49 protein-coding genes, 1 tRNA gene and 1 rRNA gene are annotated in these 50,743 nt (G+C 56.4%); 49 read left to right on the top strand and 2 right to left on the bottom strand.

Annotated features, from left to right (window positions below; genetic code table 11):
- The first annotated feature begins 400 nt into the window (after positions 1–400).
- The 9 genes from DZC51_RS14815 (at position 401) to rsmI (ending at position 7,093) form a co-directional block, all read left to right on the top strand.
- The gene (locus DZC51_RS14815; protein WP_157297231.1) at positions 401–1,846 is read left to right on the top strand and encodes an aminotransferase class I/II-fold pyridoxal phosphate-dependent enzyme; all 1,446 of its coding nucleotides are present in this window, start codon (positions 401–403) and stop codon (positions 1,844–1,846) included.
- The gene (gene tmk / locus DZC51_RS14810; protein ID WP_157297229.1) at positions 1,843–2,475 is read left to right on the top strand and encodes a dTMP kinase; all 633 of its coding nucleotides are present in this window, start codon (positions 1,843–1,845) and stop codon (positions 2,473–2,475) included. The genes DZC51_RS14815 and tmk overlap by 4 nt, the downstream gene beginning before the upstream one ends.
- Before the next feature lie 49 nt (positions 2,476–2,524).
- Positions 2,525–2,854 (top strand): cyclic-di-AMP receptor, encoded by a 330-nt coding sequence (locus tag DZC51_RS14805; protein ID WP_008301272.1) that lies wholly within the window; start codon positions 2,525–2,527, stop codon positions 2,852–2,854.
- A 69-nt stretch (positions 2,855–2,923) separates the two neighbouring features.
- Positions 2,924–3,928, top strand: coding sequence for a DNA polymerase III subunit delta' (gene holB, locus DZC51_RS14800; RefSeq protein ID WP_157297228.1), 1,005 nt, complete (start codon positions 2,924–2,926; stop codon positions 3,926–3,928).
- Complete coding sequence (locus tag DZC51_RS14795; protein ID WP_157297226.1) at positions 3,918–4,724, top strand: PSP1 domain-containing protein; 807 nt, start codon at positions 3,918–3,920, stop codon at positions 4,722–4,724. Before holB ends, DZC51_RS14795 begins: the two co-directional genes overlap by 11 nt.
- Positions 4,725–4,748: 24 nt before the next feature.
- On the top strand, positions 4,749–5,111 hold the full coding sequence (gene yabA, locus DZC51_RS14790; protein ID WP_157297224.1) for a DNA replication initiation control protein YabA: 363 nt from the start codon (positions 4,749–4,751) through the stop codon (positions 5,109–5,111).
- A gap of 89 nt (positions 5,112–5,200) precedes the next feature.
- Positions 5,201–5,953 carry a tRNA1(Val) (adenine(37)-N6)-methyltransferase gene (locus tag DZC51_RS14785; RefSeq protein WP_157297222.1) on the top strand — a complete coding sequence of 251 codons (753 nt, stop codon included), beginning with the start codon at positions 5,201–5,203 and terminating at the stop codon, positions 5,951–5,953.
- Positions 5,937–6,215, top strand: a complete 279-nt coding sequence (locus tag DZC51_RS14780; protein ID WP_157297220.1) for a GIY-YIG nuclease family protein — start codon at positions 5,937–5,939, stop codon at positions 6,213–6,215. Before DZC51_RS14785 ends, DZC51_RS14780 begins: the two co-directional genes overlap by 17 nt.
- Complete coding sequence (gene rsmI, locus DZC51_RS14775) at positions 6,212–7,093, top strand: 16S rRNA (cytidine(1402)-2'-O)-methyltransferase (protein WP_157297218.1); 882 nt, start codon at positions 6,212–6,214, stop codon at positions 7,091–7,093. Before DZC51_RS14780 ends, rsmI begins: the two co-directional genes overlap by 4 nt.
- 206 nt (positions 7,094–7,299) lie before the next feature.
- Here rsmI and DZC51_RS14770 read toward each other — a convergent pair whose 3' ends face one another.
- Complete coding sequence (locus DZC51_RS14770; protein WP_157297216.1) at positions 7,300–7,590, bottom strand: transition state genes transcriptional regulator AbrB; 291 nt, start codon at positions 7,588–7,590, stop codon at positions 7,300–7,302.
- A 320-nt stretch (positions 7,591–7,910) separates the two neighbouring features.
- Between DZC51_RS14770 and metG the strand changes: the two genes are divergently transcribed.
- From metG to DZC51_RS14640, 26 genes are all read left to right on the top strand, one after another.
- Complete coding sequence (metG, locus tag DZC51_RS14765; RefSeq protein WP_157297214.1) at positions 7,911–9,887, top strand: methionine--tRNA ligase; 1,977 nt, start codon at positions 7,911–7,913, stop codon at positions 9,885–9,887.
- A 261-nt stretch (positions 9,888–10,148) separates the two neighbouring features.
- Positions 10,149–10,922 (top strand): TatD family hydrolase, encoded by a 774-nt coding sequence (locus DZC51_RS14760; RefSeq protein ID WP_157297212.1) that lies wholly within the window; start codon positions 10,149–10,151, stop codon positions 10,920–10,922.
- Positions 10,923–11,039: 117 nt separating this feature from the next.
- Entirely contained in the window at positions 11,040–12,338 is a 1,299-nt protein-coding gene (locus DZC51_RS14755) for a resuscitation-promoting factor (protein WP_157297210.1), read from the top strand.
- 484 nt (positions 12,339–12,822) lie between these two features.
- Positions 12,823–13,404, top strand: coding sequence for a ribonuclease M5 (gene rnmV, locus DZC51_RS14750; RefSeq protein ID WP_370513701.1), 582 nt, complete (start codon positions 12,823–12,825; stop codon positions 13,402–13,404).
- The gene (rsmA, locus tag DZC51_RS14745) at positions 13,397–14,278 is read left to right on the top strand and encodes a 16S rRNA (adenine(1518)-N(6)/adenine(1519)-N(6))-dimethyltransferase RsmA (protein ID WP_157297206.1); all 882 of its coding nucleotides are present in this window, start codon (positions 13,397–13,399) and stop codon (positions 14,276–14,278) included. The genes rnmV and rsmA overlap by 8 nt, the downstream gene beginning before the upstream one ends.
- Positions 14,279–14,427: 149 nt before the next feature.
- Complete coding sequence (gene veg, locus DZC51_RS14740; RefSeq protein ID WP_157297204.1) at positions 14,428–14,694, top strand: biofilm formation stimulator Veg; 267 nt, start codon at positions 14,428–14,430, stop codon at positions 14,692–14,694.
- A gap of 116 nt (positions 14,695–14,810) precedes the next feature.
- Complete coding sequence (locus DZC51_RS14735; protein WP_063183946.1) at positions 14,811–14,990, top strand: small, acid-soluble spore protein, alpha/beta type; 180 nt, start codon at positions 14,811–14,813, stop codon at positions 14,988–14,990.
- A gap of 122 nt (positions 14,991–15,112) precedes the next feature.
- Positions 15,113–15,985, top strand: a complete 873-nt coding sequence (ispE, locus tag DZC51_RS14730) for a 4-(cytidine 5'-diphospho)-2-C-methyl-D-erythritol kinase (RefSeq protein WP_157297202.1) — start codon at positions 15,113–15,115, stop codon at positions 15,983–15,985.
- Between the two features lie 94 nt (positions 15,986–16,079).
- Positions 16,080–16,910, top strand: coding sequence for a pur operon repressor (purR, locus tag DZC51_RS14725; RefSeq protein ID WP_157297201.1), 831 nt, complete (start codon positions 16,080–16,082; stop codon positions 16,908–16,910).
- Between the two features lies 1 nt (position 16,911).
- On the top strand, positions 16,912–17,286 hold the full coding sequence (locus tag DZC51_RS14720) for a RidA family protein (RefSeq protein ID WP_157297200.1): 375 nt from the start codon (positions 16,912–16,914) through the stop codon (positions 17,284–17,286).
- A 461-nt stretch (positions 17,287–17,747) separates the two neighbouring features.
- Complete coding sequence (spoVG, locus tag DZC51_RS14715) at positions 17,748–18,032, top strand: septation regulator SpoVG (RefSeq protein WP_157297198.1); 285 nt, start codon at positions 17,748–17,750, stop codon at positions 18,030–18,032.
- 108 nt (positions 18,033–18,140) lie between these two features.
- Positions 18,141–20,156: a penicillin-binding transpeptidase domain-containing protein gene (locus DZC51_RS14710; protein ID WP_157297196.1), complete on the top strand. Its 2,016-nt coding sequence runs from the start codon at positions 18,141–18,143 to the stop codon at positions 20,154–20,156.
- 225 nt (positions 20,157–20,381) lie between these two features.
- The gene (glmU, locus tag DZC51_RS14705; RefSeq protein ID WP_157297194.1) at positions 20,382–21,776 is read left to right on the top strand and encodes a bifunctional UDP-N-acetylglucosamine diphosphorylase/glucosamine-1-phosphate N-acetyltransferase GlmU; all 1,395 of its coding nucleotides are present in this window, start codon (positions 20,382–20,384) and stop codon (positions 21,774–21,776) included.
- A complete protein-coding gene (locus DZC51_RS14700) occupies positions 21,773–22,732 on the top strand; it encodes a ribose-phosphate diphosphokinase (protein WP_157297192.1) in 960 nt (319 codons plus the stop codon). Before glmU ends, DZC51_RS14700 begins: the two co-directional genes overlap by 4 nt.
- Positions 22,733–22,918: 186 nt before the next feature.
- The gene (locus tag DZC51_RS14695) at positions 22,919–23,575 is read left to right on the top strand and encodes a 50S ribosomal protein L25/general stress protein Ctc (RefSeq protein ID WP_157297190.1); all 657 of its coding nucleotides are present in this window, start codon (positions 22,919–22,921) and stop codon (positions 23,573–23,575) included.
- A 102-nt stretch (positions 23,576–23,677) separates the two neighbouring features.
- Positions 23,678–24,241, top strand: a complete 564-nt coding sequence (gene pth, locus DZC51_RS14690) for an aminoacyl-tRNA hydrolase (RefSeq protein ID WP_157297188.1) — start codon at positions 23,678–23,680, stop codon at positions 24,239–24,241.
- 55 nt (positions 24,242–24,296) lie between these two features.
- The gene (locus DZC51_RS14685; protein ID WP_008301240.1) at positions 24,297–24,524 is read left to right on the top strand and encodes an anti-sigma-F factor Fin; all 228 of its coding nucleotides are present in this window, start codon (positions 24,297–24,299) and stop codon (positions 24,522–24,524) included.
- 144 nt (positions 24,525–24,668) lie between these two features.
- The gene (gene mfd, locus DZC51_RS14680) at positions 24,669–28,187 is read left to right on the top strand and encodes a transcription-repair coupling factor (RefSeq protein WP_157297186.1); all 3,519 of its coding nucleotides are present in this window, start codon (positions 24,669–24,671) and stop codon (positions 28,185–28,187) included.
- 92 nt (positions 28,188–28,279) lie between these two features.
- Positions 28,280–28,816 carry a stage V sporulation protein T gene (spoVT, locus tag DZC51_RS14675; RefSeq protein WP_157297183.1) on the top strand — a complete coding sequence of 179 codons (537 nt, stop codon included), beginning with the start codon at positions 28,280–28,282 and terminating at the stop codon, positions 28,814–28,816.
- Between the two features lie 158 nt (positions 28,817–28,974).
- The gene (locus DZC51_RS14670) at positions 28,975–30,576 is read left to right on the top strand and encodes a putative polysaccharide biosynthesis protein (RefSeq protein WP_157297181.1); all 1,602 of its coding nucleotides are present in this window, start codon (positions 28,975–28,977) and stop codon (positions 30,574–30,576) included.
- A gap of 4 nt (positions 30,577–30,580) precedes the next feature.
- On the top strand, positions 30,581–32,041 hold the full coding sequence (gene yabN, locus DZC51_RS14665) for a bifunctional methyltransferase/pyrophosphohydrolase YabN (protein WP_157297179.1): 1,461 nt from the start codon (positions 30,581–30,583) through the stop codon (positions 32,039–32,041).
- The gene (locus tag DZC51_RS14660) at positions 32,042–32,332 is read left to right on the top strand and encodes an RNA-binding S4 domain-containing protein (protein ID WP_157297177.1); all 291 of its coding nucleotides are present in this window, start codon (positions 32,042–32,044) and stop codon (positions 32,330–32,332) included.
- Between the two features lie 132 nt (positions 32,333–32,464).
- Positions 32,465–32,770: a sporulation protein YabP gene (gene yabP / locus DZC51_RS14655; protein WP_157297175.1), complete on the top strand. Its 306-nt coding sequence runs from the start codon at positions 32,465–32,467 to the stop codon at positions 32,768–32,770.
- Positions 32,767–33,270 (top strand): spore cortex biosynthesis protein YabQ, encoded by a 504-nt coding sequence (yabQ, locus tag DZC51_RS14650; protein WP_157297173.1) that lies wholly within the window; start codon positions 32,767–32,769, stop codon positions 33,268–33,270. The genes yabP and yabQ overlap by 4 nt, the downstream gene beginning before the upstream one ends.
- A gap of 48 nt (positions 33,271–33,318) precedes the next feature.
- On the top strand, positions 33,319–33,747 hold the full coding sequence (locus DZC51_RS14645; RefSeq protein WP_157297171.1) for an FtsB family cell division protein: 429 nt from the start codon (positions 33,319–33,321) through the stop codon (positions 33,745–33,747).
- A gap of 251 nt (positions 33,748–33,998) precedes the next feature.
- A complete protein-coding gene (locus tag DZC51_RS14640; protein WP_157297169.1) occupies positions 33,999–34,433 on the top strand; it encodes a S1 domain-containing RNA-binding protein in 435 nt (144 codons plus the stop codon).
- Positions 34,434–34,651: 218 nt separating this feature from the next.
- Here DZC51_RS14640 and DZC51_RS14635 read toward each other — a convergent pair.
- A tRNA-Met gene (locus DZC51_RS14635) sits at positions 34,652–34,725 on the bottom strand.
- A 249-nt stretch (positions 34,726–34,974) separates the two neighbouring features.
- On the opposite strand from DZC51_RS14635, the gene DZC51_RS14630 reads away from it, so the two are divergent.
- From DZC51_RS14630 to DZC51_RS14565, 14 genes are all read left to right on the top strand, one after another.
- On the top strand, positions 34,975–37,386 hold the full coding sequence (locus DZC51_RS14630) for a SpoIIE family protein phosphatase (RefSeq protein ID WP_157297167.1): 2,412 nt from the start codon (positions 34,975–34,977) through the stop codon (positions 37,384–37,386).
- A 24-nt stretch (positions 37,387–37,410) separates the two neighbouring features.
- Positions 37,411–38,862, top strand: coding sequence for a tRNA lysidine(34) synthetase TilS (gene tilS / locus DZC51_RS14625; protein ID WP_198304133.1), 1,452 nt, complete (start codon positions 37,411–37,413; stop codon positions 38,860–38,862).
- The gene (gene hpt, locus DZC51_RS14620; protein ID WP_157297158.1) at positions 38,859–39,401 is read left to right on the top strand and encodes a hypoxanthine phosphoribosyltransferase; all 543 of its coding nucleotides are present in this window, start codon (positions 38,859–38,861) and stop codon (positions 39,399–39,401) included. Before tilS ends, hpt begins: the two co-directional genes overlap by 4 nt.
- Before the next feature lie 157 nt (positions 39,402–39,558).
- Complete coding sequence (ftsH, locus tag DZC51_RS14615; protein WP_157297155.1) at positions 39,559–41,559, top strand: ATP-dependent zinc metalloprotease FtsH; 2,001 nt, start codon at positions 39,559–39,561, stop codon at positions 41,557–41,559.
- Positions 41,560–41,662: 103 nt separating this feature from the next.
- A complete protein-coding gene (locus tag DZC51_RS14610) occupies positions 41,663–42,427 on the top strand; it encodes a type III pantothenate kinase (protein ID WP_157297153.1) in 765 nt (254 codons plus the stop codon).
- Positions 42,428–42,445: 18 nt separating this feature from the next.
- A complete protein-coding gene (gene hslO, locus DZC51_RS14605) occupies positions 42,446–43,333 on the top strand; it encodes an Hsp33 family molecular chaperone HslO (protein ID WP_157297151.1) in 888 nt (295 codons plus the stop codon).
- Positions 43,314–44,243 carry a peptidyl-prolyl cis-trans isomerase gene (locus DZC51_RS14600; RefSeq protein WP_157297149.1) on the top strand — a complete coding sequence of 310 codons (930 nt, stop codon included), beginning with the start codon at positions 43,314–43,316 and terminating at the stop codon, positions 44,241–44,243. The genes hslO and DZC51_RS14600 overlap by 20 nt, the downstream gene beginning before the upstream one ends.
- Positions 44,244–44,410: 167 nt before the next feature.
- The gene (gene cysK, locus DZC51_RS14595; RefSeq protein WP_157297146.1) at positions 44,411–45,334 is read left to right on the top strand and encodes a cysteine synthase A; all 924 of its coding nucleotides are present in this window, start codon (positions 44,411–44,413) and stop codon (positions 45,332–45,334) included.
- A 151-nt stretch (positions 45,335–45,485) separates the two neighbouring features.
- Entirely contained in the window at positions 45,486–46,340 is an 855-nt protein-coding gene (folP, locus tag DZC51_RS14590) for a dihydropteroate synthase (protein WP_157297145.1), read from the top strand.
- A complete protein-coding gene (gene folB, locus DZC51_RS14585) occupies positions 46,340–46,708 on the top strand; it encodes a dihydroneopterin aldolase (RefSeq protein WP_157297143.1) in 369 nt (122 codons plus the stop codon). Before folP ends, folB begins: the two co-directional genes overlap by 1 nt.
- Complete coding sequence (gene folK, locus DZC51_RS14580; protein WP_157297141.1) at positions 46,705–47,220, top strand: 2-amino-4-hydroxy-6-hydroxymethyldihydropteridine diphosphokinase; 516 nt, start codon at positions 46,705–46,707, stop codon at positions 47,218–47,220. The genes folB and folK overlap by 4 nt, the downstream gene beginning before the upstream one ends.
- A 55-nt stretch (positions 47,221–47,275) precedes the next feature.
- Positions 47,276–48,292, top strand: a complete 1,017-nt coding sequence (gene dusB, locus DZC51_RS14575; RefSeq protein ID WP_157297139.1) for a tRNA dihydrouridine synthase DusB — start codon at positions 47,276–47,278, stop codon at positions 48,290–48,292.
- 152 nt (positions 48,293–48,444) lie between these two features.
- Positions 48,445–49,935, top strand: coding sequence for a lysine--tRNA ligase (gene lysS / locus DZC51_RS14570; protein ID WP_157297137.1), 1,491 nt, complete (start codon positions 48,445–48,447; stop codon positions 49,933–49,935).
- A 406-nt stretch (positions 49,936–50,341) separates the two neighbouring features.
- Positions 50,342–50,743 (top strand): 16S ribosomal RNA (locus DZC51_RS14565); the annotation flags it as partial.

The raw sequence follows: 50,743 nt of genomic DNA, 5'->3' as shown, positions 1-50,743 counted from the left end.
AAGAGTAGGACGTCGCTGGGCACAAGGCCGTCTCCTTATGGAGGCGGTTTTTTTGTGCGTAAATAGTCCGAAGGACTATTCACAGAAGTGCTCATAGAAACTCGGCGAGCGCTCGTAGAAGACCTGCAAGCGCTCTTAGAATATACACAAGCGCTCATAGAACGGCAATAAGCGCTCATGGAAATCTATGAGCGCTTATACCTTCATATTCCCCCTCTCACAATGCGGATTCATATTGAGTGAGCGCTAATATTAGCGCTACGCGATGAACTTTAACGCGGGCCGGCCTGGCAACCGTGTAATCAGTCCTGCCGGGCCAGCCCGTCCATGTTTCCTATGCATGTTATAATGAACCTGTCAGCAACGATTCTACTCTCGAACGGTTAAAGGGGTTTTTGCAATGGGCAGTCAATCACGGCGGCCGGTGGTGCAAATGCTGGAGCGCTTCGCAGAAGGCGGTCCGGTCTCATTTCATGTGCCCGGCCATAAAAACGGAAACCTGACAGGATTGCCGGACGCCGTTCAGGGCATGATGTCCTGGGATGTGACAGAACTGCCGGGGCTGGATGACCTCCATGCACCGGACGGTCCGATCCGGGAGGCCCAGGAACTTCTGGCGGACGCTTACGGAGCACATCGGAGCTTTTTCCTCGTCAATGGTTCAACTGCCGGTAATCTGGCGATGATTCTTGCGGTCTGCCGTCCCGGCGACAGAATCATTGTGCAACGCAATGCGCACAAGTCGATTTTTCATGGTCTGGTACTGGCCGGAGCCCGTCCGGTTTACGTGGATCCGGTATGGGATGCAAACACCCGGTCACCCGGCCATACGGAAACGGAGCTGGTGCGGGAAGCAATCGGGATGTATCCTGAGGCAAAAGCAGTCATCTTGACCAACCCGACCTATTACGGCAGGGTATCCCCGCATATGCGTGAGATCGCAGATGTCTGTCATGGCGCGGGGATACCGCTACTTGTAGATGAGGCGCATGGAGCGCATTTCGGTATCGGCGCGCCGTTTCCCGAGTCATCACTTTTCCAGGGGGCTGACGTGGTCGTCCAGTCGGCACATAAGACGCTCCCCGCGATGACAATGGCCTCGTTTCTTCATGTGGCGCAAGGCTCATTGCTGGATTCACAGCGTATCAGTTATTATCTGGGCATGCTCCAATCCAGCAGCCCGTCTTATCCGCTGATGGCATCACTTGACGATGCGCGTCATTATATCGCCAACTACTCGGAAAAGGACCTGCAGACATTCCTTTCCTTCAGGAAAGAATTGATTGCAGGGCTGGACGCCCTGGACGGCCTATCGGTGATTCAGCCGGATGATCCGCTTAAGCTTCTGCTCCGTGCGGACGGCCACTCTGGAAATGACCTTTCAGAAGCGCTGGCCCGTGTTGGCGTGCACACCGAACTTTCGGATCCATACCAGGCACTGCTCGTCCTGCCTCTCCTGAAGGACGGACAGATCAGCCTGCAGGAAGTGCTTTCCGCTGCCCGAAAAGCTGCAGAAACGCTCGGACCCGGCAGGAAAACCGGACAGCCGCCGGAACCGGCCACAAAGCCGGCCATCACTGCGGCTGATGGGCCGCCGGAAGTCCGGCCCGAAGCATCGTCCGAGTGGATCAACTACCGCGAAGCGGAGGGGCGCCTTTCTGCAGCATCTGTCATTCCATATCCGCCGGGCATTCCGCTGCTCCTTCCCGGAGAACCGATCACCGGCGAGAAAATCAGGAGCCTGCATCAACATCTCACAGCCGGTACGGCGTTCCAGGGAACACACCGGCTGGACGTACAACAAATTCTGGTCTCACGACAATCACCGGAGGCATATTATATATGAAGAGAAACGGCTTGTTCATCACGCTGGAAGGTCCGGACGGCGCAGGAAAAACGTCTGTCCTCGACATCCTGGCACACCGTCTGGAAGAGTCGGGCACTGATTATCTCAGGACGCGCGAGCCGGGCGGCATCCGGATATCCGAGAAGATCCGGGAAATCATCCTTGATAATGACCATACGGAAATGGAAGCACGGACCGAAGCGCTTCTTTATGCGGCGGCGCGCCGTCAGCACCTGGTCGAAAAAATCGTCCCTGCCCTGAAGGCAGGCAAAGTGGTCCTCTGCGACCGGTTCATCGACAGCTCGATCGCCTACCAGGGAGCGGCCCGGGGGATCGGCACCGAGGAGGTTCGCACAATCAACCGTTTTGCAATCGGGAGCACGATGCCGGACCTCACCATCCTTCTTGATGTGCCTGCAGAAGTCGGTATCCGGCGCATCAGTGAGGGGAGAGGCCATGAAGTGAACCGCCTTGACGCGGAAGGACTCGATTTCCACAGAAAAGTGCGTGACGAATACTTGAGGATTGCGGAAAGTGAGCCGGATCGTGTCGTCCTGATCGATGCGACCGGAAGTCTTGAGGGAACAGCCGAAGTTGCCTGGGACGCCATAAAAAGTCGCATGAAGTAAACGCTGTTTGTGCTATACTTATATAAAAGCTGGCGAGGAGCTGATCCACATGAAATTGGTTGTAGCGGTCGTACAAGACCAAGACAGCAACCGTTTATCCGCCGCTCTGACAAAGAATGATTTCCGTGCCACGAAGCTGGCCAGTACCGGTGGTTTCCTGCGCTCGGGCAACACGACTTTTCTGATCGGGACAGATGATCCGCTGGTGCCGAAACTGCTTGGCATCATCCGTGAGAACTGCCGCTCCCGTGACCAGATGGTCGCACCCGTATCTCCGATGGGCGGGAATGCGGATTCTTACATTCCATATCCCGTCGAAGTCGAAGTCGGCGGCGCTACAGTTTTCGTACTGCCGATCGAGCAGTTCCATCATTTCTGATTCAAGATGACCACCCGTGCCCGTGAGATTTTCGGACACGGGATTTTTCTAACAGGGGGACGGACGCCGATGGACACCGATAACAGCATCATGAAGCGGCAGCCGAAAGCGGCCTCGCTGCTTGGGGGATCCGCGGCTTCCGGACGAGTCGCCCATGCTTACCTGTTCGATGGCGTGAAGGGTGCCGGAAAAGAACTGCTGGCCCGCTTTTTCACCCAGCTGCTTCTCTGCCTAGATCCCGCAGACGGCATGCCTTGCGGCGAATGCCGCAACTGCAGGAGAATCCGCCAGGACAATCATCCGAACGTCACACAGATCCGTCCGGATGGACAGGACATCAAAAAAGGGCAGATTTCGGACCTGATCTATAAGCTGAACAAGACAGGCCTCGAGGAAGGCCGCAAAATCTACATTCTCCATCAGGCGGACCGGATGAATATCGCCGCTGCCAACACACTGCTGAAGTTCCTCGAGGAACCTGAAGGGGTAGTGACCGCAATCCTGCTTACAGACCGTGCGTCGGCCATCCTTCCGACGATCCGGTCCCGGTGCCAGGAGATTCATCTTCAGCCGCCGCCGAGAGAGGCGGTGTTGGAGCAATTGGTCTCGGAAGGCGGAGTGACCCGCTCGATGGCGTCAACCGTCACGATGATAACGGCGGATCCGGAAGAAGCACTGGCGCTTTCGGAGGACGAGCAGTTTGGACAGGCCCGTAAGACAGTGATAAAATTGGTGGAAGCATCGGACAAAAGTATCCAGGAAGCCCTGCTGTTCATTCAGACGGACTGGGGTCCGCTCTTCAAGGAGAAGGACGAGACTGAACTGGGGCTGGATCTGCTCCTGTTCGCCTATCGCGACATTTCCGCGGTGAAGGCGGGACTCTCCACACCGCTTGCCTATCCGGACAACCGGCCCAGATGGGAAGAGATGGCACTCCGGCTGACCTTCGGCCGGCTCGCTTCGATTCTTGAGGCCATCCTGAAGGCAAAGCGTAACCTCCAAAGCAATATGAACCGCACGCTTCTTATGGAACAACTGGTGCTCAACATGCAGGAGGGTCAACATGCTCTATAATGTAGTAGGCGTCCGCTTTAAAAAAGCGGGTAAAATATATTATTTCGATCCGGGCGAATACAGCCTGGATAAAGGCGAATACGTCATTGTCGAGACTGCGCGCGGCGTCGAATACGGCAAAGTCGTCATTCCGCCCCGTCAGATGAGCGGCGATGATATCGTCCTGCCGCTCAAGATGATCGTCCGTCCCGCAACGGAACAGGACCGTGCCTCCGTCCGCGAGAACGAGGAAGAGGCAAAACGGACATTCGACATCGCGGCCGGGAAGATCGAGGATCACGGATTGGAGATGAAGCTGGTCGACGTCGAGTATACATTCGACCGAAACAAGATCATCTTCTATTTCACGGCGGACGGCCGTGTCGACTTCAGAAATCTCGTCAAGGATCTCGCGTCGGTTTTCCGCACGAGGATCGAACTGCGCCAGATCGGCGTACGTGATGAGGCAAAGATGCTGGGCGGCATCGGGCCATGCGGGCGTATGCTCTGCTGCTCGACGTTCCTCGGGGACTTCGAGCCGGTCTCGATCAAGATGGCAAAGGATCAGAACCTGTCGCTGAACCCGTCCAAAATCTCGGGGCTCTGCGGACGGCTGATGTGCTGCCTGAAGTACGAAAACGACGAATACGAGGAAGCGAAGCGCCTCATGCCGGATGTCGGCACCCGCATCACCACGCCGGATGGTGCAGGCAGAGTCGTCGGGCTTAACCTGCTCGAGCGCATGCTGCAGGTGGAGCTGTCCTTTGAGAAGAAAGTGATCGATTATTCGCTGGACGAAATCTTGCAATCGGTTTGACGCAATCAATATGGGGTGTGAGCATTGATGGACCGGAACTTCTTGGACAAGGTCATGGAATTCGGGCAACACCTTGAATCGGCCAACCGCCAGTTTGCTGAACTGAAGGAGTCGGTCGCGCAGATGATGGAGGAGAATCATGCACTTCAGATCGAAAACCATCATCTCCGCAACCGCCTGGAAGAGATTGAAAAGCAGCTGGAGGACAAAGGCCGGAAGCCCGGGAAAAAACATCAGCCGAAATCGGCGGAGATCGGGGAGGGACACGACAACCTCGCCCGCCTTTATAATGAAGGGTTCCACGTCTGCAACGTCCACTTTGGAAGTTCGCGGAAGGGCGAGGACTGCCTGTTCTGCCTCTCATTCTTGAACAAGCAGAATGGATGAAGACCGGTTCCGCTACAGGCGGAATGCGGTCTTTTCTTTTGGCTGCGGATGTATTGCGGCCCAGAAACTGTTTCACGGAGGACAAAGGAATGAAAATAGAACTGAACGAAGATGAACGGCTGGATGATCTGCTCGCGGAAGGACTGAAAATCATCCAAAGCCCGCAGGTCTTTTCGTTTTCCCTGGATGCGGTGCTGCTGGCGAAGTTCGCTTACGTGCCGATCCGCAAATCGGGCAGCATCATTGACCTGTGCACAGGAAATGGGGCGATTCCGCTGTTCCTGAGCGCACGGTCGAATGCACCGATCACCGGGGTCGAGCTCCAGCCGAGGCTGTCGGACATGGCACAACGGAGCGTTGCACTAAACGGCCTGGAGGAACAAATCCGCATTTTCACAGGGGACGTAAAGGGAATTGCGGATATCCTCGGTCATGAAAAGCATGATACTGTAACGTGCAACCCGCCTTACTTCCCGGCAAATGAGCTGAGTGACCGCAACATGCTGGAGGAAGTCGCCATTGCCCGGCATGAACTGCACCTGACGCTGGACCAGGCTGTCGGCAACGCAAGCGCCCTCCTGAAGCAGGGCGGCAAGGCGGCATTTGTCCACCGGCCGGGCCGGCTGCTCGACATCATCACCTCCATGAGACAGCACCGCCTGGAACCGAAGCGGATCCGCTTTGTTTATCCGAAGAAGGGCAGGGAGGCCAACACGCTCCTCATCGAGGGAACAAAGGACGGCAAGCCGGACCTGAAAATCCTGCCGCCGCTTTATGTTTATGAGGATGACGGTACCTATACGCCGGAAATCCGGGAGATGCTGTATGGACCGGGCGCGTGAAGGGGAGCATGTCCTCTACGTGCTCGAGTGCGCGGACGGAACGTACTATGCGGGTTACACGAACAACCTGGAGCGCCGTGTAAAGGCGCATAACGAAGGAAAAGGCGCGAAATATACAAAACCCCGGCGTCCGGTCCGCTGCATCTTCCATGAACCTTTCGGGACCAAGCAGGAAGCCATGCGGGCCGAGTATGCCTTCAAGCAGCTCAGGCGGACGGAAAAGATCGACTACATGAAACGGAATGGAGGAGGGCGTCCATGAAATCCCAGCGGAGCGTACAGGACCCCGGCGGAAAGCTTTATCTTGTCGGGACGCCGATCGGCAACCTGGAGGACATCACATTCCGGGCGATCCGGATTCTGAAGGAAGCTGCGGTCATTGCGGCAGAGGATACACGCAATACGAAAAAGCTTCTGAACCATTTTGATATCCATACACCGCTCTTAAGTTATCATGAGCACAATCTGAGGGAAGGCGGAGACCGGATCCTGACGGTGCTGGCCGGCGGGGAGGATGTGGCCCTTGTGAGCGATGCGGGAATGCCATGCATCTCGGATCCCGGAGCGGATATTGCCGCCCGGGCAATCGGGGAAGGCTATGCCGTTGTTCCGGTGCCCGGAGCCAATGCGGCGCTGTCTGCACTGATCGCCTCTGGCCTTCCGGCACAGCCGTTTTTGTTCCACGGATTCCCGCCGAGAAAGAAAAATGACAGGCGGGAACTGTTCGGGAAAATGGCCGTGCGCGGGGAGACGGTAATCTTCTACGAATCCCCCCACAGGCTGAAGGAATCTCTCCGTGATCTTGAGACTGCTTTCGGAGCGGAGCGGCGGGTTGCACTTGTCCGTGAGCTGACGAAGAAGTTCGAGGAGATTCTGCGGGGTACCGCCCGGGAGGCGGTCTCCTATGCAGAATCGGCTGATCTCAAGGGAGAGTTCTGCATCATCGTTGAAGGCGCCGATGCGGAATCGGTCCAGCGTGCCGAAGAACAGTCGGAATGGTGGAACGGCCTGACGCAAAAGGCGCATGTGGAGGCTGTGATGGAGCGGGAGGGCGTTCCGCCGAAGGACGCCATCAAAATCGTTGCAAAAGAACGGGGAGAACCGAAGCGGGATATTTACCAGGCGTATCATCTTGCATAATGCGCGGATACGGACACAAAATGAAACATCAGGCCGAATGATATATGGCCTGATGTTTTTTATGTTTTTCTTTGTCGAATATCGTAGGGATTACTGAAAAATGTTCGCTGCGGTCAGATGCCTATTTAATATGAAGAAACTCTCCCCAGACATGGGCTGTAACAACAGAAAAACCGCCCGGATGGTTCCGGGCGGTCTTGAAAGTTTTATACGTGCTGCTTCTGGCCGAGACGATCTGTGATCTCGTCGACAAGCTTTTTTGCGCCTTCTTCGCTGAGGATCAGTTTCCCGTCGATCAGGCGGAGGTTGTCATCGGACACGTCGCCTGTAATGGCGCAAGTCATGTTTGGCATGTATTTTTTAAGGATGATCCTGTCGTCATCGACATAAATCTCCAGTGCGTCTTTTTCCTTGATACCGAGCGTGCGGCGGAGTTCGATCGGAATGACTACACGTCCAAGTTCATCGACTTTACGTACAATACCCGTCGATTTCATCCAGTATTGCCCCTTTCGAGTTGTATCTTATTTTTCGTCAAGATTCGACAAGCTAATTGACTAAAGCCATCATACCAACTAATACCAATACCGTCAATTTACAATGCTGAAAAGTTTTATGAAAAACAATAATTTTTTCAGCCTAAGTCAAATTTATACCATTTCGGACAATAAATAAAGTGTTTTGTTAGAACACACTCAAAAAAGTGTTAATGCGGGCATAATGTTAACTGGAAATTGTTCTACCAGCTTGCCTGCATTGAAGTGAAGACAGTCATCCGGTAAAATGAAGGGAAATGCATATTCATGGAGGCCTAGGCATGAGTGAACAGAAAACTTTCTACCTGACGACGCCGATTTATTACCCGAGCGGCAAGTTTCACATCGGCACCGCATATACGACAGTGGCATCCGACACGATGTCTCGCTACAAGCGGCTCCGCGGATATGATGTCCGCTTCCTGACCGGAATGGACGAACACGGACAGAAAATCCAGCAGAAGGCAGAAGAAGCCGGCATGGATCCCCAGGAGTATGTCGACGGCATTGCCGAAGGCGCGAAGAAACTCTGGGATATGATGGACATCTCCTATGATGACTTCATCCGTACGACAGAGGATCGGCATAAAGAAGGCGTCGAGAAGATTTTCCAGCAGTTTCTCGACAATGGGGATATTTATAAGGGCGAGTACGAGGGGTGGTACTGCACACCGTGTGAATCATACTTTACCGAAGCCCAGCTTGATGACGGCAAATGCCCGGACTGTGGCCGTCCGGTCCATAAGGTGAAGGAAGAATCATATTTCTTCAATATGAAGAAATATGCGGACCGCCTGCTTCAGTACTATGAAGATAATCCCGGGTTCATCCAGCCGGAATCCCGCAAAAATGAAATGATCAACAACTTCATCAAGCCGGGTCTCGAGGACCTCTCGATTTCCCGGACATCATTCGACTGGGGAATCCGCGTGCCGGGAGATCCGAAGCACGTTATCTACGTATGGGTCGATGCGCTGTCGAACTATATCACATCGCTCGGCTACGGAACGGAAGACGACTCGCAGTTCCGCAAGTACTGGCCGGCTGATGTCCATGTCGTCGGAAAGGACATCGTCCGCTTCCATACGATCTATTGGCCGATCTTCCTCATGGCGCTGGACCTCCCGTTGCCGAAGAAAGTGTTCGCGCACGGATTTATCATGATGAAGGACGGGAAAATGTCGAAGTCGAAAGGCAATGTCGTTTATCCGGAAATGCTGATTGAGCGCTACGGCCTGGATGCAACGCGCTACTTCCTCCTTCGTGAGCTGCCGTTCGGATCGGACGGTGTCTTCTCGCCTGAAGCATTCGTTGAGCGCATGAACTATGACCTTGCGAATGACCTCGGGAACCTGCTCAACCGTACGGTATCCATGGTCAACAAATACTGCGGCGGGAACGTCCCCGTCCATCCGGAAAGTTCGACGGAGTTCGACGAACCGCTTCGCCGGGTGATGGAAGAGACGGTCCGTAAATACGAGCAGGGCATGGAAAATATGCAGTTCAGCGTCGTACTTTCCGACATCTGGGCGCTTGTATCCCGCACGAATAAATACATCGACGAGACCCAGCCTTGGGTACTCGCAAAGGACGAAGAGAAAAAAGGCGAGCTGGATGCCGTCATGCACCATCTCGTGGCGAGCCTGCACGAAATTGCCGTCCTTCTCCAGCCGTTCATGACAAAATCGCCGAAGCAGATCGTCAGCCAGCTTGGACTCGGCGAAGAAGCGCTCGCCTGGGAGACGCTAGGTGACGGTGCAATCAAAGAAGGCACGAAAGTTGTCGAAAAAGGGACGCCTGTATTCCCGCGCCTCGACCCGGAAGTGGAGATTGCCTACATCCGCGGCGAGATGCAGAAATCGGTCCAGCCGCAGGCGGAAGAAGCAGCGGCCGGAGAAGACAGCGAACCGCAATCTCCGGAAAAGCCGGACGTCCCCGAGATCACGATCGATGATTTTGCGAAAGTCGATTTCCGGGTGGCGACGGTGACGGCCTGTGAGAAAGTGCCGAAGGCGGACAAATTGCTGAAGCTTCAGCTGGATCTCGGCTACGAGACCCGCCAGGTTGTCTCGGGAATCGCGAAGTTCTATGAGCCGGAATCGCTCGTCGGCGAGAAAGTGATTGTCGTTGCCAACCTGAAACCGGCAAAACTGCGGGGCGAACTGTCACAGGGTATGATCCTTGCGGGTGAGCAGGACGGCGTCCTTAAACTTGCATCGGTCGACCCGGCACTGCCGAACGGCTCACAAATCCGGTGATTCCGGACGGGCCTTCAACATACCTCATGACTTGAAACGCTAGAAAACCGGAGGACTTTTGTCCTCCGGTTTTCCGTTTTATAGGAACCGGAATTCGGTTTCTTTGACTTTTTCCATGTCTTCCCTTACAAATTTAGAAGTCTTGAAATAGAGCCTTGTAATTAAACTAAATCTAATTTGTAATCCAAATGTAATAGAACTGTGAAATTTGAAAAAGGATTTATGTATAGACTTGAACAATACATTGGGAGAGTGAAACGCATGCTGATTGACACACATGTCCATTTGAATGCAGACCAATACGAGGAGGACGTCGATGAGGTAATCCGCCGTGCGCTCGATGCCGGCGTCGAAAAGATGGTGGTTGTCGGATTCGACCGGCCGACCATCCTTCGTGCGCTCGAGCTTGCAGAAACGTACCCGTTCATTTACCTGGTGATCGGCTGGCATCCGGTCGATGCAATCGACTGCACAGAGGAAGACCTGCGTTGGATTGAGGAAATCGCGGCCGAACATCCGAGAGTCGTCGGCATCGGGGAGACCGGCCTCGACTATCATTGGGACAAATCGCCGAAGGATGTCCAGCAGGAACTTTTCCGGAAGCAGATTGCGCTCGCGAAAAAGCTGAAGCTTCCGGTCATCATTCACAACCGGGACGCGACAGGCGATGTGGTCCGCATCCTCAAAGAAGAAAATGCAGCAGAGACGGGCGGTATCATGCACTGCTTCAGCGGCAGCCCGGAAACGGCAAAAGAATGTGTGGAGATGAATTTCATGATCTCCCTTGGCGGGCCGGTGACATTCAAGAATGCCCGGCAGCCGAAAGAAGTTGCAAAAGAAATTCCGCTGGATCATCTGCTTGTTGAAACCGATGCGCCTTACCTTGCGCCTCATCCATACCGGGGCAAGCGCAATGAGCCATCCTACGTTCGGCTCGTCGCTGAGCAGATCGCTCTGCTCAAGGAAATTCCTTTCGAGGAAGTAGCCCGCAAGACTACCGAAAACGCAATGAAAATTTTTGAGATTCGTGAATAGATAGGTCAAATCCGACCTACACTTCATCCGTGCTGCGGCACAGGAAAAAACCGGTTCGGTTGACAATCCGGAAAACCGGCCGCTATAATCACTCGGGTGATAAGGAGGAGTTTTTTAGTGTCTACGAATTCCAAGGAAAACAAGCAATCCAGATTTACGACAGGCAAGAAGATCATCATGTCCATTCTGACGATCGCACTGTTTGCGGGCGTCATCACATACGCAGTCTACGAAGGTACCAAAAAGAACGTCACCTTTTCCGAAGGCGGCGAGCAGACGGAATACCGTACCCATGCGGATACAGTCGGCGAACTGCTGAATGAGCAGGGCATTGCAGTGGGCGAACATGATGATCTTTCGCCAGGCAAGGATGCGGAACTCGGGGACGGTACGTCCATCGAGTGGAAAAAAGCCAGACAGCTTACGATCAGCTTAGACGGGGAAGAAAGCAAAGTCTGGTCCACGAAAGAGGACGTCGATGCGCTTCTTGCGGAAGCCGGCATCAAGCTCGGTGAACATGACGCCATCACACCGGCACGCGGCAGCAAGCTCGGTGATACGGATACCGTCAATATTGAGAAAGCATATGAAGTTGCCATGATCGACGGGGGCCAGGAAAGCAAGGTCTGGACCACTTCGACTACGGTCGCTGACTTTTTAAGCAAGCAGGGCATCAAGCTCGGTGAGAACGACCGCGTGGAGCAGGGCATGGACGAAATCGTCAAGCCGGAATCCAGCGTCAAGGTCGTCCGGGTAGAAAAGGTCACCGATGTAGTGGAAGAATCGACGGACTTCACCGTGCAGACGAAGAAAGACAACAGCCTGCTGAAAGGCAAGGAAAAAGTCGTCCAGAACGGTGAAGCAGGAAAAGTGGAACGCACGTATGAAGTCATCAAAGAAGACGGCAAAGAAGTCAAACGCAAGCTCCAGAACGAGAAAGTGGTCAAGAAGCCGGTAGACAAAGTGGTCGCAGTCGGCACGAAAGCCTCTGCACCTGCAATAGCAGTTGCCTCGAAACCATCCGGCAAGGCTACTGCATCAAAGCCTGCTGAAAAGAATGTTGCATCAAAACCAGCCGGGAAAGTTGTTCAAGCATCAGCTTCCCGCAATGAGGCACCGTCCGGCGGCAAGGAATTCTATGTGTCGGCAACTGCCTATACGGCATCCTGCAACGGCTGCTCGGGAATTACGGCAACAGGCATCAACCTGAAGGCCAACCCGGGTGCGAAAGTCATCGCGGTAGACCCGAGCGTCATTCCGCTTGGCTCTAAAGTCTGGGTTGAGGGCTACGGCACAGCCATTGCCGGTGACACCGGCGGCGCGATCAAAGGCAACAAGATCGATGTCTTTGTCCCGACAAAAGACCAGGCCTACAGCTTCGGCCGCAAAAAGGTGAAAATCAAGATCCTTAACTGAAGATGAACCGATCCGCGGCCGGGTGCCGCGGATTTAGTCTGTAGACAAAGTGCTTCTTTGTCTGCAGTTTTTTCTTTTCTTAAAAATCCTCCGGATTTCCGCTATGGGCCCTTGTCGGCCAACGCTTCGCTTATGGCCACAGACGCCGTTCTTCGTGACGGCGTCCGCTAGTCCGCGGGCGTTGCCTTCCCCGCGGAAAGCGTCCGCCCGTAACGGAAATCAACTGCTCTTTACGATTCTGAGTGGCCCTGTTGTCCCAACAGATTGATTCAGGATGGTTCAGGGTGATATTAGATTAACTTAAGGCTGATCAAAGGTTGATGAAGAGTTGGCAGAAGGTCATAGGGCTGATCGGCAAACGAGCCGAGGTGATTGTCAGTGCTTATGTTAGTAGGTGCCTGGGGACCCTAAGGATACGCAACGGTAACGGCTTTCTGTACATTCCGGCCGCATGCCGGTAAAATTGGAGGAAATGAACGAAAGAATGGGATCATCAGTGACTATCGAAGAAATCATCGTCGTGGAGGGCAAGTCGGATACGATCGCCGTCTGGCGCGCAACCGGGGCGGACACGATTGAAACAAACGGCTCCGCCGTTTCCAAGGAGACGCTCATGAAAATCCGCCATGCCCAGGAAAAGCGTGGGGTCATCGTCTTCACCGATCCGGACTATCCTGGCAGGCGCATCCGCGCGATCATCGAGGAGCATGTTCCGGGCGTGAAGCACGCTTTCCTTCCGAAGGCTCAGTCCATCTCGGAAAACGGCCGGAAAGTCGGCATCGAGCATGCCGCGGATGAGGATATCCGCTCAGCGCTTGCAGCCGTCCGTACGCCTGTGCAGGAAGGCGGCGGGGAGCCGCCTGTCACCGATGCCGAGCTGGTCAGCCTGCGGCTTGTCGGCCACCCGGACGCCAGACGCAGGCGTGAGCGGCTAGGCCTCCTGCTCCAGATCGGACAGACGAACGGCAAACAGCTTGCCAAGCGCCTTGCCATGTTCAGGATCAGCCGGGAGGAATTCCTTGCAGCGGTCAAAGCCATAGACGAAGAAGGAGACATCCATGCATAGAGACATCGCCACACCCGGTCGGACAAAAGAGATTCTCGACAAGTACGGGTTTTCATTTAAAAAGAGCCTCGGCCAGAACTTTCTGATCGATCCGAATATCCTTCACAAGATCGTTTCGTTCGCCGGCCTGACGGAGAAGTCGGGTGCGATTGAGATCGGCCCGGGGATCGGCGCGCTCACCGAGCATCTCGCCAGAAATTCCGGAAAGGTCGTGGCATTTGAAATCGACCAGCGTCTGCTGCCGGTACTTGAGGACACCCTCTCGCCGTATGATAATGTGAAGGTCATCCATCAGGACATCCTCGAGGCAGACGTGGCTGACGTGATCGCAGAGGAATTAGCGGGGTTTTCACATATCGCAGTGGTCGCGAACCTTCCGTATTATGTCACGACCCCGATCCTCATGAAACTGCTCGAAGACAGGCTGCCGATCGATTCTTATACCGTCATGATGCAGAAGGAAGTGGCGGACCGGATCAGTGCGAAGCCGGGCACGAAGGAGTACGGCTCCCTGTCGATCGCGATCGAGTATTACACCGAAGCACAGACGGTCATGACGGTGCCGAAGACGGTCTTTATGCCGCAGCCGAATGTTGCGTCGGCCGTCGTCCATCTGAAGCGCAGAAGCACGCCGCCTGTCGAAGTCAGGGACGAGGGTTTCCTGTTCCGTGTGACGAGGGGATCGTTCGTCCAGCGCCGGAAAACGATTTTGAACAACCTTCAGTCGTCTCTGCCGGACGGCAAAGAGCGGAAAGCAGAAATTGTGGAAGCGCTCGATGAAGCAGGCATTGATCCGGGACGGCGCGGTGAGACACTGACGCTAGGAGAATTCGGCCGGCTTGCCGATGCGCTGCACCCAAAATTCGGCGGATAATTGTTACAAAAATTTTTCAAATCCATTAAAAGAGTAAAATGCAGAAGAAAAAACATTGACATACAGAGAGCGCATTGATAAAATTTTAAATTTAATTGACAGAAACTTTTAAATGTGTTATCCTTACATACAGTGAGGTGTAAGCGATAATGCCAAAAACATTAGCTGATATCAAGAAGGCGCTTGATTCTCATTTAGGTCAGCGTTTGCAACTAAAGGCGAATGGTGGCCGCAAAAAGACGATTGAGCGTGCCGGTACCCTTCGGGAAACGTATCATGCCGTATTTGTCATTGAGCTCGACCAGGAGGAGCATTCGTTCGAGCGGGTCTCCTACAGTTATACGGACCTTTTGACGGAGGCCGTGGAACTGACATTTATCAACGGCTCAGAGAAAATGGATTTTGTCGTGAAGTAATGCAATTATTTATCCCATTATTGCCTGGTCAAAACCTTTCTGGAAGGTTTTGACCGGGTTCTTTTTTAATTTCGGGCCATACTACATGTGTCAGCCGATCGAGGAGGAAAAACCGAATGGCTAGAAACGGCGGAGTAATGTCCCAGCGTCTGAAGGAAGAGATTGCGAAGGAACTTGGATTTTACGATGTTGTGCAGCAGGAAGGTTGGGGAGGCATCAAAGCACGTGACGCCGGTAACATGGTGAAGCATGCGATCGAGATGGCGGAGCGGAACATGGGCGAAGGCCGAAAGTAACGCTTCTGTAACCCGAAATCCAAAAACGGCTGACACCGGGCAGACGGAATTTTTCCGTCTGCTTTTTTCATTCTCCCTGCCTATGGTAAAATAGGGGCATTGAATTTTGGGGAGGTGCCTTCATGATCCATGAAAAAGCACCGGCGAAGATTAATCTGACCCTCGACGTCCTAGGCAAGCGCCCGGACGGTTACCACGAGGTCGAAATGATTATGACAACGGTCGACCTGTATGACAGGCTGACCATCGAAGGCGCAAAGGGCGGAAAGATCGTCATCAAGTCCTCCGACCGCTATGTGCCGGATGACCGGCGCAATCTGGTCTATCAGGCTGCGGACCTTCTCCGCAAGCGGATGGGTATGCGGGATGGCGTGACTTTTACACTGGACAAGCGAATCCCGGTCGCCGCAGGACTTGCAGGCGGGAGCAGCGACGCCGCTGCGGCGCTTCGCGGGCTGAACCGGTTCTGGAAACTCGGCCTGTCACTGGACGAACTGGCGGAGATCGGATCGGAGATCGGATCGGATGTTCCGTTCTGTGTATACGGGGGGACCGCGTTTGCATCAGGGCGCGGAGAGAAGATCCGCCATCTGCCCGCACCGCCGAATTGTTGGGTGATCCTGGCTAAGCCGGACATCGGCGTATCCACAGCGGACATCTACGGGAAGTTTGACTTGTCCCGTGCCCAACACCCGGACATCGGGGCGATGGAGGCGGCACTCGGGGACGGAGATTACGGCGGAGTCTGCCGCAACCTCGGCAATGTGCTGGAGCCAGTGACGATGGAGATGCACCGGGAGGTCGCCATGCTCAAGGACGGCATGGAGCGCTTTGGCGCAGATGCGGTACTGATGAGCGGCAGCGGGCCGACCGTCTTTGGTCTCGTCTCGCAGGAGGCCCGTGTTGCCCGAATCGTCAATGGTCTGAACGGCTTCTGTCCGGAAGTGCACGCTGTCCGCATGCTTGGCGGGCGGAACAGCACCCGGCTTGATTAAATCCGGATATTTATGTTAATGTGAAGGTAAATTATTCGGATTCTGTAAAAAGCCGGCCTGTTCCGGTTCAGACATAAGCTCAGAGGTGGACATTTTGAAATGGAAGCGCAGTGAACGGCTCGTCGACATGACCCAATATTTGCTTGCACATCCGCATACGCTCATCCCGCTCACTCATTTTTCCTCCGCATACGATGCGGCGAAGTCATCGATCAGCGAGGACCTCGCCATCGTCAAGGGGACGTTCGAGGAGCAGGGGACCGGCCGGCTCATCACCGTGCCGGGTGCGGCAGGCGGCGTGAAGTACATACCGGACGCCGGCAGTAAAGAGGCACATGAAATCATCCGTGATTTCATGGATGCGCTCAGCGACCCGGGCAGACTGCTTCCGGGCGGGTACTTATTCATGACGGATCTGCTCGGTAATCCCGGGCTGATGGACCGGATCGGCCGCCTGTTCGCTGCCCGTTATAAGGATTCTGAAATCGATGCCATTATGACCGTAGCGACAAAAGGCATCCCGATCGCCCATGCGATTGCCAGACACCTGAATGTTCCTGTCGTCGTCGTGCGGCGAGACAGCAAAGTGACAGAGGGATCGACGGTCAGCATTAATTATGTCTCCGGTTCCAGCCGGCGCATCCAGACGATGGTCCTTTCCAAGCGCAGCATGCAGAGCGGCCAGCGTGTGCTTCTCACCGACGACTTCATGAAGGTCGGCGGCACGATGAACGGCATGAAGAACCTTCTTGCCGAGTTTGACTGTGAGCCTGCCGGCGTTGCTGTTCTCGTCGAGTCTGAGGACGTGCAGGAGGAGCGGCTCGTGGAAGACTACGTGTCTCTCCTGAGACTGCGTGAGGTCAATGAAAAAGAACGGACGATCGAACTGGTGGAAGGCAACTATTTCAGGGAAGGTGGAAACTGATATGAACTTGATCCAGACAGACAAGGCGCCGGCAGCAATCGGCCCTTACTCGCAGGGTATTGTGACAGGCGGCATCGTCTATACATCTGGCCAGATCCCGCTCACACCGGAAGGCAACCTCGTGGAAGGTGGCGTTGAAGAACAGACACACCAGGCTTTCAGGAACCTATCGGCCGTTCTGGAAGCAGGCGGCTCGTCGCTTGACCGTGTCATCAAAGCCACCGTCTTTATCAAGGATATGAATGATTTTGGCACAATCAACGAAATCTATGCATCCTACTTCGGCGACCACAAACCGGCACGCTCCTGCGTGGAAGTCGCCCGACTTCCAAAAGATGTTCTTGTTGAAATCGAAGCGGTCGCACTCGCAAAGTAATAGACTCAAAGCCAACGGCAGCTCCCAATGCGGAGCTGCCGTTTTTATCATGCCGGAACCTCCCGGCTTTAATCGGGACAACTCCAAACTTACAAGATTAGCTGATTGAAGTGAAAGGCCCGAGACAGCTGCTGGCAAACGTTAGCCGAAGACCCCACAGAGCGAAGCGAGGCCACTGAAAAGCTTGCCGTGCGGCTGATTGAAGCGGAGGGCGCGAAACTTTTGCGGGAACAGCGGGCCAACCGAGACCCCGCAGGACGTAGTCCGAGGAGGCTTGGGGACAGCCCGCGGACAGCGAGTGCTCGTAGCGTAAATCAGCTTTTTCACTTTTCGGCTGCCTCTTTAACCGGTGCATGAAAATACCTATCTTTGAATAGTTCAAAAATTTTGTATCGTAAGAAGGGAATTTACCATTTATATTGAATATAGACAACCAAGAAGTTGCCGAAGGTGGTGAAAATGTGGAAGTAACTGATGTGAGACTTCGTAGGGTAGAGACTGATGGCCGGATGCGTGCCATTGCTTCCATCACGATTGATGAGGCGTTCGTGGTCCATGATATCCGGGTCATCGACGGCAATGACGGACTGTTCGTCGCCATGCCGAGCAAGCGGACGCCGGACGGCGAGTTCCGAGATGTGGCCCACCCCATCAATTCGGACACGCGTCAGATGATCCAGGACGCCGTGCTGGGTGCCTATCACCTGACAAAGGAAGAACCGCAACTTGAAGGCGCCGGCGCATAACCGGCCCGCTCAGCCGTCTCCGTTACCGGTGACGGTTTTTTCATGTGTCCGAGCCTGTTACCATTTTCAATTTATTGTTAAACTGGAAAGACGTGAGGGAGGGTCAACATGAAAAAAATACTGTTCGGTACTTCCGTGCTCCTGATCGTTTTCCTGGCGGGATGCATGGATAAGCCGTCACCCGAAGAAAGGCTGGCGGAGTATGTCAGCCATTGGAACAAAGGCGACTATGCAGAGATGTATGAAAACTATCTGACCGCAAAAACAAAAGAGACTTTTCCGGAAGATGAGTTTGCAGCGCGCCAGGAAAAGCTGGGGGAGGACCTCGGGATTGACAACCTGGAGGTCACTTATGAAAAGCCCGGCGAGGATACCAAGTGGGACAGGGAGCAGCCTGCCGAGTTCAATATCAGCGTGAAGATGGAGACGCTTGCCGGTCCGGTCGAGTTCGACAAGCCGGTCAGGCTCTTATACGAAGAGCGGGAAAAGGAGAAAAACTGGTTCGTCGAATGGGACCCTTCCTACATCTTCCCGGATCTTGAGCCGGGAGATGAAATCGGCATTTCCCGCACCGAAGCGAAGCGGGGGGAGATTGTCGACAGGACGGGCATACCGATTGCAAAAAACGGGACCGGGTATCAGGTGGGGATTGTTCCCGAAAAGCTGGATGAATCCAGGAAACCGGACATCGCCGAATTGCTCGGCACCACTCCGGAAGCGATCGACACCAGCCTGAATGCGGCATGGGTCAAGCCGGATCTTTTCGTGCCGGTCGGAAAGACCGCCAAGAGTGACACCGGCCGGCTTGAACAGCTTCTTGAGATTCCGGGTATCGCGGCAAGGGAAATCGGCATGCGGGAGTATCCTTACGGTACGGCACTGGCCCACCTGACCGGCTATATCGGCCCGATTTCCTCAGAACAGCTGGAAAAGCTGAAGGACAAGGGATACTCGGAGACCGACCAGATCGGCCGGCGGGGTCTGGAAAGTCTGCTGGAGGACCGGCTCCGGGGCCAGGACGGCATGAAGATTACCATCAAGAAAGCGGAGGGGCGGGACCCGGTGACTGTCGCCGAGCGCGCACCGGAAGACGGGGAGACAGTCAAGCTGACCATCGATGCCGAACTTCAGAAGGTCGCCTACGATGCGATGAAGGGAGAGCCGGGCACGGCCGCTTCAGTCGATCCTGAAACCGGCGAGGTGCTGGCCCTCGTCAGTTCCCCGGCCTATGATCCGAACGAGTTTATCGCCGGCATGAGCGGCACCAGATACCGCGAACTCGAGGAAGACGAAAAGACGCCGCTGTTCAACCGCTTTGCCCAGAGCTACGCGCCGGGATCGGCACTGAAGCCGGTCACAGCGGCCATCGGCATAAAAGCCGGTACGCTTGATCCGGCGGCGGGGCTTACGATAAAGGGGAAGACCTGGCAGAAGGATGCTTCCTGGGGCTCGTACCGGGTGTCCCGCGTGCATCCGGAAGCACCGAACCCGATCGACCTGAAACGCGCGATGGTTTATTCGGACAACATTTACTTCGCCCAGCAGGCCCTCGCGATGGGAAGGGACACGTTCACCGAAGGACTGAAGCAATTCGGCTTCGGCGAGACCGTCCCGCTTGAGGCGATGGAGCTGAAGGCCTCGCAGATCTCCAATGACGGGACGATCGGCTCGGAGGGCCAGCTGGCCGATACGTCATTCGGACAGGGCCAGATGCTGACGAACATCCTGCACCTCGCGACCATGTATGAGCCGTTTCTGACAGGCGGCACGATGCATAAGCCGACATTGCTGTTCGACGAAGAAGACGGGCAGGTGTGGAAAGAGGATCTGCTCGACCCGGCACAGGCGGAAACGATCCGCGCCACGCTCCGCAGCGTCGTCCTGGACGGATACGCCCAATCCGCAAATCTCGCGGACGTACCGATTGCAGGCAAGACAGGAACCGCCGAACTGAAGGCCGCCGGAGAAAAGCAGGGCAAGGAGAATGGCTACTTCGTTTCCTATCATGCCGAAAATCCTTCATTCATTCTGGCGATGATGGTGGAAAGCATCGAAGACAATGGCGGAAGCGACTATGTTGCGGGCATGTCCGCTGAGGTCCACCGCTATGCTGCCGGAAGGTAAACTGTATGATTCAGCCGCTCCCTCAAAGGGAGCGGCTGAATTTTTGAGGCGGCCATGTCTTTCCTGGTCTTATGAATACAATCGCAGGTTTCCCATCCGAAAGCCGGAGCAGGAACGTCCGATGACCCGGATGTCAAGCCTTTACCCTGTAAATTCTTGAAAAACGGGCCGTTTTCGTCTATCGTTAGAGGGAAATCCAAGAAAAAAAGTTAGGGGAACTGCCTGATGACGAATACATATGCCGTAATCCTGGCAGCCGGCCAGGGAACACGCATGAAATCGAAGCTCTATAAAGTGCTCCACCCGGTATGCGGTAAGCCGATGGTCAGCCATGTTGTCGACAATGTCCGGGGAGTCGGCGCTGACCGTGTTGTCACAATCGTCGGATTCGGTGCGGAGAAGGTCGAGGAAGAAGTCGGCGCACGCAGCGAGTTTGTCCTGCAGGGAGAGCAGCTGGGAACCGGCCATGCCGTTCTTCAGGCGGAACAGAACCTAGGCGGCCTCGACGGCACTACGATCGTCGTGTGCGGAGACACGCCGCTGATCACGCCGGAAACGATGAAGGCGCTGATTGACCACCATAATGAAACTAAAGCAAAAGCCACGATTCTCACCGCGTTCGCGGACGACCCGACAGGTTACGGGCGGATCATCCGTGACGAAAATGGAAACTTCCTGCGCAGCGTCGAACAGAAAGATGCGAGTCCGGAAGAACAGCAGGTGAGGGAGATCAACACCGGCACGTATTGCTTTGACAATAAAACTTTGTTCGAAACGCTCCAAAAAGTCGGCAACGACAACGCGCAGGGCGAATACTATCTGCCGGATGTCTTTGGCATCCTCCTGTCGGAAGGAGAGACGATCGCCGCCTATGCGACAGATGATTTTGAAGAAACACTAGGCGTCAACGACCGCGTCGTGCTGGCAGAGGCGGAGCGCGTCATGCGCCGCCGGATCGCCGAGAAGCACATGCGGGGCGGCGTCACGATCCAAGACCCGGCCAACACGTACATCAGCGCGGACGCCGAAATCGGCCGCGACACCGTCCTCATGCCCGGCACGGTCATCGAAGGCCGTACGGTTATCGGGGAGGATTGCCAGATCGGGCCCGGCAGCCAGATCAAGGACAGCGTGATCGGCGACAGGACGACAATCCGCCAGTCCGTCGTGATGTCGAGCAAGATCGGAGAAGATACGGCAGTCGGGCCTTTCGCCCATATCCGCCCGGAATCCGACCTGGGCAACAGTGTGAAAGTCGGCAACTTCGTCGAAGTGAAAAAGTCGAATCTCGGGGAAGGCAGCAAGGTCTCCCACCTCAGCTACATCGGGGACACCGATATTGGAGAGCGAGTCAACATGGGCTGCGGCACGATCACCGTCAACTACGACGGGGTCAACAAGTTCCGGACCACAGTCGAAGACGACGCGTTCGTCGGCTGCAACTCCAATCTGATCGCACCGGTCACCGTCGGGAAAGGCGCCTATGTCGCCGCCGGATCGACAGTGACAAAAAATGTTCCTGAAAATGCCCTTGCAATCGCGCGCTCCAGGCAGGAGAATAAGGAAGGTTATATTGAAAAATTGAACAAAAAGCGATCGGAGGAGCAATCCAAAAAATGACGAACCATTATCCGGACCATAAACTGAAGATTTTCTCCCTGAATTCAAACGAGCCCCTGGCCAAGGAAGTCGCAGAGGATATCGGCGTTCCGCTTGGCGCATGCTCGGTCAACCGCTTCAGCGACGGCGAGGTACAGATCAATATTGAAGAGAGCATCCGCGGCTGCGACGTCTTTGTCATCCAGTCGACGTCTGCCCCGGTCAACGAGAATCTTATGGAACTGCTCATCATGGTCGACGCGCTCAAGCGTGCTTCCGCCCGCACGATCAACGTGGTCATGCCGTATTACGGCTATGCCCGCCAGGACCGCAAAGCCCGCGCCCGTGAGCCGATCACCGCGAAGCTTGTGGCGAACCTGCTGGAGACGGCCGGCGCGCACCGCGTCATCGCACTTGATCTTCACGCGCCGCAAATCCAGGGCTTCTTCGACATTCCGATCGACCACCTGGTCGCGGTCCCGATCCTTTCCGATTACTTCAAGGAAAAGAACATCCCGGGCGAAGAGCTTGTCATCGTATCGCCAGACCACGGCGGTGTGACGCGCGCCCGCAAGATGGCGGACCGCCTCAAGGCGCCGATCGCGATCATCGACAAGCGCCGTCCGCGCCCGAACGTCGCGGAAGTAATGAACATTGTCGGGAACGTCGAAGGCAAGAAAGCGATCCTGATCGACGATATCATCGATACTGCCGGCACGATCACGATTGCGGCAAATGCCCTCGTGGAAAACGGCGCCACCGAAGTGTATGCGTGCTGCACGCACCCGGTGCTGTCCGGTCCTGCAATCGAGCGCATCGACAACTCGAAGATCAAAGAGCTCGTCATCACGAATTCGATCAACCTTCCGGAAGATCGCCAGTCGGAGAAAATCAAGGAACTGTCCGTCGCGCCGCTCCTCGCCGACGCCATCGTCCGGGTTTTCGAAAACAAATCCGTCAGCACCCTGTTTAACTGATTTATTCAAGACCGCCCCCAGGGGCGGTCTTTTCCATTATTCCGCCGGAAATGGGCACACTTCCGGCGAAAAACTTTCCCCTGGCCACTCCGGCCGGATGCATCATCGCAATCTCGGATGTTTAATATCAAACTATTCGGGTAAACACTATGCATGACGACAAAACTATATGGATGGTGACTGCAGATGGCAACTACAATCAAAGCAGAAAAACGGGAGAAATCCGGACGTTCCAAACTGACGGAACTTCGGAGCGGCGGGTTTGTGCCGGCGGTGGTATACGGTTATGAACTGGAAAGTGTGCCGGTTGCGGTCCGGGAGAACGATTTGTATCTGACGCTCCGCGACGAAGGCCGAAACGCCGTGTTCCAGCTTGAGGTTGAAGGCAAAAAAGTCAATGCGGTGCTCCATGACTATCAGATGGACGTGATGAAGAACGAGTTCAAGCATGCCGACTTCCTCGCCATCGACATGAATACCGAAATGGAGGCGGAAGTGAACATCTCCCTCATAGGGGACGATACGGCGCCGGGCGTCAAAGAAGGCGGCGTCCTCAGCCAGCCTTTCTGGACGGTCAACATTTCGGCCAAGCCTTCCGACATGCCGGAGGCGCTTGAAGTCGATGTTTCTGAAATGGCGGTCGGAGACTCCCTCACGGTCGGTGATGTAAAGTCGAAGTGGGGAGTGGATGTCACTGATGAGGATGATAAAGTGCTCGTGACGATCACCGCGCCACGCACGGAGCAGGCGGAAGCCGATGCGGACGGAGCTGCCGATCCGGAAGCCGCACCTGGTGCGGAGGCTGGTGGCGGCACCGACGAAGCCCCTCAGGAAACCGAATAACAGCTGTATAAGGATTGCCCGGCCGCGGGCAATCCTTTTTGACTGCCCGCCTGTCTGAATCATGGTAAAATGGAAAGCATCATTGCCAAGAGGAAGATGTCCATGAAACTTATCGTCGGGCTCGGCAATCCGGGCAGGCAGTACGAACAGACCCGCCACAATATCGGATTCCACGCCATCGATGTGCTGGCGGACCGATGGAACGCCCCGCTCAACCAAACCAAATTCAACGGCATGTATGCGACGGTTCACCGACCCGAAGGCAAGGCGCTGCTTGTCAAGCCGCTTACTTACATGAACCTCTCGGGGGAATGTGTCCGCCCGATGATGGACTATTTCGACGTGCCGGAAGATGACCTGATCGTCATCTATGATGACCTCGACCTCTCTCCGGGCAGGCTCCGGCTCCGACAGAAGGGCAGCCCGGGCGGCCACAACGGCATGAAGTCGATCATCCAGCACATCGGAACGCGTGATTTTGACCGCATCAGAATCGGCATCGGCCGGCCGGATGTCCCGATGGCCGTGACGGATTGGGTGCTCGGCAGGTTCACCGATGAAGAAACACCGGTCATGAGGGAAGCCGCGGAACGCGCGGCAGATGCATGCGAAGCTGCCCTTAAAAGCCCGTTCATCGATGTCATGAATGAATTCAATGCCAAGTGAGGCATAGCCCCCGCCGCTCCTGTCTATACTGATGGGAAAGGAAGGGGGCGCATGCATGGCGATCCGTTACCGTTGCCGCCACTGTGAAACGGAGATCGGCCGTCTGCCGTTCGGCTCTGCTGATGAAGCGAGGACGCTGCTCCGGCTCGGTGAAGAGGAAGCGGAAGAATTCATCCTGGAAGGGGAAGACGGGGACGCGACCGTTCAGTGCATCTGTAAGGATTGTGAACAGTCGCTTGACCGGTTCCCCGACTACTATTCCCTGCAGAAATGGCTGCAATGATGCCGTTGCTTTGGCACCCACTTGGTGTCCAAGGCTTTTTCTGCGTCCGGGAACCGGCGCCATGCCGCACCTGATCGGACTAAATTTCCCCGCAAAGGGAATCTGACAGATACAGAATGTTTCTTTTTTGAAAGGATGGAACCCATGGAAGAGTTACTCGATGTACTGGCCGGGGGAGGGGAGATTGCGGACCTCCTCGGCGATCTGAAGGAGGGCCGTGACCGACAACTGGTCACGGGCCTTGCGGGCGGCGCGCGTGCCGCCCTGTTTGCGCTCGCTTCGAAAAAGACGGGCAGGGCGGTTCTCGTCGTCGAACCGAATATGCTGCAGGCGCAGCGCACGTACGAAGACCTCATCAGGCTTTCCGGAGAGGGGGCGGTCCGCCTATATCCGGCGGATGAACTGACCGCGGCCGAGCTGTCCGTCGCGAGCCCGGAACTCCGAGCGCAGCGCATCGAGGCACTGGATCATCTCATGCGGGACGGTTCCGGCATCTTTGTTACTCCGATAGCCGGGCTCCGCAAGCTGCTCCCCACTCCGTCCGACTGGCAAAACGCCGCCCTTTCTGCGGAGCTGGGAGATGAAATCGATCCTGCAGAGTGGGCGGCAAGCCTTGTCGCCATGGGCTTCTCCCGTCAGCCGATGGTGACCTCCCCGGGCGAGTTCGCGCTCAGGGGCGGCATCCTTGATATTTATCCGCTCGACCGGGAAGAACCTGTCCGGATCGAGCTGTTTGATACGGAAATCGATTCCATCCGGACTTTCTCGGCGGATGACCAGCGCTCCACAGGGCGCCTGGATACTGTCCGGATTCTTCCCGCGCACGAATTCAGCTGGTCTGCAGAACGGCTTGCCGTGACGGCCCAACGCCTTGAAGAGTCACTTGCCGCAAGCCTCAAGAAGGTAAGCGATGAGGCAGCACGCGAGGCGCTCCTCGAAAAGATCGGCGCGGACATCGCGCTCATGAAGGACGGGGAGATTCCGGAAGGCGTCATGAAGTATGCTTCACTGGCAGGCGAGACGGCATTTCTCGGTGATTATTTCCCGGAAGAGGGCATCCTGTTTTATAACGAGGCCGGCCGGATCATTGAAGTGGCGGATTCGCTGGAGCGTCAGGAGGGCGAGTGGCATACCGAGATGATCGCCTCCGGGAAGCTGGTCCACGATGCGCGGCTCAGCCATACGTTCAAGGAAATCGACGCGATGACCGGTCAGAAGAAAGTGTATCTTTCCCTGTTTTCGCGTTCACTGCCGGGACTCGTGCTGAAGGACACCGTGCAGATCTCCTGCAAGCCGATGCAGCAGTTCCACGGCCAGATGAACCTCCTGAAGTCAGAAGCGGAACGCTGGCGGGCCGGCGGCTTTACGGTGTTTCTGCTTGCGGGAGACCGGGAGAGGATGGAGAAAGTCCGCTCCATCCTCGAGGACTATGGCATGGAGGTCGATATTCCCAAAGGAGGCACAGTACCCGGCTCCGGCATACACGTGATTGAGGGTGACCTGTCCGACGGGTTTGAACTGCCGCTCAGGCAGATCGCCGTCGTGACGGACAGTGAACTCTTCAAGCAGCGATCCCGCAGAAAAGCGCGTTCCCAGAAGCTGTCGAACGCCGAGCGGATCAAAAGCTATTCGGAAATCAAGCCGGGCGACTATGTCGTCCATATCCAGCACGGCATCGGAAAGTACATCGGCATCGAGACACTTGATGTGGGCGGCACGCACAAGGATTATCTCCATATCAGCTACCGCGGGGATGACAAGCTGTATGTGCCGATCGATCAGATCGACCAAATCCAGAAATATGTCGGGTCTGAAGACAAAGAACCGAAAATCCACAAGCTGGGCGGCACCGAATGGAAAAAGACGAAAAGCAAGGTATCGAAGGCAGTCCAGGACATCGCCGACGACCTCATCAAGCTGTATGCCAAGCGGGAGGCCGAAAAAGGCTTTGCTTTCTCGCCGGATGACGACCTCATGCACTCGTTCGAAGCGTCGTTCCCGTATGACGAGACCGACGACCAGATCCGCTCGATTGAAGAGATCAAGAGGGACATGGAGCGCGAGCGGCCGATGGACCGGCTTTTGTGCGGCGATGTCGGTTATGGCAAGACGGAAGTCGCAATCCGCGCCGCATTCAAGGCGGTCGGGGATGGCAAGCAGGTCGCCTTCCTTGTCCCGACGACCATTCTCGCCCAGCAGCACTTTGAAACAATGAAGGAACGATTTGCCGGTTTTCCGGTCGAGGTCCGAATGCTGAGCCGGTTCGGAACGAAGAAAGAGCATCAGGAAACCGTCAAGGGCCTGAAGGACGGTACGGTCGACGTTGTCGTCGGCACGCACCGCCTCCTTTCGAAGGATGTGGAATACCGCGACCTCGGACTGCTCATCGTCGACGAGGAGCAGCGCTTCGGCGTCACGCACAAGGAGCGAATCAAGCAGATGAAGGCGAACGTCGACGTCCTGACGCTGACGGCGACCCCGATTCCGCGCACGCTGCATATGTCGATGATCGGTGTCCGCGACCTGTCCGTCCTGGAAACACCGCCGGCCAACCGATTCCCGGTCCAGACATACGTCATGGAATACAGCGGCCCGCTCGTCCGGGAAGCGATCGAGCGGGAAATGGCGCGCGGCGGACAGGTGTTTTATCTCTATAACAGAGTCGAGGACATGGCACGCAAGGCAGAGGAGATCCAGATGCTCGTGCCGGAGGCCCGTATCGCGACAGCACACGGCCGCATGTCCGAGACAGAGCTGGAAGCGGTCATCCTTGCTTTCCTGGAAGGAGAGTATGATGTCCTCGTGACGACAACGATCATCGAGACCGGTGTGGATATCCCCAACGTCAACACGCTGATCGTCCATGACGCCGACCGGATGGGCCTCGCCCAGCTGTATCAGCTGAGGGGGCGGGTCGGCCGGTCGAACCGCGTCGCGTACGCGTACTTCCTTTATCAGCGGAACAAGGTGCTGACCGATGTTGCGGAAAACCGCCTGCAGGCGATCAAGGAATTCACAGAGCTCGGTTCCGGCTTCAAGATCGCGATGCGCGACCTGTCGATCCGGGGTGCGGGAAACCTCCTCGGAGCCCAGCAGCACGGCTTTATCGATTCGGTCGGGTTCGACATGTATTCGAAGATGCTTGAAGAGGCCATCGAGGAGAAGCGGGGCAACGGCAAGGAAGAGGACGTGCCGGATGTCGAAGTGACGCTCCACACCGATGCGTTCTTCCCGGACAGCTTTATCCCCGACGGATTCCAGAAAATCCAGATGTACAAGCGGGTCAAGGCGGTGGCGACCGAAGAAGACTATTCGGAACTTGTCGACGAAATGGCCGACCGGTTCGGCGACTTGCCTCTGGAAGCCGAGCAGCTCCTGAAAGTCGCTCTGATGAAGGTATGGGCCCGGGAAGCCGGCGTCCATTCGATCAAGCAGCAGGGTGACCGGGTGATCATCTCATTCACGGAAGCGGGGACCCGGCAGGCGGACGGCGCAAAAATCATGGAGGACACGCTCCAATACGGCCGTGCCGTCGGTTTCCACGTGGAAGATGGCCGGCTGCTCCTCACGATCGACGGGTCGAAAACCGGCAAAAAGACGCTGTTCGATGTGCTTGAAGGCGTCATGAAAATTTTACCGGAAGCGAAAAAACAGGAAGCATGACCTGTCCGCAGGGCGGGATTGCATAAATTGGCTAATCGTGATGCATACTAAGCGCGCAGACCTATCCGAACGTCGAAAGCGAGGCATCACGAATGAGAGCAACAGGTATCGTCAGACGGATCGACGACCTCGGCCGTATTGTTATCCCGAAAGAAATCAGGCGCACCATGCGCATCCGGGAAGGCGACCCGCTTGAAATCTTCACTGACCGGGACGGGGAAGTCATCCTGAAAAAGTATTCCCCAATCAGCGAGCTGGGGAGTTTTGCACAGGAATATGCAGAAACGCTTTACGAAACATTGGGGACGCCGGCGCTCATCAGCGACCGTGATGAAATGATTGCGGCAGCCGGCCTTCCGAAAAAAGATTATCTGGGCAAGCGGATCTCCGGTGAACTGGAGGAGGTCATGCTCGGACGCTCAATCGTCACCGAGAAAAATGAAAAGTCCCTGGAATGGGTGCCCGGTGTCACCGAACAGATCAAGTCATCGTGCATCTGCCCGATCGTTTCGGGCGGCGACCCGATCGGCGCTGTCTACCTGCTGTCGAAAGTCCACTTTATCGGTGATCCGGAAGTAAAGGCAGCGGAAACCGCAGCCCACTTCCTCGCCAAGCAGATGGAGCCGTAACGCCTACAACTGTTAGAATGTATAGAATGGCCGGAGGGCCGCCGCAATGCCGGAAACTACCGGCGGAGCGGCGGCCTTTTGGTTTGGCGAAAGCCGGATGTTCCCTTTGGCCGGCGTGCTATAATGGGGATATTCTTGGAAAGAAGGAAGCCTGAAGCATGCAGCAGCAATGGAACATGAAGACTTTCATGAGAGGTGCGGCCCTCCTGGCGGCGGCCGGCATCATCGTCAAAATCCTGAGTGCGGTTTACCGCATTCCGTTCCAGAACCTGGTCGGCGACAAAGGATTTTATATATACCAGCAGGTGTACCCGTTCATCGGCATCATCACGGTGTGGACATCTGCGGGATTTGCGGTCGCCGTCTCCAAGGTGATGGCGGACCGGGACCGCGCGGAAAGCGGCGCCGTCATGAGGATTGCGCTGGCCTGCCTGGCCGTGGTGTCCGGGGCAAGTTTTCTTGTGCTGTTTTTGGGCGCTGAGATCATCACCGGCTGGATGGGCGACCTGCAGCTGGCCAAGCTCCTGCGCGCCGGTTCGCTTGTCATTTTGTTCATGCCGCTCCTCGCCCTCCTGAAAGGCGTCTACCAGTCGGAAGGCCGCATGGCACCGGTTGCGGCCGCCCAGGTGGCCGAACAGGTGGTGCGGGTGACGGTCATCCTGGCGGGCACCCTTATCGTCGTCTCAGCCGGAGCCTCCCTTTACATGGCCGGACAGATGGCCATGTGGGGTGCGGTCGCGGGCGAAGCGGCGGGCGTTCTTCTCCTGTTCGCCCTGTTCAGGAAGTGGACGGGCCGCCCGGACTTCCGGGACCGGTCGGTATCGGTCCGCGCCTGGCCTGTCGTGAAGGAGCTGACGGCGATCAGCCTGGCAGCAAGCCTGAGTTCGCTTATTTTGCTTTTTTTCCAGCTGGTCGATTCGTTTACGGTGTTTAACCTGATGGCGGAAACGATGGAGCGGGAGTCGGCGATGGAGGCAAAGGGTGTCTATGACCGGGGCCAGCCGCTTGTCCAGATGGGCATTTTGCTTGCTTCCACCCTTTCACTGTCGATCGTGCCGCTTGTCGCGGCCCACACGGCCAAAAAAAACGGCCGGACGGCGGAACCGTTTATCCGTCTGGCCTGGAGGCTTGCGTTCCTGTTTGGCTGGGCGGCGGCGCTCGGACTGATTCTCGTCCTGCCTTATGTCAATGAAATGCTGTTCGAGACGCGGAGCGGATCCGCCGCCATCATGGTATTTTGCATCCAGATATTCGAGCTGTCGCTGATTTTGCCCCTCATGGCGGTGCTCCAGGGACTGGGCAGGGTGAAGGTGCCGGCGCTCCTGCTTCTGCTGGGCCTTGCGGTCAAGGTGGCGGCCAACTGGCTGCTTGTGCCTCAGGCGGGCATCCTCGGCGCCTCCGTCGCGGGGGTGGCGGGATTTGCCGCAGCCGGAGTAGGGATTCTGATCTATTTTAAGAAAGTGTGGCCGGTGCGTCTGGCCGAAGGCCGGTTTTACATGATGATCTCGGCGGCGTCCCTCATGATGGCAGCCGTCCTCGTCCCGTGGATGCTCTTGGCCGATATGTGGCTGTTTGACGCGCTTCCTGCCCGGGTCGGCGCGACACTCACCGCCCTTACCGGCGTTGCCCTCGGTGCGGCTGTGTTTCTGTCAGTCATCGCGAAGACACGTGTGCTGTCGGAGCGGGAATGGTACCTGATCCCGTTTGGCCGGTGGCTTGCCGCCCTGCAGCTGATTTTGAATAAACCTAAGAGGAAGTGATCCCATGAATGAAATCACCGTGATCGGTCTCGGGGCGTCGGGCCTCGACGGGCTGCCGCTCGGCGTCTATCGCAAGCTGAAAAGTGCAGGGCTCGTACATGTCCGGACGGCTGACCATCCCGTCATCGCAGAACTGGAGGCGGAAGGCATCACATTCCGCACATTCGACGACGTCTACACCAAACATGATACTTTCCCTCCGGTTTACCGCGAAATCGCGGACACGCTCCTGGACATGGCTGAAGAAGGGCCGGTCATGTACGCCGTGCCCGGCCATCCGCTTGTGGCCGAACAGACTGTCCAGCACCTGGTCCAGGCGGAGCGTGAAGGAAGGGCGCTCCTTCATATCGAAGGCGGCCAGAGCTTTCTGGACCCGGTATTCAACGCGCTCCGGATCGACCCGATCGACGGTTTCCAGCTGCTGGACGGCACGGAGATGCACCGGGATGATGTAAAAATGGACCAGCACGTCCTGATCGCTCAGGTGTATGATGCGTTCAGTGCATCAGACGTCAAGCTTACGCTCATGGAAAAGTACCCGGACGACCACCCGGTCACCATTGTCACGGCTGCCGGGTCCCCTGAAGAAAAGCTCGTCACCGTCCCGCTTTATGAGCTGGACCGGACTGTGGAGACCAGCAACCTCATGACGCTTTACATTCCTCCTGCCGTCCGGCTTGAAGAGCGGCTGAAGGAATGGGACGCCTTCCGCGAGATCATCCGCATCCTGAGAAGTCCGGACGGTTGCCCTTGGGACCGCGAACAGACACACGAGTCGCTCCGGAAATACCTGATCGAGGAAGCGCATGAACTCGTCCAGGCAATCGATGACGGGGACGATGACGCCATCATCGGCGAACTGGGCGATGTGCTTCTGCAGGTGTTCCTCCATGCGCAGATCGGGGAGGACAACGGCTACTTCCAGATGGAGGATGTGCTGGAGACGGTTGCGGAAAAAATGATCCGCCGCCATCCGCATGTGTTCGGCGACGCGGATGCGGCTGACGCCGATGCCGTCGTCAGCAACTGGCAGGCGATCAAGGAACGGGAAAAAGGCGGAACAACCCGTTCGGTCCTGGACGGGCAGGAGCGCTACGCCTCGTCTCTCCTCACGTCTTACAACTACCAGAAGGAAGCCGCCAGGCACGGATTCACCTGGCCCGATGCGGAAGGCGCCTGGGACAAGTTCGAAGAGGAATGGCAGGAATTCCGGCATGCTGCAGAGAATGGCGGAGAAGGCGAACGGACCGATGAGTTCGGCGACGTGCTCTTCACGCTCGTCAACCTCGCCCGCTATTATAAGGTGTCGCCCGAAGAGGCGATGACCGGGGCCAACCGCAAGTTCAGAAGGCGCTTCACCCATGTCGAGGAACGGGTCCGGGAAGGCCGGGGAAGTTTTGAAGACTATACGCTGGAAGAACTCGACGCATTCTGGGATGAAGCGAAACGATTGGAGAGGATGTAAGTGAGACTCGATAAATTCCTGAAAGTGTCCCGCCTCATCAAGCGGCGCACGCTGGCAAAGGAAGTGGCGGACCAGGGCCGCATTATGGTGAACGGCAAAAAGGCAAAGGCATCGACTGTTGTCAAAGAGGGCGACGAGCTCGCCATCCGCTTTGGCCAGAAGCTGGTAACCGCCCGTGTGGACATGCTGAAGGACTCCGTCAAAAAAGATGAAGCCGGCAACATGTTCACCATCCTGAAAGAAGAAAAACTCGACAAAGTCGAACCCGAATTCATCGACGACGAAGACTGACACAAAACGGCCCGGAGCGCACCAAGCGTCCCGGGCCGTTTTTCCATCGGTATTCTTCAGGTCATGTTTCCCCGCTTCCGCTCATACAATGCGTTGAACGGACAAGGACAAGCGAAAAGGGGGAACGAACAGATGCAGATCGAACAGACGGAAAATCCGGGCACTGCCTACCAGATTCCATCCGGCGACCACCACGTGTCGCTCAGAAACCGCAAAAGGATGGATCTGACGTCGGTAAAAGCGATCGACCGATTTGACCAGGAAGAGTTTATCGTACGCACCTCGCAGGGACAGCTCCAGATCCGGGGAGACGGGCTCCGGATCGTCCACCTCGACGTGGACAAGGGCCTTCTCACCCTCGAGGGGACCGTGAAAGTGCTCCAGTATGAAGACGAAGACGGTCATTCACGGAATATCCTTACCAAGTTATTCGGATGATCGTTTCCCATCAGCTGCTCAGCCTGCTGGCCATGGCCGGGACAGGCATCCTTGCCGCTGCCGTCATCGACATGATCCGGACGGCGGGCGGCGGTACCCGGGCCGGCACCGCCATCGAGCTGATGGCGTGGCCGCTTTTGGGGTTGGCCGCGTTTTCCGTCCTGTTCGCCGTGCGGTCGGGCGAATGGAGGCTCTATGACCTGCTGGCCCAGCTGCTCGGCGTATTGCTTTACGAATCTGCGCTGCACCGGCCGTTCAGGTTTGCGGGCAGGCTGCTCGCAGCGCTGATCATCCGTCCGGTCCTGTTCCTGCTGGGGCTGGTCTGGGGAATAGTCGCCTTCATTATCGGAATCCCGCTCCGCCTGGTCCTCTTCCTGGTACGGCTGCTGCTGCGCCCGTTTCAAAAGCCGATCCGTGCGGTCCGCAGAAAAGCGGGGAATCTGTCAAGAAAAGTTCGCCGCAAGTTCGCCGGCCACCCCTTAAAAAAGAGGTCCGCATGAGGTATAATGGATGAATCATGCGCTCCGACGCAGGCAGGGGGACCGAGGATGGAACAGCAAAGCAGGCAGGCAAACAGTCATGGGCCCGTCACACCGATCCAGACCGAGTATGTCCGGGCCCGGGAACGCAAGGAACAGATCAAGAAAGCGCGGAAAATCCGGCTCTATAGGAGACTCGCTGTCTTCGCCGTTCTCGCGGTGCTGATATTCGGGTGGATGACCTGGTCGCTCGTCGAAAAGAACCAGGCTATCGCCGCCAAGCAGGAAGAGAAAAAAGCAGCGATCGCGGAGCTGGAGAAACTTCAGGAAGAAGGCGCGGCCCTGGAACTTGAGCTCGAAAAACTGGACGACCCGGAATACATCGCCAAGCTCGCCAGGAAGGAATACCTCCTGTCCGAGGAAGGCGAAATCATCTTCACACTACCGGATGATGAGAAAAAGGATAAAGAGAAAAAAGACGGAGACTCAGAGAAGTAAACCGTCTTCTATAAAAAGAGGACAGCAGCGGCCCGGGAATAAACGGAGTAGCCGCTGCTGTTTTTAATGGGGATGCAGTAAGGCGGAATCCTCTTAAACTCCGCCCGCTCCAAGAAATCCGGCCGATTCATTGACACTCTTTGATTGTTGGTTATAATTAGGTCAAGGGACTTGGTCTGTCAAGACCCGGAATATGTATGCATGGCTGTCAGTGACGGCCCGCTTAATCTTTAAGGAGGAGCATTTTTTTTATGTCAATTGAAGTCGGCAGCAAGGTACAGGGTAAAGTAACAGGAATCACCAACTTCGGGGCATTCGTTGAGCTGCCTAACGGGAAGACTGGCCTGGTCCACATCAGTGAGGTTGCAGACCACTACGTCAAGGACATCAATGATTTGCTCAAGGTCGGCGATACCGTAGAAGTTAAAGTGATGAATGTCGGCAACGACGGGAAAATCGGCCTGTCGATCCGGAAAGCGAAGCCGGAATCCGAACGTCCTCAGCGTCCGGAGCGCCCATACCGCCCGCGTGGCGGCAACCGTGGCGGCGGCGACCACGGACGTGTAGGAAAAGAAAACTTCGAGCAGAAGATGGCACGGTTCCTGAAGGACAGTGAAGACCGTTTGTCCACCCTCAAGCGCGCGACGGAATCCAAGCGCGGCGGCCGGGGTGCGAGAAGAGGCTGACTTGCTGACTGCTTCGATCGAAAAAAATCTCTGATATAGATGCCCGGGAAACAGCCCGGGAACGCTTCGGCGGCCTGACGGATTCTTTCCGGCAGGCCGCTTTTTGTTGCAGTGGCCCGTCAGCATCCGCCACCGTTCCACATGAAACAGGCTTTCCGATTAGCCGGGACACGAAAAAACCGGCCCTCCCCCGAATCGGGGAAGGGCCGGTTTCCGTATAGCGGCGGAGGGGATCGAACCCCCGACCTTACGGGTATGAACCGTACGCTCTAGCCAGCTGAGCTACACCGCCGTGTTTGCGACACTTCCATATCATACAGAGCGGAACAGCCGGTGTCAATCTTTTTTTGTCTATGGCATCAAAAATCCTGCCGCGTGATTCGTCGTATTCCTGCCAGCTTCCGCAAATATGGAAGATTCCAAAAAAGATGCTGATTCCGTCGAAAGTTTCTCCGGCCGGGTTGCCAGGAACAGACAAACTTCCGTGAATCGCCCCGGTATACTCAGGACACTTGATTCAAAGACGAGGGGGAATCGAATCATGAGATTATTGGGGAATGAGGCATGGCAAAATGCAGGCATGCCATTCAGGCGCTGGGCGGATGCGGTGTCCAGGCGCAAGGTGAAGATCGGATTCTCGCTGTTTTTCCTGGCAGCTTCGTTTTTCCTATCAAGGGCGGTGCTGTTCGAGGCGGCTGTGCCGTTCCTGTTGCCGGTATGGGCGCTGGCGGCCATCCGCTACCGGAATTACCTTCCGCTCGTCATCATCGGCGGAGGGCTGGGCAGCATGATGCTCGGGCCGGGACAAGCGGCGATCCATATCCTGCAGATCCTGCTGTTCCACTCGATCATCCGTTTCCGGGTTTTCCGGAAATCGGTGCCGGTGACGCTCGGGCTGGTCGTGCTGGCAATCCAATCGGTCTGGCAGATGGCCTCATACGGAGGTCAGGTGGCGGGGGATGTCTGGTTTCTCATTGCCTGCGAGGCGCTGCTGACGGCATTTATGGCGGTTTTCCTGTTTGCGGTGTTCACGCCGGCGCACAAGTTCCTGCATGAGCGCTGGACTGCGGAGCGGACGGGGGCCGCGTTCCTCGTCGGTGCGCTGATGATCACGGGAATGGGCGGGATGATTTATGGTCAGTTCTCGCTACCGGCCGTCCTGATCCATCTTGCTGTGCTGTTCTCGGTATCGGTCGGGGGACTGGCGGCGGGAACGGCTGCTGCGACGGTGATCGGGACAATTGTCAGTGTCTCTGATCTTGAGTTCAGCGGCATGATCGCCCTTTATGCGCTGACCGGCTTCTGTGCGGGAATCGCCGCGAAGGCCGGCAAGCTTGGCATAGCGGCTGCCGCACCGCTCGCTTCGGTGTTCTTCTATATGTATGACGAGACCCTGCCGCTTGATGACGTCCACTTTATGTCGATGGCACTTGCCACTCTTCTGTTCCTCTGCATCCCGTCCCGCTCGCTCGCATTTGTACGCAGCAGGGTGAATCCGGACCGCACCGTGCAGTCGGAGCGCCGGAGAGTCTGGCTTGAGGAAAAGATGGACAGCCAGCTGCATGACTTCCACCAGTTTGCCCACTTCATGTCGCAGCTGGTAAGCGACCACAACGGCAACCGGGAAGACGAGGGGCAGCGCCGCCCGCCGGCCATCTGCCAGTCATGCTTCCGCTACGAGAAGTGCTGGTCGGATCCCGAAGACGGCATCGCGCCGCTTCTTGACGAGTGGATGAAGGCCCAGGCTTCGCCGAAGCGCGGGCCAAGGATCAGGATGGAGGAGCGGATCGGATACAAGTGCGTGCGTTCCACGGGGCTCATGCAGGAACTCGAGGAGGATTATTCCCAGGCCGTCCTGAACAACCAGCTTCATCACGGGCGGAAGATGCTTGCGCTTCAGCTGCGCGACATGAGCCGTCACCTGAACGACATGATGATGAATATGAAAGAAGAGATCAAGACATTCCGCCCTGAAGAAGAGGAATTGTCCGCCCGTCTGCATAAGCTGGAAATCCCGCACTTCCAGGTGGATATCCTGTCGGAGGAGCAGGGCGCCCGCAAAATCGTCTGCTCGCTGCCGGATCGCAAAAGCGAGTGGGAGACGGAGCGCATGGTCGCAGAGCGGCTCATCATGCCGGTGCTGAACGAGATGTACGGCGAGCCGTTCGAGGTGGAGAAGTCGGTGTTCCTGGAGGATCCGTTCCCGCATCTCCAGGTGACGTTCGTCTCTGCCGTCCGCTTCACGATGGACTACTCGGTCGTGTCTTCTTCCAAGGACGGCACATTCCACGCAGGCGATTCCCACGAAGTGTTCCATCTTCATGACGGCCTTGCCGCGGTGATCCTGTCAGATGGCATGGGTTCGGATGCACAGGCCTACCGGGAAAGCCGGAAGGTGATCCGGCTCATGAGGGAATGCCTGAACCGCCGGATGGATCCGGAAACGGCGATGCACACGCTCCATTATGTCATGTCCCTCAAGGGAGGGGACGATATGTACGCGACGGTCGACCTGGCGCTGATCGACCTGCAGGACGGCAGGCTCTGGTCGTACAAGGCCGGCTCGATGTCGACCTACATCAGCAGGGGCGGGAAATTGTTCAAACTGGAGAGCGCCGCGGTGCCGTTCGGCTTCCTGCCGTCCTTCTCGGTGGACGCAAAGCGCCATGGCCTGAAGGCGGGCGATGTGATCGTCATGATGACAGATGGCATGTTCTCGCCGTCGGTCGCTCCGGAGCAGCAGGAGCGCATGCTGGGAGCGGTGCTGTCGCGCTGTGAAGACCTTGGTACGGACGGGATGGCAGATTATATCATGCAGGAAATGGCCCGCAAATTCCGGCTGCCGTCTGACGACCGGACGGTGATTGTCATCAAAATCGAGCACACGGTCCAGAAATGGTCAATATTCACGCCATATTCAACGGTTACCGGCAAGGAAACGGTGGTAAGATGAAAGGAAACAGGGGGAGGGATGCAGATGGCGGAAAAACTGGTAAGGCAGGCGGCGGAGCTGATCCGTGAGCAAGGATGGATTCCGCAAGACTCCCGCGTGCTTATCGCCTGCTCGGGCGGCCCTGATTCCGTCGCCCTCCTCCACGTGATGAGACGCCTCGGTGAAAACAGCGGCTTCACGGTCGGGGCGGTACACGTCGACCATATGCTCCGTGGTGAAGAGTCAGCGGAAGATGCACGCTTTGTCCGCGCCTTGTGCGCAGGGCTTGGCGTGCCTTTCCATGGAACGGCGATTCCGGTCGGGGAAATCGTGAGGCAACAGGGCGGTAATGTCCAGGATGTCTGCAGGACGGAGCGGTACCGGTACTTCGGTGAGGTCATGGAGCGGGAGGGGTACGGAGTGCTTGCGACGGCACACCATGCCGACGATGTACTGGAGAGCGTGCTGATGCGGCTTGCCCGCGGAACGGCCGACGCGGCGCCGGGTATTCCGGCATCCCGAAGGTTCGGAAAAGGACTTCTGATCCGGCCGTTTCTTTTAAGTGAAAGAAGGGAAGTCATGGAGTATCTGGAAGCGAATGCGCTTCCCTACAGGACGGATCCGAGCAACATGAAACCGGATTACACACGAAACCGGTTCCGTCATCGCATCGTCCCGTTGATCCGGGAAGAAAACCCCAGGGCGGCATGCCATGTCGCCGAGTGGGATCTGGCCAGGAGAGAAGATGAGGCGTATCTGAACGGACGGGCACGGGAAGAGTGGGAGAAGATTTCCGCCCCCCTTCCCGGCGGCGGATTGGCCGTGATGACAGAGGCCTTCTCCCGTGTGCCCTCCGCTTTACAAAGGCGCATAATTCCCATACTATTAGACTATCTATACCTTTCAGGTCGGCATCCCTCCGGCGCGCGCCTGGAAACGCTGATCCTCAGTCAGCTGACGCGCACTGAAGGGAGCGGTTCGGTCGACCTCCCGGACGGATTCCGGCTGGAGAGGGAATACGGAAAAGCCATATTCCGGAAGACCGGGCAGGAAGCGTCCGGAAAAGCCCCGGAAACCCTGCTGCCGGCCGGCGGCTGGGTTTCCGCGGGAGCCGGTGTGCGGCTGTTCTGGTCGGACCGGGATTCGGTTTCGGAGCCGGAGCCGTCACCAGGCCGGGAGGTTCTGTATTTCGGGGAGGAGGCGGCCATGCCGCCGCTCTCGGTGCGCCCGCCGCGCTCGGGCGACCGGATCCTTCTTCCGAACATGGCCGAACCGAAGAAAGTTTCACGGATTTTCATCGACGACAAGATTCCAAGGGGCCTGAGGGCTTCATGGCCGATCGTCACCGCAGCGGACGGGCGAGTTGTCGCGGTCCCGGGCGTCCGTTACGGAAGAGGGTTTACACGGGACGGCCGCACGGGCGGCCCGTACATATTCATCGTGGAGCAAGCGCTTGATGCAAATTGCGCGGACCACGCACAGGAGGAAACCACATGATTGGAAACGATATCGAACAGACCCTCATCTCTGAGGAGGAGCTCCAGGAGAAAATCGCCGAGCTGGGGGCTGCGCTAACAAAAGAGTACGAAGGGAAGTTTCCGCTCGCGATCGGCGTGCTGAAAGGCGCGCTCCCGTTCATGAGCGACCTGATCAAGCGCTTTGACGGCTATATCGAGATCGACTTCATGGACGTCTCCAGCTACGGCAATGCAACCGTATCTTCCGGCGAAGTGAAGATCGTCAAGGACCTTAACACGAGCGTTGAGGGACGCGATGTCCTGATCATCGAGGACATCATCGACAGCGGCAAAACACTCAGCTATCTGATCGACCTCCTCAAGTACCGGAAGGCGAACTCCATCAAGATCGTCACGCTGCTCGACAAGCCGACAGGCCGCAAGGTGGACCTGAAGGCGGACATGGTCGGGTTTGAAGTTCCGGACGCGTTCGTCGTCGGCTATGGCCTCGACTACGCGGAAAAATACCGGAACCTTCCGTACATCGGCGTCCTGAAAAAAGAGATCTATTCGTTCTGACGGATCCGGACGCTTAAAGAAATAGGGAAATCGACGGAAAAAGGGTTTTGGATCGTGTTCCGCGGACCATTTCCAGCCAAAGCCTTTTCTTTTGGCGGCGGTCGGGTCCTATGATAAGATTTACTATAGTTTTCTTTTAATGGTGAGGAGGCTCGGGATGAACCGAATATTAAGGTATACCATCTTGTACGGCCTGATTTTCCTCGTAATCATGGGGATCTTTGGTTCGTTCAATAACCCGAATACACAGACGAAAAACCTGACGTATAACGAGTTCCTGACGGCTCTGGCCGACGGGGACATCAAAGAGGCGACCATCCAGCCAAACCAGCTGGTGTACGAGGTCCGGGGAACGATGAATGACGCCAAGGAAGGCGAAACCTTCATTGTCAACATTCCTCCGGACAACGAGCAGCTCATGAATGAGATCGACCGCGTGGCGGACCAGTCCGACACCGAGATCACCTTCCTGCCTGCACCCCAATCAAGCGGCTGGGTCCAGTTCCTGACAGGGCTCATTCCGTTCATCATCATCATCATCCTCTTCTTCTTCCTGCTGAACCAGGCGCAGGGCGGCGGCAACCGGGTCATGAACTTCGGCAAGAGCAAAGCCAAACTGTATAGCGAAGAAAAGAAAAAGGTCACGTTCAATGACGTGGCCGGCGCCGATGAAGAAAAAGCCGAACTGGTGGAGGTCGTCGACTTCCTGAAGGACCCTTCCAAGTTCGACAGCATCGGTGCACGCATTCCGAAAGGTATTCTCCTTGTCGGACCTCCGGGTACCGGTAAGACACTCCTCGCCCGAGCGGTTGCCGGTGAAGCCGGCGTGCCGTTCTTCTCGATCTCCGGCTCGGACTTCGTTGAGATGTTCGTCGGTGTCGGGGCATCCCGTGTGCGTGACCTGTTCGAAAACGCGAAGAAAAATGCGCCGTGTATCATCTTCATTGATGAGATCGACGCGGTCGGGCGCCAGCGCGGCGCCGGCCTCGGCGGCGGCCATGATGAACGTGAGCAGACGCTGAACCAGCTTCTCGTGGAGATGGACGGATTCGGCGAAAACGAAGGTATCATCATTATCGCCGCAACGAACCGTCCGGACATCCTCGACCCTGCGCTTCTTCGCCCGGGACGTTTCGACCGTCAGATCACGGTCGGACGTCCTGATGTGAAGGGACGCGAAGCAGTCCTGAAGGTCCATGCACGCAACAAGCCGCTCGCGGACTCCGTCGATCTCAAGGCGATCGCGGCCCGCACACCGGGCTTCTCCGGGGCGGACCTTGAAAACCTCCTTAACGAGGCTGCCCTTGTAGCGGCACGCCGCAACAAGAAAAAGATCGACATGACCGATATCGACGAGGCGACGGACCGCGTTATCGCGGGGCCTGCCAAGAAGAGCCGCGTCATCTCCGAGAAGGAACGCAAAATTGTCGCATTCCACGAAGCGGGCCACGTTGTTATCGGCCTGACGCTCGATGAAGCGGAAATGGTCCACAAAGTGACCATCGTTCCCCGCGGTCAGGCGGGTGGGTATGCGGTCATGCTTCCTAAGGAAGACCGCTACTTCATGACGAAGCCTGAACTTCTCGACAAGGTGTCCGGCCTCCTCGGCGGCCGTGCCGCTGAAGACATCGTCTTCGGCGAAGTGTCGACCGGCGCGCACAACGACTTCCAGCGTGCGACGGGTATTGTCCGCCAGATGGTCACCGAGTATGGGATGAGCGAAAAGCTTGGTCCGATGCAGTACGGGCAGAGCCAGGGCGGCAACGTCTTCCTTGGCCGGGACATCGGTTCGGAGCAGAATTACTCCGATAAGATCGCCTATGAGATCGACCAGGAAATGATGGACATGATCAAAGAGCAGTATGCGCGCACCAAGAAAATCCTGACCGAACGCCGCGATCTGCTTGATCTCATTGCGAACACGCTTCTCACAAAAGAGACGCTCGACGCACGGGACATCAAGCACCTTGAAGATCACGGCAGGCTCCCGGAGCCGCTTGATGAAGAAGGCCAAGAGCCCGAAACTGAAGCGACGCCGGATTCGACAGGAGCGCCGTACGATCCTTCTTCGGGTGACCTCCCGCAGGAAGACGGCTCAAACACCGAGACACCTCAAGGCCCGATCCGCGAAGACCGGAAGGGACCTGGAATCGATTAAGCCTATCAGACCGGCGCCCCTAATTAGGGGCGCCGGCTTTTTTTGCCGGCTGCGATTGTGATATGATGTTACGGACAATCGAATGAATAAGTGAGGAATGGCCATGATTCTGGTAATGGATACCGGGAATACAAATATTGTCCTTGGTGTATACAAAGGGGACGAGCTGATCTATCAGTGGCGGATGGGTACCGACCGCCGGAAAACGGAAGACGAGTTCGGCATGCAGGTCAAGTCGCTGTTCGCCCATGCCGGTCTCGACATGAAGACGATCGATGGCATCATCATCTCATCCGTCGTGCCGCCGATCATGTTTGCGCTTGAGCATATGTGCGAGAAGTATTTTGGCCTGACGCCGCTCGTCGTCGGGCCCGGCGTCAAAACCGGCCTGAACATCAAATATGAGAACCCGCGCGAGGTCGGCGCGGACCGGATCGTCAACGCGGTAGCCGGAATTCATGAATACGGAAGCCCGCTCATCATCGTCGATTTCGGCACTGCAACTACGCTCTGCTACATCAATGACAAAAAGGAATACATGGGCGGTGTTATCGCACCGGGGATTGGCATCTCGACCGAAGCGCTTTTCGAACGCGCATCCAAGCTGCCGCGCGTGGAACTTGTCCGTCCGGAAAATGTCCTCGGGAAAAACACGGTCGCAGCCATGCAGGCCGGGATCGTCTATGGCTATGTCGGCCAGGTGGAGGGCCTGATTGCACGCATCAAGGAAATGGCGGGCACGGATCCGAAAGTCATCGCGACAGGCGGTCTTGCACCGCTCATCGCCAGCGAAACGGACGCCATCGACATCGTTGACAGCCATCTGACACTCAAGGGCCTGAAGCTGATTTACGACCGCAATCAATGAATGAAGGAGTTGGATCACATGTCTGATTATATCGTGAAAGGCCTGGCTTTTGACGGAACGATCCGCGTCTTGGGTGCCCGGACGACGGAAACTGCAGGTGAAGCACAGCGCCGCCACCAGTCCTGGCCGACGGCAACCGCCGCACTCGGCAGAACGCTGACAGGCACGGTCATGCTCGGTTCCATGCTGAAAGGTGACGGCAAGCTGACCGTCAAAGTCGAGGGAGGAGGCCCCGCGGGTGCCATCCTCGCCGATTCGGATGCAAAAGGCCACGTGCGCGGATATATTTCGGATCCATATGTCCATTTTGACCTGAACAAACAAGGCAAGCTTGACGTCCGCCGTGCCGTCGGGACCGATGGAATGTTTTCCGTCGTGAAGGATCTCGGTCTCCGTGACCACTTCACAGGTCAGGTGCCGATCGTTTCCGGTGAAATCGCCGAAGACTTCACACAGTACCTGACGGTTTCCGAGCAGGTGCCGTCCGCAGTCGCGCTGGGCGTTCTTGTCAATCCTGATAATACCGTCAAGGCGGCCGGCGGCTTCATCATCCAGGTCATGCCGGGCGCGTCCGACGAAACGATCACCCTGCTTGAGGAGAGGATCACGGTAGCCCGCCCGGTATCCCGGCAGATTGAAGACGGCCTGACGCCGGAAGAGATTCTGCAGGAAGTGCTCGGCACGGAAAATGTCCGGTTTATCGATACGATGCCGGTTTCCTTCGAATGTGATTGCTCCAAGGAGCGGTTCGGCAACGCGATCAAAGGGCTCGGGGACCAGGAGATCCGCGAGATGATCGAAGAAGATCACGGAGCCGAGGCGCAGTGCCACTTCTGCCTGGAAAAGTATCAATTCTCCGAAGATGAGCTGAGAGGATTTCTAAGCGATGAGAAGGACAAGAACTGAGCCGGAACAGCCGGTACGCAAGCGCCGTCTGAAGACGAAACCGGTCCTTGTTGTTCTCGGAATTCTGCTCGCCGGCAACCTGCTGTGGTTCACGCTATGGGTGACAAAGGACGGCGGCGGTGTGAAGTCCGCCGGCACCGGGGAACAGGTGGCATCCGTCGGGAAGGAGACCGTCACCCAGGAAGAGTGGGTGGCGGCCATGGAGGAACGGGTCGGTCGTGAGACACTCCGCGAGCTCGTCAATCAGAAAGTCATGGAGGCCGCCGCGGAGGAATACGGCATCAAGGTCTCCGAAGACGAAATCGACCTGGAAATCGCCATGTTGCGTACAGGCGGCGAAGGCACCGGTGAACTGACGGGCGAGCCCCTGCGCAAACAGGTGCGGTCACAGCTGATTCTTGAGAAAGTGCTGACGAAAGACGTCATCATCGAGGACGAGGCGGTCAAAGAGTATTATGAGAAAAACGAAGCGCTGTACGATGTAAAGCCATCTTACAGAACGGCCGCCATCATTCTGCCGGACCAGTCGGAGGCAGAAAAGGCGCTTGCCGAACTGGAAAGCGGGTCATCGTTTGAAGCATTGGCACGCGAACGTTCAATCGACCGCGCTTCCGGCAGCCTCGGCGGGGAACTAGGCTATATCAGCGAGTCTTCGGAAAACTCCGATCCCGCCATCATCAAAGCCGTCAGTGGGATGAAGGCCGGAGAAACCGCCGGCCCGATCGCCCTTGCCGATGGAACAGTCGCTCTTCTGAAAGTGAGCGATTCTGCCGAAGGCCGCCTGTTCAAGTTCAAGGACGTCAAAGACCAGATCCGCCGGGAGCTCGCCATCGAACAGCTTTCGCAGTCCGTAACCCCGGAATCATTCTGGGAAGAATTTGGAGCGGAATGGATCTACGGAAAAGAATAAGAAGCTCAAAAGCATGCCTGAGGGCATGCTTTTTTCTTCTGGGCGGCTCCTGAAAAGAGGAGGAGCGGAGCAGAATGTGGAATTGTACTGATTGACACCTCCGTGCATACATTGATATCATGTAGGAAATAAAGCCTATTGGAATGATAGGGATTGGAGTGATCGGGATGAAAACACGAGTAGGAAATTCGATTACAGATCTCATTCATCAGACGCCGCTCGTCAAGGTGAATCGCCTGACGGGGGAAAATGATGCAGACATCTACCTGAAGCTGGAGTACTTCAACCCGGGCAGCAGCGTCAAGGACCGGATTGCGCTTGCGATGGTCGAGCAGGCGGAAAAGGAAGGCAAGCTGCAGGAAGGCGGCACAATCATCGAGCCGACCAGCGGTAACACAGGAATTGGCCTTGCCATGGTTGCGGCGGCCAAAGGCTACAAAACAGTCATCGTCATGCCGGACACAATGAGCATGGAGCGACGGAACCTCCTCCGCGCGTATGGTGCGGAACTCGTGCTCACTCCGGGGGCGGATGGCATGAAAGGCGCCATCGCCAAAGCCAATGAACTGGCAGAGCAAAATGGCTGGTTCCTGCCTCAGCAGTTCGAGAACTTCTCGAATCCTGAAATCCACCGCCTGACAACAGGCCCGGAAATCGCGGACTCCCTTGACCGGGTCGATGCGTTCATCTCCGGCATCGGCACCGGCGGGACCATCACCGGCGCTGGCGGCGTCCTGAAAGAACGCTTCCCGGAAGTGAAAATCATCGCGGTAGAGCCGGAGAAATCCCCGGTCCTTTCCGGCGGACAGTCCGGCCCGCACAAAATCCAGGGAATCGGCGCGGGATTTGTGCCGGAGGTGCTGGATACGGGGATCTACGATGAAATCATCCAGGTATCCGATGAGGATGCGTACGACACGGCGCGCAAGACCGCACGCCAGGAAGGCATCCTCGGCGGCGTCTCGTCCGGCGCGGCCATCTATGCGGCACTCGAGACGGCGAAAAAGCTCGGCAAGGGCAAGACAGTCGTCGCCATCATCCCGTCCAATGGCGAGCGCTACCTGAGCACACCGCTCTACCAGTTCGACTGATCATACAGAACACCGAAAGGGGGCTCCGGCCCTCTTTTTGTTTTGTCCGTTTTGGGATGTTCCCGCATTCCCTATGGAAAAACAGTGCCGGTCCGCTGTAAGATGAGGAGAAGAGCGGCAGGAGCCGCAGTGAACTAGGAGGTATGGCAGCATGGCATTCAACGGCAGCGACGGCCGCTATCAGATCGGCGGCGCGTCCATGGATTTCAATAAAGAAACGGTGGTCATGGGCATCCTGAATGTGACGCCCGACTCTTTTTCCGACGGAGGGCGGCATAATGGGACGGATGACGCGGTCCGCAAGGCGCTCCGGATGAGAGATGAAGGGGCGATGATCATCGATGTCGGCGGCGAGTCGACCAGACCCGGTCATAAAGTCATCTCGGTGGACGAGGAACTGTCCCGGATCGTCCCGGTGATCGAGCGGCTCAAGGACGAGGAAGGCATCTGCCTGTCGGTCGACACGTACAAGGCGGATGTGGCCAAGGGCGCGCTTGATGCAGGCGCGCATATCATCAATGACATCTGGGGAGCCAAGCGGGAGCCGGACATCGCGAAACTTGCAGCGGAGCGGGATGTGCCAATCATCCTCATGCACAACAGGGAAGAGGCGGATTACGGTGATTTCTGGCCCGATGCGAAGGCTGACCTTGAAGAAAGCATCAAAATCGCGAAGGACGCCGGAGTCAGCGACCGCAACATCTGGCTGGATCCGGGCATCGGCTTCGCCAAGTCGACCCATGAAAACATCCTGATGATGCAACACCTGGACGATCTCGTCGCAATGGGCTACCCGGTGCTGCTCGCCACCTCCCGCAAGCGAATGATCGGCAACATCCTGGACCTTCCGGTGGATGAGCGCATGGAAGGCACGGGTGCGACAGTCTGTTTCGGCGTAGACAAGGGCTGCCATATGGTGCGTGTCCATGACGTGAAGGAAATTGCCCGCATGACAAGGATGATGGACGTGCTGACGGGCAAGACGGCATACAAAGGAGACTTGTGATGGACTACATTCACCTGCATGAGATGCAGTTCTACGGATACCACGGCGCACTGCCGGAAGAAACGAAGATCGGCCAGCGGTTCCTTGTGTCGCTGTCCCTTGCCGTCAGTCTGGAAGAGGCAGGGCGAACCGATGACCTGGACAAGACTGTGAACTACGCGGATGCCTATGCGGTCGTGAAGAAAATTGTAGAAGGCGAACCTGTGAAACTGATCGAGGCAGTCGCGGAGCGGATCGCTTCGGCGATCCTGTCGGACTTCGGTGACAAGGTCGAAGGTTGCCGGGTGCGTGTCATCAAGCCCGATCCTCCGATCCCGGGACATTACCGTGCGGTCGAAGTGGACATCACGAGAGGGCGATTTTCATGAACATCGCCTATCTGTCCGCCGGTTCCAATATGGGGGACCGCGAAGCTTATCTGCGCGAAGCGGCAACCCGGCTAAACGGCCTGCCCGGAACGGAACTGGACCGCGTTTCTTCCATCTATGAAACCGATCCGGTGGGCTACGAGGACCAGGCCGCATTCCTTAACATGGTGTTCCGGCTGCGGACTGCGCTCGGAGCGGAGGAGCTTCTGGATGCTTGTCTCGGAATCGAGGCGGAGATCGGCCGTGTGAGGACGGTGCGCTGGGGACCGAGGGTATGCGACCTTGACATTCTTCTGTTCAATGATGAAAATATGGAAACGGAGAAACTGACTGTCCCGCATCCGCGTATGCATGAGCGGGCGTTCGTTCTCGTGCCGCTCCTCGAGACGGATCCGGATCTTGCTGATTCGCTGAAGAGACGCTTCCCGGGTTTTCCCGGAGTCGACCTCGGGGACGGGATCCGGCTATATAAACAGATTCAAGGACCGGCCGCTTTCCTGGAGGGAAAGTGATCCGGTTTCTATACAGCAGTCTGCCCGGAAACCGGGCAAGGCAGGAGGAAAAGAAATGAATGAAACACGCAAGCCGTTCAAGATCGGGGACATCACATTGGATAACCGTGTCGTCCTCGCTCCGATGGCGGGCGTCTGCAACTCCGCATTCCGGCTTACGGTCAAAGAGTTCGGCGCGGGTCTCGTATACGCCGAGATGATCAGTGACAAGGGCATCAACCAGCGGAACGAAAAGACGATGGAGATGCTGTACATCGACGAGCGCGAATATCCCCTTTCGCTGCAGATTTTCGGCGGCGACAAAGAAAACCTTGTCGAGGCGGCCAGATATGTCGATCAGTATTCGAATGCCGATATCATCGATATCAATATGGGGTGCCCGGTCAACAAGATCATCCGATGCGAGGCGGGGGCCAAGTGGCTTCTGGACCCGGACAAGATCCATGAAATGGTGTCAGCTGTCGTGGATGCCGTAGACAAACCGGTCAGCGTCAAGATGCGCATCGGCTGGGATGAAGACCATCTCTTTGGTGTCGAAAACGCCAAGGCCGTCGAAGCGGCCGGCGGAGCGGCGATTGCTGTCCATGGCCGCACGCGCGTACAGTTGTATGAAGGTGAGGCAGACTGGAGTTGGATCCGCAAGATGAAGGAAGCGGTGAATATCCCGGTGATCGGCAACGGCGACGTCGAGACGCCGCAAGATGCCGGCCGCATGCTGGATGAAACCGGCGTGGACGGAGTCATGATTGGCCGCGCCGCCCTCGGCGATCCGTGGATGATTTGGCGCACGGTCAAGTACCTTGAAACCGGGGAACTGATCGGGATGCCTTCCATACAGGAAAAAATCGATGTCTGCCTTCTGCATTTCGACCGCCTCGTGCAGCTGAAGGGTGAATACGTCGCGGTGCGCGAGATGCGCAAACACGCATCATGGTACCTGAAAGGGATCCGGGCCAACGCGGGAATCCGCAAAGGGATCAACCAGGCGGAAACCGGGGATGAGCTCAAGACGCTTCTTCTCGGCTTCGCGAAACAGATGGAGAACAACCCGGCTGCTGCAAGCGCCGTCTGATGGAATGGGGCTGCCACTTTTATGGCGGCTTTTCTTATATAGAGGCGGCGGGAGTCTTTTTCGGGTAAATATATGTGAAGAAACAGGTTTGATTGTGTACAATGAACGCATGACTGTAAACCTGTGTACGGACTGACAAAGGAGAGGAAAGCATGTCGCACCTGGATGAATTAAATGACCAGCTCGTGGTCAGACGCGAGAAAATGACGGAGATAAGGGAAAAGGGGATGGATCCGTTCGGTTCCCGCTTCGAGCGGACACACCTGACATCCGGCATCAAGGAAGCGTTTGGAGAAAAGACGAAGGAAGATCTTGAGGAAGAATCGCACGAAGTGGCAATCGCCGGCCGGATCATGACGAAACGCGGCAAGGGCAAGGCCGGTTTCGCACATATCCAGGACCTGGACGGACAGATCCAGATCTATATCCGCAAAGATGATGTCGGCGAAGAGGCCTATGAGCTGTTCACCGGAGCGGATCTTGGGGATATCATCGGCGTAAACGGAACGGTATTCCGCACGAAGGTAGGCGAACTGTCGGTACGCGCAAACAGCTTCACCTTCCTGACGAAAGCGCTCCGTCCGCTGCCGGACAAGTTCCACGGACTCAAGGACGTTGAGCAGCGCTACCGTCAGCGCTACCTGGACCTGATCACTTCAGAGGAAAGCAAGGAGACCTTCATCACACGGAGCAAAATCATCCGCTCCATCCGTCACTACTTGGACGGCCATGGCTATCTGGAAGTCGAGACTCCGATGCTGCACAGCATCGCGGGTGGCGCTGCGGCCCGTCCGTTCATCACGCATCACAATGCCCTTGACATGGAACTCTATATGAGGATCGCGATTGAATTGCACCTGAAGCGCCTCATCGTCGGCGGACTGGAGAAAGTGTATGAGATCGGACGCGTCTTCCGGAACGAAGGCATCTCGACCCGCCACAATCCGGAATTTACGATGCTTGAGCTGTATGAGGCGTATGCCGACTACAGAGACATCATGGAACTGACGGAAAACATCATATCCAACGCCGCGCAGGAAGTGCTCGGCACGACAAAAGTAACTTACGCCGGTGAAGAGATCGACCTGTCCCCGGGCTGGAAACGGGTCCACATGGCAGACATCGTCAAGGAATACACGGGTGTGGACTTCTGGAAGCAGGTGACGAAGGAAGAGGCGCATGCATTTGCGAAAGAGCACGGCGTCGAAGTGAAGCCAACGATGGAAGTCGGTCACATCCTGAATGAGTTCTTTGAGCAAAAGGTCGAGGAAGAGCTTGTCCAGCCGACATTCGTGTACGGGCACCCGGTCGAGATTTCCCCGCTTGCGAAAAAGAACCCGGACGACGAGCGGTTCACAGACCGCTTCGAACTGTTCATTGTCCGCCGGGAGCACGCGAATGCGTTTACCGAGCTGAACGACCCGATCGACCAGCGCGAGCGCTTTGAGGCACAACTGGTCGAGAAGGAGCAAGGCAACGACGAGGCGCATGAGATGGATGATGACTTCATTGAAGCACTCGAGTACGGCATGCCGCCGACAGGCGGACTCGGAATCGGCATCGATCGCCTGATCATGCTGCTGACCGATTCTCCGTCGATCCGCGACGTCCTGCTGTTCCCGCAGATGCGCAAGAAAGACTGAAGGATACACGCCTGTTTTCCTCTTGAGGGAAGACAGGCGTTTTTTCTATTCAAACAGAATCTGCTGTACTGAATTTCTTGGTGAAACCAAAGATTCCGACTATAGTTTAGGGGCTTGCGCAGTTCATTTTACGGTGGTATAGTTATCAACGTTGCGTTTCCGACACGGACTTCGCAGCGAACGGAATGAAAAAGTTATAAAATGTTGTTGACTTAAGTTTTGAAGCGTGTTATATTAGTAAGGTCGCTGTCAAACAATGACAACAACACCATGAACCTTGAAAACTGAACAGCAAAACGCTGATGAAATGAGTTCCCGGAACCCGACCCGTCGGGGAAACGGAACAAATGATATCGGACATATCACTTGATATGCCAGCTTTAAAGTATGAGCTTACTCATACTCTCTTATGGAGAGTTTGATCCTGGCTCAGGACGAACGCTGGCGGCGTGCCTAATACATGCAAGTCGAGCGGATGACGGGGAGCTTGCTCCCCTGATTCAGCGGCGGACGGGTGAGTAACACGTGGGCAACCTGCCTGTAAGATCGGGATAACTCCGGGAAACCGGGGCTAATACCGGATGGTTCCTTCCTCCGCATGGAGGAAGGCGGAAAGACGGTTTCGGCTGTCACTTACAGATGGGCCCGCGGCGCATTAGCTAGTTGGTGGGGTAACGGCTCACCAAGGCAACGATGCGTAGCCGACCTGAGAGGGTGATCGGCCACACTGGGACTGAGACACGGCCCAGACTCCTACGGGAGGCAGCAGTAGGGAATCTTCCGCAATGGACGAAAGTCTGACGGAGCA

Source organism: Bhargavaea sp. CC-171006 (genome assembly GCF_009761675.1).
Lineage (GTDB): Bacteria > Bacillota > Bacilli > Bacillales_A > Planococcaceae > Bhargavaea > Bhargavaea changchunensis.
Note: the sequence above shows the minus strand (reverse complement) of the source record. Positions and strands in the feature narration are given on the sequence as shown.

Excerpts from the sequence above, each read along its gene's own strand:
- DZC51_RS14710 (WP_157297196.1), top strand. The coding sequence starts at position 18,141 with ATGAAAAAAATACTGTTCGGTACTTCCGTGCTCCTGATCGTTTTCCTG.
- tilS (WP_198304133.1), top strand. The coding sequence starts at position 37,411 with ATGGCGGAAAAACTGGTAAGGCAGGCGGCGGAGCTGATCCGTGAGCAA.
- dusB (WP_157297139.1), top strand. The coding sequence starts at position 47,276 with ATGAATGAAACACGCAAGCCGTTCAAGATCGGGGACATCACATTGGAT.
- glmU (WP_157297194.1), top strand. The coding sequence starts at position 20,382 with ATGACGAATACATATGCCGTAATCCTGGCAGCCGGCCAGGGAACACGC.
- yabN (WP_157297179.1), top strand. The coding sequence starts at position 30,581 with ATGAATGAAATCACCGTGATCGGTCTCGGGGCGTCGGGCCTCGACGGG.
- DZC51_RS14700 (WP_157297192.1), top strand. The coding sequence starts at position 21,773 with ATGACGAACCATTATCCGGACCATAAACTGAAGATTTTCTCCCTGAAT.
- cysK (WP_157297146.1), top strand. The coding sequence starts at position 44,411 with ATGAAAACACGAGTAGGAAATTCGATTACAGATCTCATTCATCAGACG.
- pth (WP_157297188.1), top strand. The coding sequence starts at position 23,678 with ATGAAACTTATCGTCGGGCTCGGCAATCCGGGCAGGCAGTACGAACAG.
- DZC51_RS14720 (WP_157297200.1), top strand. The coding sequence starts at position 16,912 with ATGAACTTGATCCAGACAGACAAGGCGCCGGCAGCAATCGGCCCTTAC.
- tmk (WP_157297229.1), top strand. The coding sequence starts at position 1,843 with ATGAAGAGAAACGGCTTGTTCATCACGCTGGAAGGTCCGGACGGCGCA.
- ftsH (WP_157297155.1), top strand. The coding sequence starts at position 39,559 with ATGAACCGAATATTAAGGTATACCATCTTGTACGGCCTGATTTTCCTC.
- DZC51_RS14695 (WP_157297190.1), top strand. The coding sequence starts at position 22,919 with ATGGCAACTACAATCAAAGCAGAAAAACGGGAGAAATCCGGACGTTCC.
- rnmV (WP_370513701.1), top strand. The coding sequence starts at position 12,823 with ATGGGATCATCAGTGACTATCGAAGAAATCATCGTCGTGGAGGGCAAG.
- DZC51_RS14640 (WP_157297169.1), top strand. The coding sequence starts at position 33,999 with ATGTCAATTGAAGTCGGCAGCAAGGTACAGGGTAAAGTAACAGGAATC.
- DZC51_RS14785 (WP_157297222.1), top strand. The coding sequence starts at position 5,201 with ATGAAAATAGAACTGAACGAAGATGAACGGCTGGATGATCTGCTCGCG.
- DZC51_RS14815 (WP_157297231.1), top strand. The coding sequence starts at position 401 with ATGGGCAGTCAATCACGGCGGCCGGTGGTGCAAATGCTGGAGCGCTTC.
- DZC51_RS14770 (WP_157297216.1), bottom strand. The coding sequence starts at position 7,590 with ATGAAATCGACGGGTATTGTACGTAAAGTCGATGAACTTGGACGTGTA.
- DZC51_RS14780 (WP_157297220.1), top strand. The coding sequence starts at position 5,937 with ATGGACCGGGCGCGTGAAGGGGAGCATGTCCTCTACGTGCTCGAGTGC.
- DZC51_RS14805 (WP_008301272.1), top strand. The coding sequence starts at position 2,525 with ATGAAATTGGTTGTAGCGGTCGTACAAGACCAAGACAGCAACCGTTTA.
- veg (WP_157297204.1), top strand. The coding sequence starts at position 14,428 with ATGCCAAAAACATTAGCTGATATCAAGAAGGCGCTTGATTCTCATTTA.
- folP (WP_157297145.1), top strand. The coding sequence starts at position 45,486 with ATGGCATTCAACGGCAGCGACGGCCGCTATCAGATCGGCGGCGCGTCC.
- hpt (WP_157297158.1), top strand. The coding sequence starts at position 38,859 with ATGATTGGAAACGATATCGAACAGACCCTCATCTCTGAGGAGGAGCTC.
- DZC51_RS14610 (WP_157297153.1), top strand. The coding sequence starts at position 41,663 with ATGATTCTGGTAATGGATACCGGGAATACAAATATTGTCCTTGGTGTA.
- yabQ (WP_157297173.1), top strand. The coding sequence starts at position 32,767 with ATGATCGTTTCCCATCAGCTGCTCAGCCTGCTGGCCATGGCCGGGACA.
- DZC51_RS14670 (WP_157297181.1), top strand. The coding sequence starts at position 28,975 with ATGCAGCAGCAATGGAACATGAAGACTTTCATGAGAGGTGCGGCCCTC.
- spoVT (WP_157297183.1), top strand. The coding sequence starts at position 28,280 with ATGAGAGCAACAGGTATCGTCAGACGGATCGACGACCTCGGCCGTATT.
- DZC51_RS14735 (WP_063183946.1), top strand. The coding sequence starts at position 14,811 with ATGGCTAGAAACGGCGGAGTAATGTCCCAGCGTCTGAAGGAAGAGATT.
- ispE (WP_157297202.1), top strand. The coding sequence starts at position 15,113 with ATGATCCATGAAAAAGCACCGGCGAAGATTAATCTGACCCTCGACGTC.
- DZC51_RS14795 (WP_157297226.1), top strand. The coding sequence starts at position 3,918 with ATGCTCTATAATGTAGTAGGCGTCCGCTTTAAAAAAGCGGGTAAAATA.
- folB (WP_157297143.1), top strand. The coding sequence starts at position 46,340 with ATGGACTACATTCACCTGCATGAGATGCAGTTCTACGGATACCACGGC.
- DZC51_RS14600 (WP_157297149.1), top strand. The coding sequence starts at position 43,314 with ATGAGAAGGACAAGAACTGAGCCGGAACAGCCGGTACGCAAGCGCCGT.
- holB (WP_157297228.1), top strand. The coding sequence starts at position 2,924 with ATGGACACCGATAACAGCATCATGAAGCGGCAGCCGAAAGCGGCCTCG.
- lysS (WP_157297137.1), top strand. The coding sequence starts at position 48,445 with ATGTCGCACCTGGATGAATTAAATGACCAGCTCGTGGTCAGACGCGAG.
- DZC51_RS14760 (WP_157297212.1), top strand. The coding sequence starts at position 10,149 with ATGCTGATTGACACACATGTCCATTTGAATGCAGACCAATACGAGGAG.
- mfd (WP_157297186.1), top strand. The coding sequence starts at position 24,669 with ATGGAAGAGTTACTCGATGTACTGGCCGGGGGAGGGGAGATTGCGGAC.
- DZC51_RS14630 (WP_157297167.1), top strand. The coding sequence starts at position 34,975 with ATGAGATTATTGGGGAATGAGGCATGGCAAAATGCAGGCATGCCATTC.
- folK (WP_157297141.1), top strand. The coding sequence starts at position 46,705 with ATGAACATCGCCTATCTGTCCGCCGGTTCCAATATGGGGGACCGCGAA.
- rsmI (WP_157297218.1), top strand. The coding sequence starts at position 6,212 with ATGAAATCCCAGCGGAGCGTACAGGACCCCGGCGGAAAGCTTTATCTT.
- DZC51_RS14645 (WP_157297171.1), top strand. The coding sequence starts at position 33,319 with ATGGAACAGCAAAGCAGGCAGGCAAACAGTCATGGGCCCGTCACACCG.
- hslO (WP_157297151.1), top strand. The coding sequence starts at position 42,446 with ATGTCTGATTATATCGTGAAAGGCCTGGCTTTTGACGGAACGATCCGC.
- metG (WP_157297214.1), top strand. The coding sequence starts at position 7,911 with ATGAGTGAACAGAAAACTTTCTACCTGACGACGCCGATTTATTACCCG.
- rsmA (WP_157297206.1), top strand. The coding sequence starts at position 13,397 with ATGCATAGAGACATCGCCACACCCGGTCGGACAAAAGAGATTCTCGAC.
- DZC51_RS14685 (WP_008301240.1), top strand. The coding sequence starts at position 24,297 with ATGGCGATCCGTTACCGTTGCCGCCACTGTGAAACGGAGATCGGCCGT.
- yabP (WP_157297175.1), top strand. The coding sequence starts at position 32,465 with ATGCAGATCGAACAGACGGAAAATCCGGGCACTGCCTACCAGATTCCA.